This is a genomic window from Chryseobacterium pennae, assembly GCF_003385515.1.
In the GTDB taxonomy this organism is placed as follows: Bacteria; Bacteroidota; Bacteroidia; order Flavobacteriales; family Weeksellaceae; genus Chryseobacterium; species Chryseobacterium pennae.
In genome coordinates this window covers 1-57,671 of the sequence record NZ_QNVT01000025.1, presented here as the reverse complement: position 1 = coordinate 57,671, position 57,671 = coordinate 1, and the positions used below count along the sequence as shown (strand labels likewise).

Annotated in this window: 59 protein-coding genes and 1 tRNA gene (1 of these 60 running past the window's edge); 42 read left to right on the top strand and 18 right to left on the bottom strand. The window is 35.7% G+C overall.

Annotation, left to right across the window (positions count from 1 at the left end):
* Both DRF65_RS21250 and DRF65_RS21245 read right to left on the bottom strand, forming a co-directional pair.
* Positions 1 to 113, bottom strand: partial view of a response regulator transcription factor gene (locus tag DRF65_RS21250; protein ID WP_115972743.1) — the start only. It extends 574 nt beyond the left edge of the window; only the first 113 of its 687 coding nucleotides appear in the window; it begins with the start codon at positions 111 to 113; its stop codon lies beyond the left edge, outside the window.
* Positions 103 to 1,422 carry a sensor histidine kinase gene (locus DRF65_RS21245; RefSeq protein WP_115972742.1) on the bottom strand — a complete coding sequence of 440 codons (1,320 nt, stop codon included), beginning with the start codon at positions 1,420 to 1,422 and terminating at the stop codon, positions 103 to 105. Before DRF65_RS21245 ends, DRF65_RS21250 begins: the two co-directional genes overlap by 11 nt.
* 117 nt (positions 1,423 to 1,539) lie before the next feature.
* Between DRF65_RS21245 and DRF65_RS21240 the strand changes: the two genes are divergently transcribed.
* From DRF65_RS21240 to DRF65_RS21230, 3 genes are all read left to right on the top strand, one after another.
* Positions 1,540 to 2,373, top strand: coding sequence for a GLPGLI family protein (locus DRF65_RS21240; protein WP_165852288.1), 834 nt, complete (start codon positions 1,540 to 1,542; stop codon positions 2,371 to 2,373).
* 180 nt (positions 2,374 to 2,553) lie between these two features.
* Positions 2,554 to 4,923, top strand: a complete 2,370-nt coding sequence (locus tag DRF65_RS21235) for an outer membrane beta-barrel family protein (RefSeq protein ID WP_115972740.1) — start codon at positions 2,554 to 2,556, stop codon at positions 4,921 to 4,923.
* 108 nt (positions 4,924 to 5,031) lie between these two features.
* Entirely contained in the window at positions 5,032 to 6,897 is a 1,866-nt protein-coding gene (locus DRF65_RS21230; RefSeq protein ID WP_115972739.1) for a M1 family metallopeptidase, read from the top strand.
* 35 nt (positions 6,898 to 6,932) lie between these two features.
* On the opposite strand, the gene DRF65_RS21225 is transcribed toward DRF65_RS21230, so the two are convergent.
* From DRF65_RS21225 to clpB, 9 genes are all read right to left on the bottom strand, one after another.
* Complete coding sequence (locus tag DRF65_RS21225) at positions 6,933 to 8,318, bottom strand: phosphatase PAP2 family protein (protein WP_115972738.1); 1,386 nt, start codon at positions 8,316 to 8,318, stop codon at positions 6,933 to 6,935.
* A 110-nt stretch (positions 8,319 to 8,428) separates the two neighbouring features.
* Complete coding sequence (locus DRF65_RS21220; protein WP_115972737.1) at positions 8,429 to 9,448, bottom strand: zinc metalloprotease; 1,020 nt, start codon at positions 9,446 to 9,448, stop codon at positions 8,429 to 8,431.
* A 391-nt stretch (positions 9,449 to 9,839) separates the two neighbouring features.
* The gene (locus DRF65_RS21215; protein WP_115972736.1) at positions 9,840 to 10,859 is read right to left on the bottom strand and encodes a zinc metalloprotease; all 1,020 of its coding nucleotides are present in this window, start codon (positions 10,857 to 10,859) and stop codon (positions 9,840 to 9,842) included.
* Between the two features lie 246 nt (positions 10,860 to 11,105).
* On the bottom strand, positions 11,106 to 11,747 hold the full coding sequence (locus tag DRF65_RS21210; RefSeq protein ID WP_115972735.1) for a response regulator transcription factor: 642 nt from the start codon (positions 11,745 to 11,747) through the stop codon (positions 11,106 to 11,108).
* Entirely contained in the window at positions 11,744 to 12,400 is a 657-nt protein-coding gene (locus DRF65_RS21205; RefSeq protein ID WP_228438870.1) for a sensor histidine kinase, read from the bottom strand. The genes DRF65_RS21210 and DRF65_RS21205 overlap by 4 nt, the downstream gene beginning before the upstream one ends.
* Before the next feature lie 107 nt (positions 12,401 to 12,507).
* Entirely contained in the window at positions 12,508 to 13,155 is a 648-nt protein-coding gene (locus DRF65_RS21200; RefSeq protein WP_115972733.1) for a hypothetical protein, read from the bottom strand.
* Between the two features lie 26 nt (positions 13,156 to 13,181).
* A complete protein-coding gene (locus DRF65_RS21195) occupies positions 13,182 to 13,703 on the bottom strand; it encodes a hypothetical protein (RefSeq protein WP_228438868.1) in 522 nt (173 codons plus the stop codon).
* 184 nt (positions 13,704 to 13,887) lie between these two features.
* Positions 13,888 to 14,040: a hypothetical protein gene (locus tag DRF65_RS28585; RefSeq protein WP_165852287.1), complete on the bottom strand. Its 153-nt coding sequence runs from the start codon at positions 14,038 to 14,040 to the stop codon at positions 13,888 to 13,890.
* Positions 14,041 to 14,284: 244 nt separating this feature from the next.
* Positions 14,285 to 16,879 carry an ATP-dependent chaperone ClpB gene (gene clpB, locus DRF65_RS21190; RefSeq protein ID WP_115972732.1) on the bottom strand — a complete coding sequence of 865 codons (2,595 nt, stop codon included), beginning with the start codon at positions 16,877 to 16,879 and terminating at the stop codon, positions 14,285 to 14,287.
* A 290-nt stretch (positions 16,880 to 17,169) separates the two neighbouring features.
* Here clpB and DRF65_RS21185 point away from each other — a divergent pair, with 290 nt between their 5' ends.
* The 20 genes from DRF65_RS21185 (at position 17,170) to DRF65_RS21095 (ending at position 37,295) form a co-directional block, all read left to right on the top strand.
* The gene (locus DRF65_RS21185; RefSeq protein WP_228438866.1) at positions 17,170 to 17,820 is read left to right on the top strand and encodes a TetR/AcrR family transcriptional regulator; all 651 of its coding nucleotides are present in this window, start codon (positions 17,170 to 17,172) and stop codon (positions 17,818 to 17,820) included.
* 300 nt (positions 17,821 to 18,120) lie between these two features.
* A complete protein-coding gene (locus DRF65_RS21180; RefSeq protein ID WP_115972731.1) occupies positions 18,121 to 19,437 on the top strand; it encodes a phenylacetate--CoA ligase family protein in 1,317 nt (438 codons plus the stop codon).
* Positions 19,437 to 20,522 (top strand): 2Fe-2S iron-sulfur cluster-binding protein, encoded by a 1,086-nt coding sequence (locus DRF65_RS21175; protein WP_115972730.1) that lies wholly within the window; start codon positions 19,437 to 19,439, stop codon positions 20,520 to 20,522. The genes DRF65_RS21180 and DRF65_RS21175 overlap by 1 nt, the downstream gene beginning before the upstream one ends.
* A gap of 113 nt (positions 20,523 to 20,635) precedes the next feature.
* Positions 20,636 to 21,574, top strand: coding sequence for a 1,2-phenylacetyl-CoA epoxidase subunit PaaA (paaA, locus tag DRF65_RS21170; protein ID WP_115972729.1), 939 nt, complete (start codon positions 20,636 to 20,638; stop codon positions 21,572 to 21,574).
* Positions 21,575 to 21,686: 112 nt separating this feature from the next.
* Positions 21,687 to 21,968: a 1,2-phenylacetyl-CoA epoxidase subunit PaaB gene (gene paaB, locus DRF65_RS21165; RefSeq protein ID WP_034679196.1), complete on the top strand. Its 282-nt coding sequence runs from the start codon at positions 21,687 to 21,689 to the stop codon at positions 21,966 to 21,968.
* Positions 21,969 to 22,074: 106 nt separating this feature from the next.
* Positions 22,075 to 22,824 (top strand): 1,2-phenylacetyl-CoA epoxidase subunit PaaC, encoded by a 750-nt coding sequence (gene paaC / locus DRF65_RS21160; protein ID WP_115972728.1) that lies wholly within the window; start codon positions 22,075 to 22,077, stop codon positions 22,822 to 22,824.
* Between the two features lie 6 nt (positions 22,825 to 22,830).
* Positions 22,831 to 23,640: an alpha/beta hydrolase gene (locus tag DRF65_RS21155; protein ID WP_115972727.1), complete on the top strand. Its 810-nt coding sequence runs from the start codon at positions 22,831 to 22,833 to the stop codon at positions 23,638 to 23,640.
* 3 nt (positions 23,641 to 23,643) lie between these two features.
* On the top strand, positions 23,644 to 24,108 hold the full coding sequence (gene paaD / locus DRF65_RS21150) for a 1,2-phenylacetyl-CoA epoxidase subunit PaaD (protein ID WP_115972726.1): 465 nt from the start codon (positions 23,644 to 23,646) through the stop codon (positions 24,106 to 24,108).
* Between the two features lie 152 nt (positions 24,109 to 24,260).
* Entirely contained in the window at positions 24,261 to 25,061 is an 801-nt protein-coding gene (locus DRF65_RS21145) for an enoyl-CoA hydratase/isomerase family protein (RefSeq protein ID WP_115972725.1), read from the top strand.
* A gap of 93 nt (positions 25,062 to 25,154) precedes the next feature.
* The gene (locus tag DRF65_RS21140; RefSeq protein WP_115972724.1) at positions 25,155 to 26,285 is read left to right on the top strand and encodes a 3-hydroxyacyl-CoA dehydrogenase NAD-binding domain-containing protein; all 1,131 of its coding nucleotides are present in this window, start codon (positions 25,155 to 25,157) and stop codon (positions 26,283 to 26,285) included.
* Positions 26,286 to 26,362: 77 nt separating this feature from the next.
* Positions 26,363 to 26,680, top strand: a complete 318-nt coding sequence (locus DRF65_RS21135; protein ID WP_115972723.1) for a hypothetical protein — start codon at positions 26,363 to 26,365, stop codon at positions 26,678 to 26,680.
* A gap of 5 nt (positions 26,681 to 26,685) precedes the next feature.
* Positions 26,686 to 27,099, top strand: a complete 414-nt coding sequence (locus DRF65_RS21130) for a PaaI family thioesterase (protein ID WP_115972722.1) — start codon at positions 26,686 to 26,688, stop codon at positions 27,097 to 27,099.
* 108 nt (positions 27,100 to 27,207) lie between these two features.
* Entirely contained in the window at positions 27,208 to 28,413 is a 1,206-nt protein-coding gene (gene pcaF / locus DRF65_RS21125; protein ID WP_115972721.1) for a 3-oxoadipyl-CoA thiolase, read from the top strand.
* A gap of 97 nt (positions 28,414 to 28,510) precedes the next feature.
* Complete coding sequence (locus DRF65_RS21120) at positions 28,511 to 29,104, top strand: acyltransferase (protein WP_115972720.1); 594 nt, start codon at positions 28,511 to 28,513, stop codon at positions 29,102 to 29,104.
* Between the two features lie 18 nt (positions 29,105 to 29,122).
* Entirely contained in the window at positions 29,123 to 29,950 is an 828-nt protein-coding gene (locus DRF65_RS21115; protein ID WP_115972776.1) for an alpha/beta hydrolase, read from the top strand.
* A gap of 116 nt (positions 29,951 to 30,066) precedes the next feature.
* Positions 30,067 to 32,562, top strand: coding sequence for a phenylacetic acid degradation bifunctional protein PaaZ (gene paaZ, locus DRF65_RS21110; protein WP_115972719.1), 2,496 nt, complete (start codon positions 30,067 to 30,069; stop codon positions 32,560 to 32,562).
* A 180-nt stretch (positions 32,563 to 32,742) separates the two neighbouring features.
* Positions 32,743 to 32,904, top strand: coding sequence for a bacteriocin-like protein (locus DRF65_RS28580; protein ID WP_165852286.1), 162 nt, complete (start codon positions 32,743 to 32,745; stop codon positions 32,902 to 32,904).
* A gap of 187 nt (positions 32,905 to 33,091) precedes the next feature.
* Positions 33,092 to 33,871 (top strand): DUF4241 domain-containing protein, encoded by a 780-nt coding sequence (locus tag DRF65_RS21105; RefSeq protein WP_115972718.1) that lies wholly within the window; start codon positions 33,092 to 33,094, stop codon positions 33,869 to 33,871.
* A gap of 9 nt (positions 33,872 to 33,880) precedes the next feature.
* Positions 33,881 to 34,576 (top strand): SMUG2 DNA glycosylase family protein, encoded by a 696-nt coding sequence (locus tag DRF65_RS21100; protein ID WP_115972717.1) that lies wholly within the window; start codon positions 33,881 to 33,883, stop codon positions 34,574 to 34,576.
* 34 nt (positions 34,577 to 34,610) lie between these two features.
* On the top strand, positions 34,611 to 37,295 hold the full coding sequence (locus DRF65_RS21095) for a DEAD/DEAH box helicase family protein (protein WP_115972716.1): 2,685 nt from the start codon (positions 34,611 to 34,613) through the stop codon (positions 37,293 to 37,295).
* A gap of 88 nt (positions 37,296 to 37,383) precedes the next feature.
* Here the strand turns inward: DRF65_RS21095 and DRF65_RS21090 are convergent, their stop codons facing one another.
* Together DRF65_RS21090 and DRF65_RS21085 are read right to left on the bottom strand one after the other, a co-directional pair.
* Positions 37,384 to 38,205, bottom strand: a complete 822-nt coding sequence (locus tag DRF65_RS21090; protein ID WP_115972715.1) for a T9SS type A sorting domain-containing protein — start codon at positions 38,203 to 38,205, stop codon at positions 37,384 to 37,386.
* A gap of 32 nt (positions 38,206 to 38,237) precedes the next feature.
* Positions 38,238 to 38,789, bottom strand: coding sequence for a phage tail protein (locus DRF65_RS21085; RefSeq protein WP_115972714.1), 552 nt, complete (start codon positions 38,787 to 38,789; stop codon positions 38,238 to 38,240).
* A 339-nt stretch (positions 38,790 to 39,128) separates the two neighbouring features.
* Here DRF65_RS21085 and DRF65_RS21080 point away from each other — a divergent pair, with 339 nt between their 5' ends.
* The gene (locus DRF65_RS21080; RefSeq protein WP_115972713.1) at positions 39,129 to 39,893 is read left to right on the top strand and encodes an enoyl-CoA hydratase/isomerase family protein; all 765 of its coding nucleotides are present in this window, start codon (positions 39,129 to 39,131) and stop codon (positions 39,891 to 39,893) included.
* Between the two features lie 49 nt (positions 39,894 to 39,942).
* Here the strand turns inward: DRF65_RS21080 and DRF65_RS21075 are convergent, their stop codons facing one another.
* Positions 39,943 to 40,476 carry an MnhB domain-containing protein gene (locus tag DRF65_RS21075; RefSeq protein WP_123947411.1) on the bottom strand — a complete coding sequence of 178 codons (534 nt, stop codon included), beginning with the start codon at positions 40,474 to 40,476 and terminating at the stop codon, positions 39,943 to 39,945.
* Positions 40,477 to 40,673: 197 nt separating this feature from the next.
* Between DRF65_RS21075 and DRF65_RS21070 the strand changes: the two genes are divergently transcribed.
* The 11 genes from DRF65_RS21070 to DRF65_RS21020 all read left to right on the top strand — a co-directional run bounded on the left by DRF65_RS21070 (position 40,674) and on the right by DRF65_RS21020 (position 47,840).
* The gene (locus DRF65_RS21070; protein ID WP_165852285.1) at positions 40,674 to 41,291 is read left to right on the top strand and encodes a hypothetical protein; all 618 of its coding nucleotides are present in this window, start codon (positions 40,674 to 40,676) and stop codon (positions 41,289 to 41,291) included.
* Positions 41,292 to 41,413: 122 nt separating this feature from the next.
* Complete coding sequence (locus DRF65_RS21065) at positions 41,414 to 41,911, top strand: hypothetical protein (RefSeq protein WP_123947410.1); 498 nt, start codon at positions 41,414 to 41,416, stop codon at positions 41,909 to 41,911.
* A 177-nt stretch (positions 41,912 to 42,088) separates the two neighbouring features.
* The gene (locus DRF65_RS21060; RefSeq protein WP_106918168.1) at positions 42,089 to 42,379 is read left to right on the top strand and encodes a winged helix-turn-helix domain-containing protein; all 291 of its coding nucleotides are present in this window, start codon (positions 42,089 to 42,091) and stop codon (positions 42,377 to 42,379) included.
* A gap of 61 nt (positions 42,380 to 42,440) precedes the next feature.
* Positions 42,441 to 43,280: a metallophosphoesterase gene (locus DRF65_RS21055; RefSeq protein ID WP_115972775.1), complete on the top strand. Its 840-nt coding sequence runs from the start codon at positions 42,441 to 42,443 to the stop codon at positions 43,278 to 43,280.
* Between the two features lie 12 nt (positions 43,281 to 43,292).
* Positions 43,293 to 43,598, top strand: a complete 306-nt coding sequence (locus DRF65_RS21050) for a hypothetical protein (protein WP_115972710.1) — start codon at positions 43,293 to 43,295, stop codon at positions 43,596 to 43,598.
* Positions 43,599 to 43,643: 45 nt separating this feature from the next.
* Complete coding sequence (locus DRF65_RS21045; RefSeq protein ID WP_115972709.1) at positions 43,644 to 44,129, top strand: Coq4 family protein; 486 nt, start codon at positions 43,644 to 43,646, stop codon at positions 44,127 to 44,129.
* 12 nt (positions 44,130 to 44,141) lie between these two features.
* Positions 44,142 to 44,435, top strand: coding sequence for a hypothetical protein (locus DRF65_RS21040; protein WP_115972708.1), 294 nt, complete (start codon positions 44,142 to 44,144; stop codon positions 44,433 to 44,435).
* Between the two features lie 24 nt (positions 44,436 to 44,459).
* Positions 44,460 to 45,830, top strand: a complete 1,371-nt coding sequence (locus tag DRF65_RS21035) for a DUF4153 domain-containing protein (protein WP_115972707.1) — start codon at positions 44,460 to 44,462, stop codon at positions 45,828 to 45,830.
* A 9-nt stretch (positions 45,831 to 45,839) separates the two neighbouring features.
* A complete protein-coding gene (locus DRF65_RS21030; protein ID WP_115972706.1) occupies positions 45,840 to 46,526 on the top strand; it encodes a DUF1361 domain-containing protein in 687 nt (228 codons plus the stop codon).
* A gap of 201 nt (positions 46,527 to 46,727) precedes the next feature.
* Positions 46,728 to 47,267: a hypothetical protein gene (locus tag DRF65_RS21025; protein WP_115972774.1), complete on the top strand. Its 540-nt coding sequence runs from the start codon at positions 46,728 to 46,730 to the stop codon at positions 47,265 to 47,267.
* 60 nt (positions 47,268 to 47,327) lie between these two features.
* Positions 47,328 to 47,840: a hypothetical protein gene (locus DRF65_RS21020; RefSeq protein ID WP_115972705.1), complete on the top strand. Its 513-nt coding sequence runs from the start codon at positions 47,328 to 47,330 to the stop codon at positions 47,838 to 47,840.
* A gap of 205 nt (positions 47,841 to 48,045) precedes the next feature.
* Here DRF65_RS21020 and DRF65_RS21015 read toward each other — a convergent pair whose 3' ends face one another.
* The 4 genes from DRF65_RS21015 to DRF65_RS21000 all read right to left on the bottom strand — a co-directional run bounded on the left by DRF65_RS21015 (position 48,046) and on the right by DRF65_RS21000 (position 51,439).
* Positions 48,046 to 49,701 carry a S8/S53 family peptidase gene (locus DRF65_RS21015; RefSeq protein WP_115972704.1) on the bottom strand — a complete coding sequence of 552 codons (1,656 nt, stop codon included), beginning with the start codon at positions 49,699 to 49,701 and terminating at the stop codon, positions 48,046 to 48,048.
* A 207-nt stretch (positions 49,702 to 49,908) separates the two neighbouring features.
* On the bottom strand, positions 49,909 to 50,505 hold the full coding sequence (locus DRF65_RS21010) for a hypothetical protein (RefSeq protein ID WP_115972703.1): 597 nt from the start codon (positions 50,503 to 50,505) through the stop codon (positions 49,909 to 49,911).
* Between the two features lie 16 nt (positions 50,506 to 50,521).
* The gene (gene dtd / locus DRF65_RS21005; RefSeq protein WP_115972702.1) at positions 50,522 to 50,971 is read right to left on the bottom strand and encodes a D-aminoacyl-tRNA deacylase; all 450 of its coding nucleotides are present in this window, start codon (positions 50,969 to 50,971) and stop codon (positions 50,522 to 50,524) included.
* A 9-nt stretch (positions 50,972 to 50,980) separates the two neighbouring features.
* Positions 50,981 to 51,439 (bottom strand): hypothetical protein, encoded by a 459-nt coding sequence (locus DRF65_RS21000; RefSeq protein ID WP_115972701.1) that lies wholly within the window; start codon positions 51,437 to 51,439, stop codon positions 50,981 to 50,983.
* A 110-nt stretch (positions 51,440 to 51,549) separates the two neighbouring features.
* Between DRF65_RS21000 and greA the strand changes: the two genes are divergently transcribed.
* The 7 genes from greA (at position 51,550) to DRF65_RS20965 (ending at position 57,479) form a co-directional block, all read left to right on the top strand.
* Entirely contained in the window at positions 51,550 to 52,020 is a 471-nt protein-coding gene (gene greA, locus DRF65_RS20995; protein WP_115972700.1) for a transcription elongation factor GreA, read from the top strand.
* 56 nt (positions 52,021 to 52,076) lie between these two features.
* Complete coding sequence (locus DRF65_RS20990) at positions 52,077 to 52,466, top strand: HIT family protein (protein ID WP_002981730.1); 390 nt, start codon at positions 52,077 to 52,079, stop codon at positions 52,464 to 52,466.
* A 66-nt stretch (positions 52,467 to 52,532) separates the two neighbouring features.
* A complete protein-coding gene (gene clpX, locus DRF65_RS20985) occupies positions 52,533 to 53,720 on the top strand; it encodes an ATP-dependent Clp protease ATP-binding subunit ClpX (RefSeq protein WP_115972699.1) in 1,188 nt (395 codons plus the stop codon).
* A 74-nt stretch (positions 53,721 to 53,794) separates the two neighbouring features.
* Complete coding sequence (locus DRF65_RS20980) at positions 53,795 to 55,777, top strand: T9SS type A sorting domain-containing protein (protein ID WP_115972698.1); 1,983 nt, start codon at positions 53,795 to 53,797, stop codon at positions 55,775 to 55,777.
* Positions 55,778 to 55,785: 8 nt separating this feature from the next.
* Positions 55,786 to 56,010: a signal peptidase gene (locus DRF65_RS20975; protein ID WP_115972697.1), complete on the top strand. Its 225-nt coding sequence runs from the start codon at positions 55,786 to 55,788 to the stop codon at positions 56,008 to 56,010.
* Between the two features lie 61 nt (positions 56,011 to 56,071).
* Positions 56,072 to 57,361, top strand: coding sequence for a TlpA family protein disulfide reductase (locus DRF65_RS20970; RefSeq protein ID WP_115972696.1), 1,290 nt, complete (start codon positions 56,072 to 56,074; stop codon positions 57,359 to 57,361).
* A 44-nt stretch (positions 57,362 to 57,405) separates the two neighbouring features.
* Positions 57,406 to 57,479: transfer RNA gene (locus DRF65_RS20965), tRNA-Met, on the top strand.
* Positions 57,480 to 57,671: the final 192 nt, after the last annotated feature.

Below are 57,671 nucleotides of genomic sequence, written 5' to 3'. Positions count from 1 at the left end.
ATATCTTCAGGATTCTGGAACCAGCTGACCTCAAAATCTTCCAGTTCAAGATATTGTTTCAGGATCATACCGAAATCAGGATCATCTTCTGCCAGTAGGATGTTAGTTTTCATAAGGAATGGTTATTTTAAAAGTAGTTCCCATGTGGAGTTGACTGGAGACATTAATTTTGCCATGATAGAATGTCACTATTTTTTTGACGAAATAGAGCCCAAGCCCAAGTCCTTTGTTGTTGTGAATATTATTATTCTGTATTCTGTAGAATTTTTCAAAAATATTTTTCAGCTCTTTGCTTTCCATACCATGACCATCATCAGTAACTTCAATTTTCAGATTTTGAGCCATACTATTTGTATTGATCTTTACAGTAGAAGCACCATATTTTATGCTGTTTTCACAAAGATTTCTGATGACTGTTTCCAAAAGATTTTTATCAAATGGAAGTGGTTTTGAAACTTTATTTTCAAATGTAAAATCTGTCTGGGGATAAGTGAAAGCCAGATCCTGAATCAGAAAATCCCAATCTTCCGGTTGTATGGCAATTATTTCTTCCGGGACTTCATCTTTATGCAGCTGAAGCATCAGGCTTTCAAGTCTTGTGATCTGCCTGTCAATTAATGGAAGAGTATCAGGATTCCATCCTTTTTTTAACGTTTTGGAAGCTATTTTTAAGGTGGCAATAGGTGTTTTAAACTCATGAGAAATATTATCCACAACTGTGTGGAGAATTTCTACCTGCTCCTGCTGTCTGATCAGGTTCTTAATCGTAAAAACATAAAGGAGAAGTACACTGGTAAGTAAGAGGATACAACAGATGATAAGGAGGGTAAGCTCTTTAAAAACAATACTTTTAATATTTTTAACTTCAAAATCAGTCTGGCTGTTTACATAGAAGGTATCTCTTTCATTAGCTAGCTCCTTTCCTTTGAGCTCCTTTGTAGATGAGGTTCTCCAGGTTCCGGTGCTGGTGATCTTAGGATTGGTGACCCTGTCTGTGGTTTCGTAAATAATGATAGGTTTGTCAATAACCTTGGTACTATCCGGAAGGTGAATGATAGAAGTATACTGAACCCGGACACTGATCTTATAACCGTCTTTTTTCATACGATCGTTGAGGTAATGGCTCAGTCTTTCACTGGCAGCTTTTCTGCCTTCTATAAAATATTGCAGAAATTTTTTTTTGTTGATTTCTTTATTGTAGTAACGGATAAGAAGTTTCTGGAGAGAATCACTTTTTGTTTCCTGTACTTCGTGAACATTCTCAAGCTGATCTGTATAACCAACAATACTCTGGTCTACCGATCTGTAGATTTCCCTTTCTTTAACCTGATAGGTTTTATACATAAAATAAACCTGTATTCCAAGCAAAAGAAGGAATAAGGTAGCAAAAAGATACATCAGGTTTCTGTTCTTGGATATCATTAAAACAAAGATAAAGTTTTACCATTTTAATGGAATATTATTTTTATCATTAACCCATCATTAACCTTGTGAAGGATGTATTTTTTCTTAATTTTAAATACTGAAATTCACTTTTCCATGAAAAAACAGATTGCCTTTTTTATCTTATTGATAGGAGCTATGGTAAATGCCCAGACTCATCGTTTCATCTATGAACTTCAATACAGGCCAGATCCTAATGACGCCGCTTATGATCAAAGTGAAATGATATTGGATATTAACCCCGAAGAAGTAAAATTCTATGAAATTGAATTTTTAGTAAATGATTCTCTTAATATTCTTCATGGAAATAATTCTTCCCAGTATACAAGTTTGTGTGAACAAACCATCATTCGTAAAAGAAATTCAAATAAAAATAAAAACTATTTTCAGATCAGGATGATGCCTTATTATTATGTTTTTGAGACTGAAGACAGTATTCACTGGAAAATAGAACCTGATACTAAAAAGATCAATAATTATAATTTACAGAAAGCAACTACAACATTTGGCGGAAGAAACTGGACAGCGTGGTTTACACAGGATATTAATATTCCGGAAGGTCCTTATAAATTCAGAGGACTGCCGGGATTAGTGCTGTATGTAGAAGATGATAAGAAAGATTTTATCTATTCTTTTTCCAGAAATGTTAACCTGCCCAAAACATATGATACTAAAGATTTTCTTGAAAAACATTATTCATTAGACCCTATCACTATTGATTTTAAAAAATGGGTAAAACTGAATCTTGAGTTTTATAATGATCCTTATGCAAGAATGAGAACAGAGTTTCAGCCAGATTGGAATGTAAGAATTGAGGGGAAGCAAATCAAAAGTAAAGAAGACTTTGCCGGATTAACGAAACAGACCCAGGCAAGTATTAAAAAGTACTATAATCCTATAGAGTTGGACAGGGCTATCCCTTATCCTTAAAATATATATTACTTCAAATTTAAACCCTGAATTTCCTTATTCAGGGTTTTCATTTTATCAAGATAAAGGCATTAACCCATCATTAACTTTGCATTAACCGTAATTCTCCTGCCCATTATAGAATTTTGCCCTGTAAAGCAAAACATAGTATTGCTTTACATTATTCTTAATAAAATAATCATGAACAAAATTCTTCTTTTTCTATGTTTTCCGATGATGGTACTGGCCCAAAAGGAAAGAATAGCGGGAACGGTGATGAATACCGAAAATGAAAAACTCTCAGCAGTGCATGTAACGCTGTATAATTCAAAAAACGAATTAATTAAAGAGCTAAAGACTGATACTAACGGTGGTTTCACTTTGGAAAGTATTGCAGAAAACAATGTGAAATTGGTAGTGAAAACGATTGGGTATTCTCTATTTGAAAAAACATTGGATCTGGAAAAACCAGAAGCTTTACAAATCATTCTTAAAAAGGAGTCTCAGGAAATTGAAGGTGTTGTTATGACCAAGAGGAAGCCATTGGTTAAAAGAAAAGTGGACCGCCTGGAATTTAATGTAGAAAACAGTAATATTTCATCACTCAATGCATGGGAGATTTTAAAAAATACTCCAAATGTAATGGTCAATAATAATGTTCTGACGGTGAAAGGAAGTACGGGAATTCTGGTTGCCATTAATGATAAAAAAGTAATGCTTACAGGTGATGAACTTAAAAACCTTCTGGAAAATACACAGGGCGATGAGGTGAAGTCTATAGAAGTAATTACCAACCCGCCTGCAAAATACGAAGCTGCAGGAAGTGCAGTACTGAATATTGTGATGAAAAAGAATAAAATTGAAGGTTATCGTGGAGTTGTGTCTTCAAAATACATTCAAACGCAGTATGCAAAGGCTGTTTTCGGGTTGTCACAATATTATAAAAAAGATAAGCTATCTGTGATGGCGAGCTATTATAAAGGGATGGGAACTTATTACCGTGAAGGATATGACTATGTTAATTATGCTGAAAGCCAGACCAGATGGATAAGTACGATGAACAGGAAGGATAAAAACACTAACCAGAATACCCTGAATTTTAATGTGGAATATGAGTTGGATAGTTTAACCAGCTTAAGCCTCAACTATTCAGGGTTTTTTTCTCCAAAGTCTCATGGAATTTATGATGTACCGACACAGATCTATAACAGTCAGGATATTCTAGAGTCAAATTACAGAACCTTTAATGATCATCAATCCCGTTCTGCCAACAGTTCTGTTAGCTTCCAGGCAGACAGAAAACTGAATAAAAAAAGCAGCCTGTCATGGATCAACTACTTTACGGGAAATAATTCCGGGAAAGATCAGAATGTAGCTACACACCTGAATTTTGCAGGTCAGCCATCAAGAGAAGATAACTTCCTTACTCAGAATAAAGCAGATGTAAAATTATATTCCACGCAGTTGGATTATCAATGGAAAGGAGATCAATGGGAAATTGAATCCGGTACAAAATACAGTTTTGTAAAAACAAACAGTACATTGAATTTTTCAGATAATGAAAACGGAATATTGCAGTACCGACCTGAAAAGAGTAGTGTCTTTGACTATAAAGAACATAATTTTGCTTTGTATTCCTCACTTTCTTATAATATTGGAAAATGGAATTTCAAAGGAGGACTTCGTGCAGAAATGACCAATCTGGAAGGAATTGTTTCAGAACCTTATGATCTTAATAAAAATAAATACTGGAAGTTCTTCCCAACTTTTTATGCGCAATACACAACGGAAAATAAGCATGAGTTTGGGTTTTCCTATGGTAAAAGAATCAACAGGCCTTCTTATTCATGGCTGAACCCGGCAAAGTCTTATTATAATCTGTTTTCTTATTTTCAGGGGGATCCACAACTAAAAGCGACAATTATTCATAATCTTAATCTTACCTATTCCTGGAAGAATTGGAATGTGGAGCTTTATTACAGAAAGGAACTGTACCCATCTATGGAGATTTCTTATCAGGTGCCATCAACCAATAATGTGGTTTATCATTTTACCAATATTGAAAAAGGACAGGCATTTGGGATCGATTTATATAAAAACTTTGAGGTAAAGCCATGGTGGAATATTATAGTCTCTGAAAGCCTGGAGCACAACGAAAATTATTTCAATGGCGTTGACGGTATTTTGCACCAGAATAAAGTATGGAGTCTGGGGTCCAATATTTCTACGAGTTTTACTTTGGATAAAAACAGTGACTGGAAGATGGAAATGGGACACCGCTATTATTCTCCGGGAGTTCAGGGGCCTTTCAGAATCTCCAGCACCTGGTCTGCGTATTTTGTGATGAACAGAAAGTTTTTTAATAAAAAGCTGGAAGCATCATTGGTTTTCAGTGATATTTTCAGAACAACAGGGCAGAAGGTGGTTACCAGATATGCCAATCAGGATAATTATTTCCTGGATTATACAGATGCCAGAGGCTTTACTTTGTCATTAAAATACAATTTTGGAAATCAGTCTGTAAAAAATGCCAAAACAATCAGAAAAACATCCGAGCAGGATAGGCTTTAGAATATTTTAAACAAAAAATTGATTACCATAAAACATTATTATAAAAGAAATTCTTACTTGGTGTTACATTTTCGTTATTTTTGATACCAATCTTAAAAAGAGATCATTATGAAGAGAATTTTTTCCGGAATGTTGGTGATTGTTTCATTGCTACAATTGTCTGCCCAGGAATTGTATATGCCGAGAAATATTAAAAAAGCTTATGAAAAAGGGACCCGTGATATTTCCGGAGCACCGGGTAAAAACTACTGGCAGAATAAAGGAATTTACAATGTTGAAGTAAAAGTAGATGCCAATACAAAGATTGTTTCCGGAAAAGAAACCATTATGTATACCAATAACAGCCCGGATAATCTCAATGAGCTGGCAATAAGATTTGTGAATAACCTGCACAAACCGCAGTCTCCAAGGTCAGGAACTGTTTCCAAAGACTTTTTGTCCACAGGGCTTAAGATTAAATCATTCATCGTAAATGGAGAAAAATATGACATCAACAGTGATGATTGGGGAACTGTTGAAAAAGTAAAATTAAAATCAGCTTTAAAATCAAAATCAAAATCAGAAGTAAAGATTGAATGGGAATATCCATTGTCTGTACAAAGTGGAAGAGAAGGTCAGATTGATCCGGAAACATTCTATGTTGCATATTCTTTCCCAAGAATTTCTGTGTATGATGATTATAACGGATGGGATATGCTTCCGCATTCTGACAGACAGGAGTTTTATAATGACTTTAATGATTATAGCTTTGCTATTACTGCACCCAAAAATTATGTCGTTTGGGCAACAGGAGATTTCCTGAATCCTGAGGCCGTTCTTCAGCCAGAATATTTGAAAAGATATAAAGCTTCTTTGAAAAGCGATAAATTAATGCATATCGCTACAGAACAGGAAATGAAATCCGGAAAAGTAACCCAGCAGAATAAATGGAATGTCTGGAAATTTAAAGCCAGCCATATTACAGATTTCTGCTTTGCATTGAGTAATCATTATGTATGGGACGCTGCCAGCGTTCAGTTGAAAACCAAAAGAGCTAGTGTTCAGGCAGGATATAAAGCCGGAGCAAAAGATTTTGAACACTATGTAGACTGGATGCGTTACAATCTGGACTGGTTTTCCAAAAACTGGCCTGGAGTAGAATATCCTTATAATGTAATGACAGCTATTCAAGGGTATGCCGATATGGAATATCCGATGATGATTAACGATACAAGTATTCCGGATGATCTTAATGATGCCAGGCTTACCGCGGATCATGAGATTGCCCATACTTATTTCCCTTTCTACATGGGAATTAACGAAACGAGATATGCTTTTATGGATGAAGGCTGGGCAACTACTTTAGAGTATCTGATCGGAATTGATGAGAATGGTGAAGCTGCAGCAAAAGAGTTTTATAAAAATTTCCGTGTGAAAAGATGGATCAATGATCCTTCAGCAGAGCAGGATCAGCCGATCATTACAATGAGTACTCAGGTAAGTGGCTCTGGATACGGGAACAATTCATATGTGAAATCATCCCTGTCTTATCTTGCATTAAAGGATTATCTGGGAGATGAGCTGTTTAAAAAAGCATTACATCATTATATGGACAACTGGAATGGAAAACACCCAGTTCCTTGGGATTATTTTAATTCTATGAGTACAGGTTCCGGTAAAAATCTTAGCTGGTTTTTCCAGAATTGGTTCTATACCAATAATTATATTGATTTAAAAGTTGCAGGAGTCAATCAAATGAACGATTTACTTACAGTGAATGTAGTTAATACAGGTGGTTTTGCTATCCCTTTTGATGCCATATTATCTTATGAAGACGGAAGTACTGAGAAATTGCATTTTTCACCTTCTGTCTGGGAAAAAGACCAGAAACTTACTGATCTGGTAATTCCTATTAAGAAAAAAGTGAAATCTGTACAACTGGACGGAGATATTTTTATGGATTATACGCCAGCAGATAATACTAAAACATTATAAAAGTAAAAGCCTTCAGATCCGAAGGCTTTTTTATTTTAGAAAAATGCGGTTAATCTCAAACCCAGTGTAATATAACTTATTTTTTCTTTAGCAATAAGATTATTCAGTTCCTGATCCAGTTCTGCACTTTCTTTGATATCATCGCTGAAATGATAACGGATGGTAGAATTGATCAGATTGTAATCTGTATAAAAAGTAAGGCCTAATCCAGGATTAAACTTATAGGTCATAGAAGCTCCTGTGTTCCAACGGAAAGCGGGTTTAGGTTTGTATCGGGCTATCTGTAGCTCATGATTAGGGGCATCTATATTATCTCCTTTTACAAATACTTTTCCACTGGCGGTGGCAGAATATCCACCGGTTACCTTTAGCATAAGCTGCCATTTATCAGAGAACTCATGAGAGAAATAGGGTCCAATACCTGCAGCTAAGAAACCCATAGATTGGGTTTTAATTTCATGCTCACCAAAATCCTGTCCGTCATCAAAAGTTATTCGCTGGGACTTGATCGGAAAGCTGCTGAAAGTAATATCTGCCCCCACGCCCCATTTTTTTGAAAAAAAGTAAGCTCCTTCCAATCCGCCTTCAAAACCGGTTTGTTTTTTGTCATCCAGTTCAGATTCTTTCAGGAAGTTGGTCGTACCCAATGCGGTTCCCATTTTTAGAGCAAGAAAGGATGGATAGTCATTTCCCTGTATTCTGGATAAAACACTTAAATTATCTCCTTTATTTTTATAAATTTTATCAATAAAAAAATACCCGAGTTCTGTGGATATAATCCCGATTCCTGCACCGGCAAGGATATCAGGAACCCAGTGTCTGTTATTTAAGTTTCGTCCCAATCCAGTAATGGCGGCAGAACCGTACCCTGCAATACTGTAGGCAGGGTTTACCATCCCGTATTCCTTGTGTAGAAAACTGGCATTGGTAAAGGCCATTGCTGCATGCCCTGACGGAAAAGCGTTGTTTTTGGACCCGTCCGGACGTTCAACTTTTGCAGTATATTTGATAGAATTGACTAAAATTCCCATAATCAGCAAACTGGCACCATAAGATAAAGTAGCTCTTCCAACATTGTTTCGCCCTTTTACTCCTCCCAGTTTAAGACCATAAACGGCTACAGCTGGAGCATACTGAAGGTAATCATCATATTTGACTTTAAAGTTGGGCAGATACCGGTTTCTTACCTCACGGATATTTTCTTTTTCCCCCCATGTAGCTGCTGCTGCAGTAAAAAGGATAGCTGGAGCCACAGATTTTTTTACCCAATCCTTTTTAAAAAATGGAGTAGATTCTTTTAGAGGTGAATTGGTGTTGATTAAAGCAATATCTTGCTGAAGATTTCGAGATTGAACAGTATCCTGTGCTTTATAACTATATAAATGCAGTAGAATCCCTGATGCTAGGGCTATTTTTTTCATCCTTGTGACTGTGAAATTTTAAATCGGGTAAAAATAAAAAAAAAAGTCTATCCCAAAAATTGAGATAGACTATTTTAATAATTTTATAATATAGTAAGTGGTGTTGTTGACTATCTTAACCCAGATCTTGGTCCGGATGCTGATACTACAGCCTGCATTCTTGTTTTTTGATTCGCAGAGAACATAACCATAGATTTGTCATCTACATAATCCATATAGTTCATGAACATTTGAGAACGGCTTACTCCTCCACAAACTCTATTTAAAGGATATGTTGGATTTCCGTAGTTAGGACCAGGAGAGGTTGGTGTGTCATTAGAATAATCTGTCTGGCATCCTGCATTAGATGATCCCCAAAGATGTGGAAGGTTTAGATAATGTCCTACCTCATGCGTTACTGTTCTTCCTAAGTTGAATGGTGCAGAGGCTCCGGTTTTTCCTATATACTGATATCCTATTACAAGACCATCATACCATTGTCCTGCATGTTCCGGATAATAAGCATAGCCTAGAGTTCCGGGCTGGCTGTTTTCATCAAGAATTGAATTGACAACCCAGATATTCATATTTTTATTCACATCAGTAGCATTAATACCTCCAGTAGTCGCTTTTTTCATCTCTTCTAGATCAGATCTCCAGCCAGTTTTTGAGCTTTGCTTGCGGTTGGTTGCTACTAGTTTGAAACGGATTTTTACATCTCCTGCTGCTGAAGGTTGAAATGCAGAAGGAATTTTATTAATGTCGGAATTGGTGGCACCATAATCAGCATTGAGTACAGCAATTTGTTCTGCAATTCTTGCATCAGAAACGTTTTGAGTAGAAGTATTGTAGATAACATTAAAAACAACTGGGATCTCAACAGTTCCGTCTGCAAGTACTTTTCCTAATTTAAGTTTTTCTGCAAATTTTTCAGTACTGAACTCAATCTCGGCCATTTTTTGTTGGAGTGCCGGATTTTTCAGAAGCATTGCTTGTCTTATTTCTTCAGACGGACATTTTCTCTGGGTAGCAGTTGATGCAGTAGGAGAAGCTTCTGAATTCATTGAGGATTCATTTTGATTGGTAATGCTGTCATTATTACAGGCTGACATAAAGCTCAGAATTAGAGCTCCTAAAAAGAGTTTTTTCATATCGTTATAATATAATGTGGTTGAGAGTATGAAATTATATTATTTAAAATTAATATGCAAGTTTTTTGTCTAAATTCTTAATAAATGTTTATTTTATTCATGTTTTAATTGAATATATTTCAATATAATTACGTTTGTTTTGTATTTTAATCAATTATTGATTATTGTTTTATATTTCACTTTTAAGTGTATTTTTAAATGAAAATAAATTATATTTTTTGGTTATTTATAGAATATTTTTCGCAATGAATTAATCAATAAAATAGCTTTAAATGAGAGTTGTAATTATTGATTTATCTTATTCTTCTTAGTGTATGGTTTTGATGTGGGGGAAATAAAAAAAACTATCTCAATTTGAGATAGTTTTTAAAAATTTTTAAAAAATGGATTTTTAATTAACTCTTAATCCAGCTCTTAATCCATTAGCTGCTACTACAGATTGCATTTTTGTTTTTTGCCCTGCAGTAAACATATATAATGATTTGTCATTAGAGTAATCCATATAATTCATAAACATTACAGATCTCTTCACGCCATAGCATGTATTGTAAAGCGGATAAGTTGGGTTGCCAGTATTAGAAGTTGTTTGGGTAGGAGTATCTGCAATAAGGTCATCTCCACATGTTGTATCTCCCCAGATATGTCTAAGTCCCATATAGTGACCAACTTCGTGAGTAGCTGTTCTTCCTAAGTTAAAATTAGCAGATGTTCCGGTTTTACCAAAAAATGGAGCTGCTATTACGATACCATCTTTCCATGTACCAGAATCTTCAGGCCATGATGAGTAACCAAGGATATCTCCTCTAGTATTAGGCATACGTCCCACTACCCAAATATTGAAGTTGTTTGTGGTATTTGTAGCATCAATTCCTCCTGTAGATGCTTTCTTCATTGTATTGTTGTTAACATCTGTTGTGCCCCATGATGATTTTGTAGTCGATTTTCTAACTGTATTCACTAGTTTGAATCTTACCTTTACATCACCTGCTTTTACTCCTTGAAACTCTGTAGGTATTTTTGAAACATCAGTGTTTGTTCCACCATAATCAGCATTTAATACGGCAATCTGCTCTGCAATTCTTGTATCTGATACGTTCTCAGCAGTTGTGCTGTATAATATATTCACCACTACAGGGATCTCAACAGTTCCGTCTGCTAGAACTTTTCCCATAGCCATGTTTTTGGAAAAATTTGTCGCATTAGCTTCAAAATCAGCAACTTTTTGTCTTAATGCCGGATTGTTTTTTAAGGCTTCATTTCTCATTTCTTCTGAAGGACAATTTCTTTGTGTAGCACTGAAAGGAGAAGAAGCTTCTGAATTCATTGGTGTTTCATTTTGGTTGTTTACGCTGTCATTATTACAGGCAGTCATTAATCCCAGAGCAAGAGCTCCAAATAATAATTTTTTCATATCGCTTTTAAATTTTGAGAATGTGAAATTATATTATTTGAAATTGATATGCAAATTATTCTGCATTTTATTTAAATTATTCTCACTTAATAGTTATTTTAATTATGTATTGTTTATTTAAAATAGCATTATATTGAATTTTAATTAAAATTGAATATATTTGATATATTTCACAATTAAGTGGGTTGAGTGAAATAAAAAAATTCTATAACGAATTATTTTTATAGAATTTTTTTAATATTACTATTAGTTGGCAAAGCCATTTTTAATGGCAAAAACGGCCAGTCCGACACGGGTTTTTAAATCCAGCTTTTCACATAATTGGTCTCGATAACTCTCAACTGTTCTGGGACTGCAGCACATTCTATCTGCTATCTCTTTATAACTTAGCTCAGTGACTGTATATTTCAGGAATTCCTTTTCCCGCTCAGAAATTTTTATGACTATTTCTGCTTCATTAGCTTTGTTGAGGTTCGAGAATATGATCTTAGAAGCCCATTCAGGGTAAAAAAAACCGTCGTTATTTAATCTTGTAAGTGCTGTTTCCAGGTCTTTTGGATGGGTGTTTTTTAAAAGATATCCCTTAGCTCCATTTTTAATCATTTTGATCACACTATTGTCATCGCCCTGCATACTGAGTGCCATTACTTTGATATCCGGATAATTTTTGGAAACCCAGGCAGCGGTTTCAAAACCATCCATAATGGGCATACTCACATCCATGAGAATGATATCCGGAATTGCATTTCCTTCTTCAAATTTTTGAATCAGATCTTTACCGCTTTCGCAGACATAGATGACTTCAAACTCACCGAAGTTACCGATAATTCCTTCCAGGGCTTTGGCAATAAGTATATGATCGTCAACAATTACAATTGTTTTTTTCATGGCTGTTTTTTTAAAATGATATTGAGTTGGGTACCTATATTTTCTTCACTTTCAAGAAGGAAGTCGGCACCGATGATTTCCGCTCTGTTTTTCATATTGGTGAGACCTATTCCGTTAGATTTTGTCTGGTTGGTATCAAATCCGACTCCGTCATCACGGATGGTGAGCTCCCAAAGTATGTTCTCTGAGGTATTCAGACTGATGAATATATTTTTGCAGTGAGAGTGTTTTATACTGTTTTGAATAAATTCCTGAGTGATTCTCAATAAAAGGTTTTTATGCACAAAACCCAGATCCAGCTGGTCAAAATTATGTTCAAAACTGATCAGACATTTCTTGAGTGAATTGGTATTGTCAACCTCTTCCTGAATTAACGTCACGATTTCCTTTTGGCTGATATTATCATCTGTAAGAGTTTTTGAAAGGCTGCGGAGGTCCTGTAGAGGCTGATTGATAATTTGTGAAACCTGGTCAATTCTTTCACTGGCTTCCGGAACCTTGTTCTCATAAAGCATCTGTTGTACATATAAACTCACTAAAGTCAGTTTTTGTCCGATATTATCATGAAGTTCGCGCCCGATCTGCTGCATGGTGGCCTGCTGGATTTCCAGCTGAGTAGACAGAAGCTCTCGCTGGTGAATTTCATTTTTCATTTCAATTTCATTCAAATATTCTTTTTTTCGCTGTCTGTAATTCCGGATATAGATAAATATGGCAACTACAAACATCAAAAAAAAGATGTTGAATGAAATAAAAGTTATTAAGAGCTCTGTTTTCCCCATATGAATGAACTTGCAAATAAAATATACATAACTGCTCCTGACACCTGGAAATATATAAAATAAATATCCCAGATTTCTATATATTTCCACAGGAGAGAGTTAAATGCCATAAATGGCTGATTGGCAATATAAAAAAGTGTTATTCCCAGATTAATATAAAACATTTTATTTTTACTGAAATTGAGAATGTCAGATGAGTTAACCTGTTTATAATACTCCATGATGACAAGAGCCATTAAGAAAAGACAGCCTATATTATAATTGAAAGAAAAGATAACTTTCTTTTCCGGAAAAAAAAGAGCCTTGAGAAGATATGTTAAAAGATATGCTCCCGTCATAATATAGAACAGTTTTACTTTCTTCAGAGATTTTTTTGCATACAGCCAATAAAAAAATATAAACTGCAATGGAATCACAAAGTAGTTGTAAAAATATATCCGGTCTATTTTAAGTGGTTTTTCTCCCCATTTTACAGCTGATTCGCAGAGGAAAATAAGAACGAGATAGATGGCCAGATATTTCCAGTGTTGTTTTTTTACACGATTGTAATAAATCAGAGAGACTAAAGCTGCAATGCCTTCCCCCACATACATGAATGATGCAAAAATTTTTTGTATCTCAGTCATACTGTGTTTAAGAATATGAATGGTAATTAATAAGATTCATTGATCGAGGGTGATGGTGGAATAAGCGTTCCACTATTTTCACCAAGATTACTTGGTTTGGTGCTTTTACGTGCATTTAAAGCAACAGATTTTCCTTCGTTGTGCAGAGAATTAAAATCATAGTGAAGCGATTCTCCCTCAGTATTTTCTCTTTTCATCGTTGGGATCAGAACCAAAGTATGTCTTTCAGAATATTCCTGCGGGACAGGGTGGCTGTCCATAATCTCCCAGTCTTCAATTTTTGGATAAGCGGCATAATAAAATCTGATTCCCAGATCTTCCTGTGTACACTCAGGATTTACAGCCCTGGCTTCCTGCTCTATCAGACTGATAAAATCTTTCAGCTTAGGAAGATCAAACCATATAGAATGGGCATCATCGATCCCCATAGCTTCATTAATAGCATTCATCTGGTTTTGACGGTAGTTGTCGATAAGAGCTTTAATCAGATCATTTGACATTACTCCTGATCCCGAAGAATTGTGCTCATTAGTAGATTCTGTTTTCATAACTTAGTTTTATAGTAGGGTATCCTTATTTTCGCAAATTTCGCAAAAAAAATCATAGAAAACAGAATAGGAAATAGGGAATTATACTGTTATTTTTACCGTGTTTTTACGGGTTGTATGATTCAAAAAAAATACAAATAAAAAGTTATAAAGAACAAAACGGAGAAAAGTTCTCCGTTTATACTTAAATGCAACCATATTTTTTAGGATCCCTGCAAACCAGACCTGCTGTACAGCAAAGCCCTGTAGGGCAGTTCCAGAATTCGTCACATGCAATCATTGGAGGAAGAACTCCACCATCAATTTTCTTTAATTCCTGTCTTTTTAACTTTTTCATACTGATTTTGTTTGAGTTATTAATTTGTTAGAAAGATAAAGGTAATTATATTTCACATTGAAAAGATATAATTTTTAATAAAATATATTCTAATGATTGGAGTTTGTGAGGATTTACCGGTTTAATAATCTTATTTTTTAGCATTAATCAAACTTAAACAAGAGATATAAAATAAGTGCCGCAGATTTCTCTACAGCACTCATCTACAAAAATTAATGTATATGAAAAAAACTACTTTATTCTTTTATTGTTCAGTAGGTCTGAATACCAAGCCTGTTTCTACAAAATAATCCAGGGTTATTCTGTCACCATCGTTTACATTTCCTGCAAGGATTTCTTTAGACAGTTTATTCAATACCTCCTGCTGGATCACTCTTTTTAAAGGTCTTGCCCCAAATGCAGGATCATATCCTTTTTCCATCAGATAATCTACTGCGTCCTGAGTGAATGTCATAATGATGTTACGTTTTGCTAACATTTCATTGAATCCTCTCAGCTGAAACTGAACGATTTTTCCGATTTCTTTCTTTCTTAAAGGTTGGAACAGTACAATCTCATCAATTCTGTTCAGGAATTCAGGCCTTAATGTTTGTTTTAAAAGATCAAAAACTTCATCTTTGGTTTTATCCACAATCTCATCCTGATTCTCCTCGGTTAAGGTTTCAAAATTCTCCTGAATAAGATGAGAACCTAAATTCGAGGTCATAATGATGATTGAATTTTTGAAATTTACCACACGTCCTTTGTTGTCCGTTAAACGACCATCATCCAAAACCTGAAGTAAAGTGTTGAAAACATCAGGATGTGCTTTTTCAATCTCATCTAAAAGCACTACTGAATAAGGTCTTCTTCTTACCGCTTCAGTCAATTGTCCGCCTTCATCATACCCTATATATCCCGGAGGCGCTCCTACCAACCTGGAAACACTGTGACGTTCCTGATATTCACTCATATCAATTCTGGTCATATTGTTTTCATCATCAAATAAGAACTCAGCTAATGCCTTTGCAAGCTCCGTTTTACCTACACCGGTGGTTCCTAAGAATAAGAAAGATCCAATTGGTTTTTTATCATCACTCAATCCGGCTCTGTTTCTTCTGATCGCATCTGCTACAGCCTCAATAGCTTCATCCTGGCCCACAACCCTGTGGTGGAGTTCTGCTTCCAGATTCAATAATTTATCTCTTTCAGACTGTAATAACTTGGTTACAGGAATACCTGTCCATTTTGCAATGACTTCAGAGATATTTTCAGAAGTTACTTCCTCTTTGATAAGTTCATTCTGATGATTCTGCATTTCGAGTTCAAGTTTTGCCAATTCATCTTCTTTTTCACGAAGTTTTCCATATTGGATTTCCGCTACTTTGGCATAATCTCCTGCTCTGGAAGCTCTTTCAGCCTCTAATTTCAGAGATTCAATATCTTTTTTGATCTGGGTAAGATCCTCACTTTTCTGTTTTTCTTTCAGCCATTTGGCATTGATCTCGTTTCTCTGTTCGGAAATTTTAGCAATGTCTTCTTTTAAATGGTCAATTTTGGTTTGATTGCCTTCTCTTGAAATCGCAGCCAATTCAATTTCCAGCTGCATTAGTCTTCTGTCTAAAACATCCAGTTCTTCTGGTTTGGAGTTGATCTCCATTCTTAATTTAGCAGAAGCCTCGTCGATAAGGTCAATTGCTTTATCCGGCAAAAATCGGTCTGAAATATATCTTTGAGACATTTCCACGGCAGCAATAATTGCTTCATCTTTGATTCTTACTTTATGGTGAGCCTCGTATTTATCTTTAATTCCACGAAGAATGGAAATCGCAGATTCTGTGTCCGGTTCTTCCACCATTACTTTCTGGAAACGTCTTTCTAAGGCTTTATCCTTTTCAAAATACTTTTGGTATTCACTCAAGGTAGTTGCTCCAATTGCTCTTAATTCACCTCTGGCAAGGGCTGGTTTCAGAATATTGGCGGCATCCATAGCCCCTTCACCGCCTCCGGCACCCACTAAAGTATGGATCTCATCAATGAAAAGAATGATCTGTCCGTCAGATTTGATCACTTCATTCACTACAGATTTCAGACGCTCTTCAAATTCACCTTTATATTTTGCTCCCGCGATCAATGCTCCCATATCCAATGAATACAAGGTTTTATTCATGAGGTTTTCAGGAATATCACCACTGATAATTCTGTGAGCAATCCCTTCGGCAATAGCTGTTTTACCTACACCTGGTTCTCCAATAAGGATAGGGTTGTTTTTTGTTCTTCTGGAAAGGATCTGTAAAACTCTTCTGATCTCTTCATCACGCCCGATTACCGGATCCAGCTTTCCTTCAGCTGCTAACTCATTGAAGTTTTTAGCATACTTATTTAAAGACTGATAAGTTTCTTCTGAACTTGCAGAAGTAGCTTTGCTTCCTTTTCTTAATTCTTTAATGGCTCCTTCCAATAGTTTTTTAGTTACACCCATGTCTTTCAACATTTGAGAAACTTCGGAACTGGTTTCAATAAGGGATAGCCACAAATGCTCAATCGTTACATATTCATCACCCATTTTTTTAGCGATGTTGGGCGCGTCCAGCAATACTTTGTTTGCTGATTGTGAAAGATAAATATTTCCTCCCTGTACTTTTGGAAGCTTTTCTAAATTTTCGCGGTTGCGCTCTCTTACTAAATTGGCATCTGCTTCAGACTTTTTTAATAAGAAAGGTGATATATTTTCATCTACCTGAAAGATTCCTTCAAGGAGATGTTGAGGTTCAATACTTTGATTACCGAATTCCATGGCAACCTGTTGTGCTGCCTGGATGGCTTCTTGTGATTTTACAGTATATTGGTTTAAGTTCATATTTTATATATTTTTGGTAATGATTCGTTTAAAGTTTTGTCTTAAAAAACATCAAGAAACTAAATTTTCAGGCTTAGCTTCTTAATGCCTATCAATTATTTAATCATGTAATCGAAGAGTGTATCGCAAAAATCATTCAATTATTAAATTTACAAAAAATATGGACAAAATTTCCGGATTATGTATTTTTAACGATAATTTAACTTGACAAAATTTCCGATTCTATAAAAATTTCTCTGAAATTGATGAACAAATAGTCAGCTTAAAGAAGAAAAGCCTGAAAAGTAAATTTGGAATTCACCGAATTTGCTGGATTCCAGTATTCAATTTATTTCAGAATAACTACTTTTGCATTTTTACAGATGGAACTTAAAGAAAAACAAAGGAAAATATTAAACGTAGCAGTAGAACTTTTCAAGGAAAAGGGCTATATGGGAAGCTCTGTTAGAGATCTTGCTACGAAGCTTAATATCAAGGCAGCATCCTTATATGCACATATCCGTTCAAAAGAAGAAATTCTGGAGTGGGTTTGTTTTGGTATTGCACAGGAGTTTTTCGATGAGCTTCAGAAAGTAAAAAATACAGATATTGTTCCAAGGGAAAAACTGAATTTGTTTTTAGATAAACACCTGTCAGTTGTTCTTAAAAACCGTGATGTTACCCACATCTATTCCATAGAGTGGAGACATCTGGAAGAAAGACTTCCTGAATTTATAGAATTAAGGAAAAATTATCAGCAGGAAGTAGAACAGCTGATTTCTGAAATCTATCAGGCCGAAAAATGGGAACTGAAATCGCCCTCCTTTACTACAAGATTCATTCTTCATACCCTGAATAATTCTTATTTCTGGTTTAAAAGAAGCAGTGATTCTACAGATGAGATTACTGAAGAAATAAGGGATAAAATTCTTTATGGACTTCTGGGGAATCAAAGCAAGTAATATAGTTTTGTCATTCTGACGAATGAAGAATCTCTATAATTATCAGATCTTACTTAACATTTAGTTTTACATTTTAAAGAAATTTTCTTGAGATTCCACGTTTATTTCATTCCGCTTTGAACGGTAAATAGCATGTGGAGCAGCTTCTATCAACTTTTCCGTATTTTTTGATTTGTAATGATTCATGAGTAATTTCAAATTAGTTATTTAGAATCATTCAAAATATGACGAAAATCATAAAAATTTTGCCAGCTTCCAAAATCTTTTTAAATTTACACCTAACAAATGTTAGTTAGTTTTATGGATTTTTCAGTTGAATATCTGGAGCTGGGTCAATTGAGACAGCTTCAATCCGACCGGTTAGTAAATCTCATGGGTTATCTGAACGAGAAATCGGAATTTTATAGAAGAAAGTTTAATGAATTGCAGATCTCTCCACAGGAAATAAGGTCAATTGATGATATCACGAAACTTCCGATTACTTATAAACAGGATTTAAGAGACAATTACCCATTCGGTTTATTTACTGTTCCTAAAACTGAACTTCAGAGGATTCACTGTTCAAGTGGGACTACAGGAAAACCAACAGTGGTGGGATACACAAAAGAAGATGTAGATCTTTTCAGTGAAGTGGTGGCAAGATCATTACATGCAGCAGGGGCAAGACCGGGAATGCAGCTGCATAATGCTTATGGTTATGGGATTTTTACCGGAGGTTTAGGGCTTCATTACGGTGCCGAAATGTTGGGAATGAGTGTTCTTCCTATTTCAGGAGGAATGACAGCCAGACAGGTAGATCTTATTGTAGACTTCAAACCGGAAGTAATCTGCTGTTCCCCATCTTATGCTTTAACCATTGCTGATGAATTTGCTAAAAGAGGAATTTCTGCTGATGAAATCAGTCTTAAGTATGCGATATTGGGATCAGAACCATGGACAGACATTATCAGGGGGCATATTGAAGAAAGATTGGGTGTTCATGCAACCAATATTTATGGTTTGAGTGAAATTATCGGTCCTGGAGTTTCTATGGAAGACTTTGAAGAAAAAGGAGGCTCTTACATTTGGGAAGACCATTTCTATCCTGAAATTCTGGACCCAATTACCAAGCAGCCTGTTCCGTTCGGAGAAGAAGGAGTGCTTGTAATTACCACATTAACGAAAAAAGCAATGCCGCTTCTGCGTTACTGGACGAATGATATTACAAGTCTTTACTATGATGAAAATGCCAAAAGAAGCATGGTGAAGATGAAGCCGATTATTGGCAGAGCAGATGATATGCTGATCGTAAGAGGGGTAAACGTATATCCAAGCCAGATTGAAGAGGTATTTTCTCATGTAAAAGGAGTGGTTCCCAATTATTATTTAACTCCAATAGAAAAAGAACATATGTGTGTCGCCTTAGATATTGATGTTGAAATAGATGATGAGCTGGTCAATACACAAAAAATACAAGCAAATACCGATGATTATTTTAATTTTGTCGGAAGCTTTGGGAAAAATATTGAAAACGAAATAAAAAAGAGAGTAGGAATCACTACAAAGGTGAAAGTTCATGCTCAGGACAGTTTGCCGAAGTGCGAAGGTGGAAAAATTAATAGAATACTAAAAAAATAATGAATTCATTTTATAAACTTAAAACTGTAAAGGTTCAGAAGGATACTTCAGACGCTGTGAATGTAGCGGTAGAAATTCCTGAAGAACTGAAAGACAAGTTCAGGTTCAAACAGGGACAGTACCTTAATTTCCGAATGGTGATCAACGGAAATGAAGAGAGACGTTCTTACTCTATCTGCAATGCTCCAAGCGAAAAAAGCAATACCCTGGAAGTTTTGGTGAAATTGCTGGAAAACGGAAAAGTATCAGGATATTTCAATGAGCATCTTCACATGGATGAAATGCTGGAAGTAATGCCTCCAATGGGAGGTTTCAACACTTCTTATCACCCTACCAATATAAAAACTTATATAGGATTAGCTGCAGGAAGCGGAATTACACCGGTTTTATCCAATATCAAAGAAAGCCTTTATCAGGAGCCTAACAGCAATGCTTACCTGTTTTACAGCAACAGAAGTATGAATCATGTTTTAAGAAAAGCTGAAATTGATAAGCTGGTAGAGCAGTTCAACGGAAGACTGAAAGTGATTTATCTGGTAAGCCGTGAGAAACATGAAGATCCGGTTTTTGAAGGAAGAATTTCCGCAGAAAAATTAGATCAGTTGTTTGAAAGATACACCGAGATCGATGTAAAAGAAGCAACTTATTTCATTTGTGGTCCTTCAGAGATGATTAAAGGCATCGCAGATTATTTAAAGAAAGATAAAAAAGTACCGGCAATTCAGGTTCTATTTGAATATTTCACAGCCCCTGACGAAGAGAATACAGAGGAAATGAGTGATGAATTCAAAGCGATTGCCAATATTGAAAGTATGGTAACGGTCATTATTGATGATGATGAATATTCGTTCCACCTTAATTCCAAAAAAGAAAGTATCTTAGATAAAGCATTGAAAGACAACCTTCCTGTGCCTTTTGCATGTAAAGGAGGAGTTTGTTGTACGTGTAAAGCGGAAGTTTTGGAGGGAGAAGTTTTTATGGAGAAAAACTACGCGCTTACCGAAGATGAAGTAGCCAGAGGTTACGTTCTGACCTGCCAATGTCACCCGACAACAAATGTGGTGATGCTTAATTATGATGTTTAATTCAATTTGAAAATGTGCTAATTTGGAAATTTGAAAATGGGTAATAGTTTATTCTCAGTTTCTCTAAATAATTTTCAAATTAACTAATTCTCAAATTCTCAAATTAAAAGATTATGGACTTAGAAAAATTTGTTCAATACGTTCACGAAGAAAATAAAGTAGAGCCAAAAGATGTAATGCCCGATGATTACAGAAAATTATTGGTTCGCCAGATTTCACAGCATGCCCATTCTGAAATCGTAGGAATGCTGCCGGAAGCCAACTGGATTTCCAGAGCTCCATCATTAAGAAGAAAAATGGCACTTCTTGCTAAAGTTCAGGATGAGGCAGGACACGGTTTATACCTATACTCTGCAACAGAAACCTTAGGAAACGGAAGCATCAGGGCAGACAGAGATGCTACTTATGATGATATGCTGGAAGGAAAAGCAAAATATTCAAGTATTTTCAATTATCCGACTCTAAGCTGGGCTGATATCGGTGCTATCGGTTGGTTGGTTGATGGTGCTGCCATTATGAACCAGGTAATGTTGATGGGGAACTCTTATGGTCCTTATTCAAGAGCGATGGTGAAAATCTGTAAAGAAGAATCTTTCCACCAAAGACAAGGGTATGAGATCCTGATGGCGCTTTGCCGTGGTACAAAACAACAGAAAGAAATGGCTCAGGCTTCATTAAACCGTTTCTGGTGGCCGGCTTTAATGATGTTTGGTCCTAATGATGATAGCTCGCCAAATTCTAAAATCTCCATGAATTACAGAGTGAAAAGAGAAAGTAACGACAGTCTTCGTCAGAGATTTATTGACGTTACCGTTTCTCAGGCTGAATTCCTAGGATTAACGATTCCGGATAAAGATCTGAAATGGAATGAAGAAAGACAGCATTATGATTTCGGAGAACTTCCTTGGGGTGAATTCATGGAAATCTTAAAAGGAAACGGACCTGCCAATAAAAAACGTATTGAGACGAAGAGAAAGGCTCAAAGAGAAAATTCATGGGTGAAAGAAGCAGCAATTGCTTTTGCAGAAAAACAACAAAAAGAAGTAATATAATAATGTAACAATATACCAATGTAAAAATGTAACAATCAATTGTCATTCTGAGCAAAGCGAAGAATCTCATTGATAAACTGGTACATTGATACATTGTTAAATTAATTTGACTATGGCAAATTTAGATATGTGGGAAGTGTTTATTCAGACTAAACCGGGATTATCTCACAAACACGTTGGAATTGTACAGGCGCCAACAGCAGAAATGGCTTTACAGAACGCAAGAGACGTTTATACAAGAAGAAAAGAAGGAACTTCTGTTTGGGTAGTTCCAAGTAAATATATTGTGACTTCGGAAGGGATAGATAAAGAAGCGTTCTTCGATCCGGCTGATGACAAACTATACCGTCATCCAACTTTCTATGATATTCCAAACGACGTAAAAAATATGTAATAAGAATAAGACTTGGAGATAATAGACGAAGAGATAAAAGACGTTAAAGTGTACCTATCTATCATCTATCCGTCTATCATCTGTTAGTCTTCAAATCTACTAAACAATGAACCCATTATATAATTATTTATTAAAACTAGCAGATGACAGTTTCATTATGGGACAGCGTTTGTCTGCATGGTGCGGTGAAGGTCCTTATTTAGAGGAAGATATTGCATTAACGAATATTGCGTTGGATGAACTTGGGCAGGCCAATAACTTTTATGTGTATGCTTCAAGAGTGATTGATAACGGTAAAAATGAGGATGATATTGCCTTTTTAAGATATGAGCACGAATATCTAAACGCACACTGGACAGAGCTTCCTAATGAAGATTATGCACAGACCATTCTTAAAGTATATGTTTTCTCTATATATCAGAAACTGATGTATGAAGCATTATCAAATTCTACAGATGAAGAGTTATCTGCTATTGCTCAGAAATCATTAAAAGAAGTAAGATATCACTATACTCATACGGCATCCTGGATGAAGATTTTCGCTCAGGGAACAGAAGAAAGCCGCCAGCGTTTGGAAAAAGCCATCGAAAATATCTGGGAATACACCAAAGGATTATTTGCCAAATCAGAAGGTGAAGATGATCTTGTTGTGTTAAATATCGTTCCTAATGTTGATGAACTGTACAAAGAGTTTGTTGCCATTACAGAGAAAGATTTCCAAAGCTTTGGGTTAGAATATCCAACTGATCCGTTTATGCAGCCAAAATCCAGAACAGGATATCATACAGAATACTTTGGATTTATCCTTTGTGAGCTTCAGTATATGCAGAGAGCGTATCCTGGGTGTACCTGGTAGTAAGTCATGAAAAATATGCTTCTGGGAATACTTGCTTTTTTTCTTATAGCATACATACTGCTATGTGTAGGAATTTATTTCTATCAGGAGAAAATTATTTTTTATCCTGAAAAGTTACCTGAAAATTATAAGTTTAGTTTTGATGGTAGTTTTGAAGAAATAACAATCCGGACAAAGGATGAAAAGCATTTGAGTTCAGTATTATTTAAAACTCAAAATCCCAAAGGAGCTATCTTTTATCTTCATGGAAACGGAGGATCAATAAAAGGCTGGAGTGAAGTCGCTCAATTGTATAAAAGTATTAATTATGATACGTTTATGTTGGATTACAGAGGCTACGGTAAAAGCGAAGATCATATTAATAGTAAAGATCAGCTTTTTTCAGATGTTGAGAATGCTTACCAGGAGCTTTTAAAAAGATATCCGGAAAACAAAATTATTATTTTAGGATACTCTGTAGGAACAGGATTAGCTGCAAAATTAGCATCAGACCATCAGGCAAGATTGTTAATTTTACAAGCACCTTACTACAGTATGAAAGATGAAATGAGTCAGAAATTTTCATTTCTTCCTAAGTTTTTACTGAAATATAATTTTGAGACCAACGAATATTTAAAAACCGTTCCATCACCTGTTATTATTTTTCATGGTGATAAAGATGAGGTTATTCATTATAATGCCTCTTTAAAACTTAAAAATAATTTCAAAAAAGGGGATAGCCTGATCGTATTAAAAGATCAGTATCACAACGGAATAACAGATAATTTGGACTATCAGAATTCAATGAAAATAATTCTTGGTTCTGATAAAAAATAGAATATGAATCAGCTTTTAGATTTATTAAAAACAATTCCCGATCCGGAAATTCCGGTGATTGATATTGTAGAATTAGGAATTGTAAGAGACGCACAGGTAACAGGTGAAAATTCCTGTGAGGTGATAATTACTCCTACATATTCCGCCTGTCCTGCAATGTTTACCATTGAAAAAGATATTATCAAGATGATGAAGGAAAACGGATGGGAAGCAAAAGTAGTCACCAAAATGTTTCCGATATGGACAACAGACTGGCTGACCGATGAAGCAAGAGAAAAACTACGTGCTTTCGGAATTACGCCTCCTGAAAAAGGAGCAGACGAGAATCACATCGGGAAACCGAAAAAATGTCCACGCTGTGGTTCGGAGCATACCAAACAGATCAGCAGGTTCGGGTCTACCTTGTGTAAGGCTTCTTATCAGTGCTTAGATTGTCTGGAACCTTTTGATTATTTTAAATGTCACTGATAGGTAACACTGAATCAAAGTATCAGTTTAGCCCTAAAATTTACGGACTATGCAAAACATAACGATGATAGTGCTAGATTGTTAAATTGTTAGACAATTACATTGATTAATATTGTTAAATTAGTGCATTATTAAATATAAAATACAACACTATGTATACACAACTCGATATTGAATCGCATTTTGACGGGAAGCTTAAAATAGCTTATCTGAATCAGCCTGAAACGATGAACGCGCTTACAAAGCCAGCTTTAGCAGATCTTAAAGATTTCGTTAAAGAATGCAGTGAAGATGAAACCGTAAGATGTGTTGCTATTTCCGGAAGAGGCAGAGCTTTTTGTTCAGGCCAAAATCTTGAAGAAGCTTTTGCGGTAGGTAAAGAGCACCATGATCAGGATATTATCAGAAAAATTGTGGTAGACTACTACAATCCATTGGTAATGGAAGTTACCCGTTGTAAAAAACCGGTTATTGCATTGGTAAACGGACCTGCAGTAGGAGCAGGAGCAATGCTGGCTTTAATTTGCGATTTCGTATTGGCCAACAACAAAGCTTATTTTGCTCAGGCATTTTCAAATATCGGTTTGATCCCTGATACAGGAGGAACTTACTTCTTACCGAAGCTTTTAGGTAGACAATTGGCCAATTATTTAGCGTTCACAGGTAAAAAATTATCTGCTGAAGAATCTAAAACTCATGGTCTTGTCGCTGAGGTTTTCAGTGAAGAAGAGTTTGGTCCAAAATCAATGGAAATCCTTGAAAGAATGGCAAACATGCCAACCGCAGCTCTTAAGTTAACAAAAAAAGCTTTTGCCAATTCTTATACCAATACTCTAAAAGAACAGTTGGAATTGGAAGGGGATCTGCAACAGGAAGCTGCAGAAACAGAAGACTTCATAGAAGGTGTAAATGCCTTTTTACAGAAAAGAAAACCTGATTATAAAGGAAGGTAAAATTCGTATTAATGTATTCATGTAAAATGTATTAATGATTTTAAAACTTGTTTACATGAATACATTTTACATTAATACATTGTACAGATAAAAATGAATATTGGAATTATTGGGGCAGGAACCATGGGTGTTGGAATTGCCCAGGTAGCTGCAACAGCAGGATGCAAGGTCGTTTTATTCGATGCTAATGCTCCACAAATAGATAAAGCACTTACAGGGTTAGAGAAAACCCTTCAGAAATTAGCTGAAAAAGGGAAAATTTCCCAGGAAAAAGCTGCAGAGATCAGAAACAATATCGTTAAAGGTGAAGCCTTACAGGATTTAAAAGATTCTAACTTAGTTATTGAAGCGATCATTGAAAATAAAGATATCAAAACCAAAGTTTTTACAGAGCTTGAAACTTATGTTTCCGAAGACTGTATCATTGGTTCCAATACATCATCCATTTCTATCACCTCTCTGGGGGCAGAACTCAAGAAACCAGAGCGTTTCATCGGAATTCATTTCTTCAACCCGGCTCCTCTGATGCCTTTAGTAGAAGTAATTCCTTCTTTATTAACAGAAAAAACTTTAGCGGAAAAAATATACAACCTCATGAAAGATTGGGGGAAAACGCCTGTTATAGCTAAAGATATTCCTGGGTTCATTGTCAATAGAATTGCCCGTCCATATTATGGTGAGGCATTAAGAATTGTTGAAGAAAATATTGCAACACCAGAACAGGTAGATGATGCAATGAAAACGGTAGGAAACTTCAAAATGGGACCCTTTGAATTAATGGACCTTATTGGAGTAGATGTGAACTTTGCCGTAACAACAACGGTTTATAAAGATTATTTCTATGATCCTAAATATAAACCCTCTTTACTTCAACAGAGAATGTCTGAAGCTAAACTTCATGGCAGAAAAACAGGAAAAGGTTTCTACGATTACAGTGAAGACGCTGTAAAACCGGAAGCACAGAAAGATGATGCTCTTTATCAGCAGATCTTCTTAAGAATTATTTCAATGCTGATCAATGAAGCTGTGGAAGCTAAAAGATTAGGGGTTGCAAATGATGAAGACATCGAACTGGCCATGCAGAAAGGAGTAAACTATCCAAAAGGATTATTAGGTTGGGGAAAAGAAATCGGATACTTAAAAATCTCTGAGACCCTACAGAACCTTTACAATGAATATCAGGAAGAAAGGTACAGACAAAGTCCTTTACTTCGTAAACTATAAAATATATAAATATATCAGCTTACCAATGTGATTCTTTGGCGAAACATTGATAAGCTGATATATTGTTAAATTAAAAAATGAATATAGAAGAATTCAGAGCAGAACTGGAAACTAGGCTTTTAATTGAGAAACAGTATTTGACTCAGGAAGCTTCATCCATAGAAGATAGTCAGGAAAGACTTGAATTGTTGGGGAAGTTTAATGAAAAATACAGAACGTTAATTCAAAGACTTGCCAATGAAAGTGGAATTGATTTAAACGCAATGTATGAAGGAGAAAATAGCTCTGATAATTCCGGTACTCATCTTTCATATGAACAGGTGATTCTGGGTAAGACCATGAGTGTTTACGACAAATTATCCGATGAATTATATGAAGAAATAACAAACGAATAGTAGAAATGAATCCAAGACAAGTAGCAGATTATATGTTCAATCAGGATTATTTTTCCCAATGGATGAATATCAAGATGATTGAAGTAAAAGAAAATTACTGTTTAATAGAAATGCCGATTAAGAAAGATATGATTAATGGGCTTAAAACAGTGCATGGAGGCGTAACGTTTGCTTTTGCAGATTCTGCACTGGCATTTTCATCCAACAATACGGGAGATGCTGCTGTAGCTTTAAACTGTATTATCAATTTTACCAAAGCTGGAAAAGAAGGCGATGTTTTCAGAGCAGAGAGCATTCTGGTGAATGATACCAGAAAGACGGCTGTTTATGACATTAAGATCACCAATCAGAACAATGAACTGATTGCTAAGTTTGTAGGAACAGTATATAAAATCGGAAAAAAAGTAACAGAATTATAAAGAATTTGAAAATTTGAAGATGAGGTAATTTGAAAATTATTGTATTCTTTAAATCTTACTATCAGACATTTTCAAATTCTCAAATTGACTCATTTTCAAATTAAAATTATGAACAACGTATACATCATAGACTATGTCAGAACTCCCATTTCAAAACTACAGGGAGGATTATCAGAAGTAAGAGCAGATGATTTGGGAGCTATTGTTATCAAAGAAGTGGTTGCAAGAAATCCTCAAGTTCCTGTAGAGGAAATTGAAGATGTAATTTTTGGATGCGCTAATCAGGCTGGTGAAGATAACAGAAACGTAGCCAGAATGGGACTTTTATTAGCTGGGCTTCCTTATAAAATAGGAGGTGAGACGGTAAACAGACTTTGTGCTTCAGGAATGTCTGCTGTGGCTAATGCTTTCCGTTCTATTGCAGCTGGAGAAGGAGAAATTTATATCGCCGGTGGAGTAGAGCATATGACGCGTTCTCCTTATGTAATGTCCAAACCAAGTGCAGCTTTCGGAAGAGACAGCCAGATGTATGATACCACTTTCGGATGGAGATTTATCAATCCGAAAATGAAAGAAATGTATGGCGTTGACGGAATGGGTGAAACTGCAGAAAATCTGGCAGACATGCACCAGATCAACAGAGAAGATCAGGACAAGTTTGCCCTTTGGTCTCAGCAAAAAGCAACCAAAGCTCAGGAAAGCGGAAGATTAGCGGAAGAAATTGTAAAAGTTGAAATCCCACAGAGAAAAGGTGATCCGATTGTTTTTGAAAAAGATGAGTTTATTAAACCCACTTCTTCCATGGAAGGATTAGGAAAACTTCGTCCAGCTTTCAGAAAAGAAGGAACAGTAACTGCCGGAAATGCTTCAGGAATGAATGACGGAGCTGCTGCATTGATCTTAGCCAGTGAAGAAGCTGTAAAAAAATATGGATTAAAACCAAAAGCTAAAATCCTTGGATCTTCTGTAGCTGGTGTAGAACCAAGAATTATGGGAATCGGGCCTGTAGAAGCCACTCAAAAGCTATTAAAGAGATTAAACCTTTCTCTGGAAGATATAGACATCATCGAACTAAATGAAGCCTTTGCAGCACAGGCATTAGCTGTAACAAGAAGCTTAGGTTTACAGGATAATGATGCAAGAATAAATCCAAACGGAGGAGCTATTGCTATTGGCCACCCACTGGGAGTTTCCGGAGCAAGAATCATTGGTTCTGCAGCCATGGAACTTCAGAAACAGGATAAAAAATATGCATTGTGTACCCTTTGTATCGGTGTCGGACAAGGCTATGCAATGGTCATTGAAAAAGTATAATCAATTTGAAAGTGGGATAATTTGATAATTTGAAAATGTTTAGTGACATTATTTATTTTCAAATTATCCCATTCTCAAATTCTCAAATTAAAAAAATATGAATATCTACTCATATCACGGAATCCGTCCCATCATAAAATCCTCTGCTTATATTCATCCACAGGCAGTGATTATCGGGAATGTAGAAATTGGTGAAGAAGTTTATATTGGTCCCAATGCAGTGATTCGTGGTGACTGGGGGAAAATTATCATTAAAGACGGAGCCAATGTTCAGGAGAACTGTACGCTTCATGTTTTCCCGAATATAGAAACTATTTTGGAGGAATCTGCCCATATTGGACATGGAGCAATTATTCACTCCGGACATATCGGAAAGAACTGTTTAATCGGAATGAATTCTGTGGTGATGGATAAAGCGTATATCGGTGATGAAAGCATCGTAGGTGCTCTGGCTTTTGTTCCTGCTAACTTCAGATGTGAACCGAGGAAACTAATTGTAGGAAGCCCTGCAAAAATTATCCGTGATGTCTCTGATGAAATGATTCATTGGAAAACAGAAGGAACAAAACTATACCAGGAATTGGCAAGAGAAGGAAAAGAAGCCATTCTTCCTTGTGAACCTTTTACTGAATACGTTCAGCAGATCCCTACAAAGATTGTAGATTACAGTATTTGGGATGATATAAAATAAATGACCTTAAAATTAAATATGATTAAAAGAATTGCTCTTGTATGCAGCATGATGTTTGCGGTAAATTGTAGCTTATCAGCACAGACTGTCAGTACAAAACCGCTTACAATAGGAGAAGTGAGGACTATTAAGTCTAAAACTCTGAATGAAGAAAGAACATTGAACATCTATCTTCCTCAAAACTTTGATAAAGCAAAATCATATCCAATCATCTATCTTTTAGATGGAAGTATGAATGAAGACTTTATCCATGTTACAGGATTGGTGCAGTTCTTTAACCAGATGTATGCCATGCCGGAAACCATTGTGGTTGGAATTGCGAATATAGACAGAAAAAGAGATTTTACTTTTCATACAGACTTAAAGGATTTACAGAAAGACTATCCTACAACAGGACATTCGGATAAGTTTATCACCTTTTTTGAAAAAGAACTGAAACCTTATGTGGAGAGCCAGTTTAAAACTACAGAACAATATCTGTTCGGACAGTCGCTTGGTGGGCTTTTAGCAACAGAAATCCTATTGAAGAAACCTGAAATGTTCAACAATTATTTCATCATCAGCCCGAGTTTATGGTGGGATGATGAAAGCCTTTTAAAGCAGGCTCCTCAATTACTTTCAAAATCTGCGGATACTAAAAAGTTCGTTTATGTTTCTGTAGGAAAAGGAGAACACCCTGTGATGATAAAAGATGCAGAAGGTTTATATGATGTTTTGAAAAAAGCAGGAAAGAAAAACTGGACAGTAGAATATAAAATGATGGAAACGGACAATCATGCAACGATTCTTCACAGAAGTTTATATGAAGGTTTGGTAAAACTTTTCCCATATCAGGAACCAAAATAATTAATCAATATAACACTATACCAATGTAAAAATGTAACAATCAATAGTCATGCTGAACGAAGTCGAAGCACCCATTGATTAACCGATACATTTTATATGGTTAAATTAAATATTTTATGCAAAAACTAAAAAACTATATCTACGGAGAATGGGTAGAAGGTACCGGAAACGGAGTTCCTTTGTACAATGCCGTTACAGGAGAACAAGTAGCCGTTTCCGATACTGAAGGGCTTAATTTTGAGCAGGCCCTTGACTATGGAAGAACAGTAGGATATAAAAACCTTTCTTCAATGACCTTCTACGACCGTGGGGAAATGTTGAAAAAAGTGGCACTTTACCTGCTGGAAAGAAAGAAAAAATATTACGACTTATCATATAAAACAGGAGCTACACATGTGGATTCATGGGTGGATATTGAAGGAGGTTTCGGAACTTTCTTTACCTACTCCGGACTGGCAAAAAGAATGCTTCCCAATACTTCATTTTGGGTAGATGGAGATACTCAGAAAATTTCAGCTAACGGAACTTTCTTGGGAACTCATATTTTAACGCCTAGCGAAGGTGTTTCTGTACAGATCAATGCCTATAACTTTCCGGTGTGGGGAATGTTGGAAAAGCTTTCTACTTCCTTATTGGCAGGTGTTCCTTCTATTGTGAAACCATCCCCTTTCGGATCTTATCTTACGAATGCTGTATTTCAGGATATGATTGAAAGTGGAGTTTTACCGGAAGGAGCAGTACAATTAGTATGTGGAGAACCGGGGAATATTCTGGATTATATTCAGGATGGCGACTCAGTTCTATTTACAGGTTCAGCTACTACAGGAAGGAAATTGAAATCACTTCCTTCTGTTGCCGGAAATGCAGTACGTTTCAATATGGAAGCAGACTCTCTGAACTGTTCTATTCTTGGATTGGATGCAAAACCGGGAACTCCGGAATTTGATTTATTCATCAAAGAAGTTCGTAACGAAATGACCACAAAAGCAGGTCAGAAATGTACAGCGATCAGAAGAATCATTGTTCCCGAGCACTTAATAGGAGATGTTCAGAATGCTTTATCTAAAGCTTTGGACCAAACAAAAATTGGAAATCCGTTAAGCAGAGAAACAAAAATGGGTTCTTTAGTGGGAAGACAGCAATACGAGGAAGTTCTGAGAAAAGTAAATATTCTAAAATCAGAAACAGAGCTTGTTTATGATGGAAAACATGAACTGGTAGATGCTAACTATGACAACGGAGCATTTATGAGTCCTAAATTATTCCTGAATGATAAGCCTTTCGAAAAAAATATCTCCCACGATGTAGAAGCTTTCGGGCCGGTATCTACATTAATGCCCTATAAAGATGCTGAAGAAGCAGCGGCTTTGGCAAAAAGAGGAAAAGGAAGTTTGGTAGGATCTATCGTTTCTCATGATGAAAACTTTATTGCAGAAACCTCATGGAAAATGGCCTCCCAACATGGTAGGATCTTTGTTTTGAACAGAGATAATGCCAAAGAGAGTACAGGTCACGGTTCTCCACTTCCGACGCTAATGCATGGCGGACCTGGTAGAGCAGGAGGCGGAGAGGAAATGGGCGGATTAAGCGGTCTTCATTTTTTCCTGCAGAAAACTGCAATTCAGGGATCACCGGATGTGTTGAAAGCGATTACTAAAATTTACCAGCAAGGAGCGGAGAAGAAATTCTCAGATAAGCATCCTTTCCAGAAATATTTTGAAGAAGTTGAAGTAGGGGATTCTTTGGAAACAGCAGGAAGAACTGTTACCGATGCGGATATCGTAAACTTTTCCAATGTTTCATGGGATCATTTCTATGCTCATACTGATGCTACAAGTTTAACGGGAACTATTTTCGACAAAACAGTTGCGCATGGATATTTTATCCTTTCAGCAGCAGCAGGATTATTTGTTTCCGGGAAAAAAGGACCAGTTATCGCCAATTATGGGTTAGAAGAATGTAGTTTCTTTAAACCTGTATATGCTGGTGATACCATTACCGTTTATTTAACAGCAAAAGAAAAGGTTAACAGAGGAGTTAAGGGAAGAAATATTCCGTCAGGAGTTGTAAAATGGCTGGTGGAAGTAGTAAACCAAAGAGATGAGGTAGTTTGTGTAGCAACTATTTTAACACTGGTGGCAAAACAATCTCCTTTCATCGACCTTACTGTGAAGAATGTTCAAAAGATCTTAAGCGGATTAACAGAAAGTACTCCTGCACTTTGGGGTAAAATGTCTCCACAGCAAATGATTGAGCACCTGGATCAGGCTTTATTGGTAAGTTTAGGTGAGCCTGAAGCAGATAAATGCTTCACTCCTGAAGAACATCTTGAAAAATGGCAGGATTCTCTTTATAACCACAGAGCAATGCCGAAGGACTTTACCGCTCCGTTTTTACCACAGGATGGTTCACTTCCGGAACTTACCCATAAGAATCTGGAATCTGCAAAACAGGCATTCACTGATAATCTAAAACGATTTGTAGTGTATTACAAAGAAAATCCACAGGCGGAGCACATGAACTTTGTATTCGGAAAACTGAACAAAGAAATGTGGGAATTGATGCATAAGAAACATTTTACCCATCATTTTGAACAATTCGGATTGATTTAATTCAGGATAAAAATATAGTAAAGCAGCATTTTAGGAATAATTTGCTGTTTTTTTATAGGACTATAAGGAAACTTGAACCCTATCAGGTTATTACAGTGGGTTTCATTAAAAATGATTAACTTTAATAGGCGAAATCCGAAAAGCATATAGAGTAGGAGAGAATATCAAAAACTAATTACTATGAAAAACTTAAAAAGACTTTCAAGAAATGAATTGAGATCTCTTAAAGGAGCAGGACCAATATGGAATTGTACTCCTCATTCTTGTCCTCGGGGAACATGTTGTATTCCCGGAAGATGGCCAGACCGATTAGGTGCCTGTGTTATATGTGCAGACTCTTAGTTTAATTAATTAAAAAATTAAATACTATAGCAAGCAGCAAGTCACCGTGACTTGCTGCCTTATTTTAATAACCATGTCAAGGTTCAAAACCTTGACAAGGATAAAAAGCCAGAAAAACCAGACCGAAGTATTTTGAAAATCAATAAATGAATAGTATTTTTAAACTTCAATCATAAAATAAGAAACAATGAACGAAAATTGGATGCAAAAATGGGAAGAGATAAAAGACAAATTGATATCTCCTGTAGATGTTGAGACCTATTTTACCTCTGATGAAATTATGGAGCAAAAGATGGAGACGATGGGAATAGGTAATGTTTCCCTGCCATCAGGAAAAGTAATTGTAAGAGATCCCCTTGTATATCTGAATCAGAAGGAGCAGCCTTTTTTTGTTGAGGTTCCCAAAGGAGATTTTCCAGTAACCATTGCCGTAGTAAAGCTGGAAGATTGGGGAGATCGCTATGCCGCAGTAAAAGTTGAATTTACTAAAGAAAAACCGGTTATTTACAGAGAAGCATTAATTGGTATAGAAAATATTGATAGTGCCAGTGAGGACGGTTTTTTTGGATTTAATGTTGATGCCGGGTTAGCGTGTATTACCGATCCTGAAGTGGTTCCTTATGTAGATAAGTTTATTTCAGAACTGGATGTAGATAATATTTACGATGATTATTTTGTAGCATTGTTTGCTAAGAGCTATTCAGAAAATCCAAGAAACCAAAGAGATTTGGGAGATTGGATCAATTGGACGGTGCCTGGTACAGAATATCAGATCCCTATATTTGCAAGTGGAATAGGAGATGGAGTATATCCGGTTTACTTTGCTTATGATGAAAAGGACAAATTATGTGGAGTATATATTCACTTTATCGATATTGAATTGGAATTGTCCGAATATGACGACGATGAGGAGGATGACGAAGATAAAGAAACAGGCCCGGCAGATAATTTTGTTTTTCTAAAATAAATAAAACTGATGAGTAAAACTTTTGCAGATCAGGTTATTGAATTCAATGAAAATCTAAACTATTCAGGAAACCTTCCCAAAGGCTTTGAAGCATTGAATCCGTATCTGGACAATCCGGAGACGATGGAGGTCATGCAAAAGTTTTATCACAAATATTATAACGACTCCGGCAAAAGAAAGTTTATTGTTGGTATTAATCCCAGCCGCCATGGGGCAGGAGTAACAGGAGTTCCTTTTACAGATACCAAACGATTGGAAAGCGTCTGTGGAATACCAATGAAATCTGCCCGTACTCATGAAGTTTCCTCCGTATTTATGTATGATATGATTGCTGATTATGGTGGTGCAGATCTTTTTTATAAAGATATTTATATCAATTCTCCATTCCCTTTAGCCATTGTAAGAAAAACAAAGAACGGATGGCTTAATGCCAATTATTATGATGATAAAGAACTGTTTGAAGCTGTAAAAGTTTTTATGATAGATTCCCTCAAAAAACATATCAGCCTGAATCTGGATACTTCAGAAGTGTTTATTCTTGGGAAGAAAAATGCTGAATTTATCTCAAAACTCAATAAAGAGGCCCAGCTTTTCGATACCATGACGGTTCTGGAGCATCCCCGATATATTCAGCAATACAAATCAAAAGAAAAACAGCTGTATATAGACAAATATATTTTATCATTAAAAGATAAAAATCAGTAATTCCGGTGAGGCTGTTTTTTATTAAATTGTGAACATGAATGTTTTCCCTAAAAACACGACTTTTAAATATAACTGGCGAACTTATCAGAAGAAATTTCTGGACCATCTTGACGAATATCTTATAGATAATCATCTTCATGTTTCTGCACCTCCAGGTTCTGGGAAAACAGTTCTCGGGCTGGAAGTCATGTTGAGGCTTGGCAAACCTACACTTATTGTAGCTCCTACCTTAGCCATAAAAAATCAGTGGATCCAGAGATTTTGTGAACTGTTCCTTAATACAGAAACGGTTCCCGAATGGATATCTTCAGATATTAGAAAGCCGGGAATTATTACTGTCACAACCTATCAGGGAATTCATGCTGCTTCTGAAACAGCTGAAGAAGAGGAGGAAACTATGAGGAAATCTCCAAAAGTACCAGCTTCAGAAATTATAAAACGCCTTCAGAAACAAAAAGTAGGAACCCTTATTCTGGATGAAGCTCACCATTTGAAAAATGCCTGGTGGAGCAGTCTTACGGAACTGAAAAATAAAATTGAACCCACTGTTGTTTCCCTTACTGCAACACCTCCCTTTGATGTTTCCGGTACAGAATGGCAAAAGTATATCCAGTTGAATGGTCCTATAGATGCAGAAATATCAGTTCCTGAACTGATGATTGAAGGAGATCTTTGCCCACATCAGGATTTGGTACACTTTACATTACCCTCTCTGGAAGAGCAAAAGAAAATTGAATATTACCATAAGCAGGCCTTAGGATTCTTTGAAGAAATTAAAAAAGATGATATTCTTCTCAATGCTATTGAGGAGCATCCTGTATATCAGGAGCCGTTGAGCCACCTGGATTGGATCTATGAAAATATATCTTCCTATACTTCCGGGCTGGTTTATCTTCATTTCAGGGAAAAAGAAATTCCCGAAGTTCATTTTGAAATTATCGGTGATCAGCAGAAATATATTCCTGAATTTGATTTCTTCTGGATGGAAGAACTTCTCGACTTCTATTTACTGGTAGATGAAGTTCATTTTAAAAATTATGAAGATCACCATACAGACTTAGGTAACCGTTTAAAAAGGCACGGATTTTTGGAACAGAATACTCTGAGTTTCTTTAATAATAAAAATACAAATCAGATTCTCAATTCAAGTATAGGTAAACTTCAGGGAATACAGGATATCGTGGATTTTGAATCTTCCGTACTTAAAGATGATCTGAGAATGGTTATCCTAACTGATTTTATAAAAAAAGAATATCTGAATAACGGAACCCAGAATACCCTCACCCTTGATAAAATAGGAGCCGTTCCCATCTTTGAAAAACTGAGGCGGGAAAACTTCCAGCAGAAAAAAATAGGGATTCTTACAGGGAGTCTGGTGATTATTCCGGTAAATGCTAAAAGTGTATTTGAGGAACTCTGTATAAAAAGAGCAGTTTTTGGGATACGGCTTTCACCATTGAGCTATGATCCGGATTATCTCATGATCAACCTTACGGAACAAATAAAGCGTGATATTGTACACATTATTACGGAAATCTTTCAGCGTGGAGGTATTCATGTTTTGATCGGAACCAAATCATTGCTGGGAGAAGGGTGGGATGCTCCAAAAATGAATACTTTAATTCTGGCAAGCTTTATAAGTTCCTTTGTACTGTCCAATCAGATGAGGGGAAGAGTTATAAGAACAGATAAAGATATTCCTCATAAGACAGGCAATATATGGCATCTTGTCTGCTTTGATCCTAATGATGAAACTGGCGGGCAGGATCTGAATATTATGAAGCGGCGGTTTAAAACCTCTGTCGGGATTTCCAATAAAGATATTCCTACTATTGAAAACAATTTTGAAAGGCTTAATGTTAAAACCATAGAAACTAAGAGCAGAATTTCAGAAATTAATCAGTCGTTTTTTGTTCTGGCCCAGGACAGAAAGAATCTTATCAGCCGTTGGGGAAAAGCACTTGATCTTGGAAATATTTTAGTAGAAGAAATACAGGTTCCCTCCATCAATATGGCAGCGATGAAGGACGTGAAGATGGACTATGTCGGAAAAATGTCAGGAAATATAGTGAAGGTAATGGCATCTTCCGTATTATTATTCTGGCAGAATCTTTTATTCGGTATTCTCAGAAATATACAGGCGATTGATTCTGTAAAAACCTTTTCATTGATTGTATCCTTATTTGGATTAGCAGGTTTCATCGTATATGGGCGAAAATTATATATATCAGTAAAGCAATACTGGAGATACCAGGATATTGGGAAACAGCTTGGAGCACTTGCAGAAGTAGTCTTACACGGGCTGATTCATGAAAGAGTGATAAGAACCTCTTTTGAACAGTTGAATATTATAAGTTCATCCAATAGCAGCGAAGGAGCATTCTGCTACCTGAAAGGAGGGAGTCAATATGAAAGCACGCAGTTTATTCAGACTTTACAGGAAATGGTCTCTCCGGTAGATAATCCACGATATATTTTGAAACAGAAAAAGAATTTTTTCTTTCTGAAAAAAGAACAGTATTTTCCGGTACCTGAAATTTTTGCAAAAAATAAAAAAAGTGCAGAATTTTTTACTAAAACCTGGAATAAAACCGTTGGAGCATCAGAACTTATTTTTACAAGAACCATTGACGGCCGCAATATCTTGCTAAAACTGAGGTTTGAAGCCCTTTTAAAAAGAAATGGGAGAATAGAACACCTTCATAAATGGACAAGATAAAAAAACAATCCCCTTAATATAATCAAGGGGTGTTGTTCATGAATTAGAATCTTTGTGGGAACAAGATCGGATATGAGACTTGTAAATATTAATTTTTAATAACCTTAGTAGATTCAGTGGCTGTTTTAATAAAGTAAACTCCTTTCGGTAATTCTGAAATGCTGATTTCATTAGAACCTTTCTGAATCTGAAAAGTTTTTAGGATTCTGCCATCCGTACTGTAAATTTTGGCCTCCGAATTTTTTTCTGAATTAATAGAAATAGGACCATAAGTTGGATTAGGATAAAGAGTCAAGTTTTTTTGAGTGCTTTTGGCTTCTGAGGTTCCTAACACAATGTTACTGTCTTTTACCCACGTAAAAGCATCAAGAGCTACATACCTAAACTCTCCGTTTGCCGTGATACGAAGTTCATCAATAATAATGTTTGAGTAATTTTGCCCATTTAGGTTAGTCAGGTCAATTAAAGTATATCCGTTGGTGCTACCTAAACTTGTTGCAAACCCATTTGTTTTTGTTTGGGTAAATTTTGTGACACCACTCAACCTTCCGGTTATCGTAATGGAACCTGCTACATTAAGTTCAAGATTCAATGCCGAGAGATACATCCAGAATTTGTTCACCTTAAATAAATTAGAAGTGGTTTTAATACTAAATGATGGCGGAGAATCCGGATTATTAGAATTATCAATGTAACGGTTATCATTGGCCGTTCCATTCCAGCCTGTTCCCGGAAAGTTAGCCTGGATATCAAAAACACTCACGTGAGAAATGACATTAAAAATCACTCCATTGTCAGTGAAGCTTGTGCTTCCGTTTGATTCTGTCTCAAATTGCTCTGTACTGGTCTGCCCAAATGAGAAAATTGAAATGAGCAGACTACAAATTGTAAAAATAGTAGTGCTTTTCATGATCTTTGTTTTAAATATTAGGTTATGATATATTAATCTCGTGGAGGATAGATACCTGCAATGCAGATGATATAATTCAATCCCAGGTAAGGCTGCATATTATTCACCGGTAAATTTTGTCCTATAAAAGAAATACTCTGGCTATTAAGAGCCGTATCGGGATTTGCATTATTTACAAAACTTGTAACAGGATTAAAGTCTCTTCCTACCTGTGTTCCAGTAATAGCAATAGCTGTTGCAGCAGTAGGGGTAGAAGTATTGGCATTTTTGTTTGCCACTTTAAATTGAAAGCCAGCTCCAATGCTTGGAAGATTAGACTGTAAAAGAGTGTTTTGTGTAGTTCCTGACATTACACCGAGTGGATAATATTCGTTGGCATTTACATTTCCAGACCCAATAGCAGTACGCCCTTTTAGGTTGGGTAAAGCAAACGTGGTGATTCCGTCTCCACCATAAGTGGTTCCCAGAATGGAAAACAGTGCTGAATTGCTTGAGATTCTTAGTAAACTTCCGTCACAGAACATCCAGCCTTTAGGTGCAAAGTTTCCTGCAAATAACTTAACGATTCCAATGTATTCGTCCATGGTCAATATTTTTTAGCCTTTAATAGTCTTACTCTGTTGATGGCTTTTCAGATTCCGCCGTTTATTTCTAATCCAAAGGAACAACTAATATAAAAGCTGCAGTAGAGTAGAAAATACCAAATTGAAGACTCCGTATTTCTACGTAAAGAGATATTCTTCTACTCTTAAAAACAGAATTATATATTTAAAATAAAAACTAATAGTAGATATTTGCTCAATACTAACTTCTGACTTCTCTCTTCCTGCTTCCAACCTTAAAAATAGCATGAAATTATTCTCTCTAAGTTTCTCCGAAAGCACTGTATTTAGTATTTTTGTAAGAATCCAATAAAAATTAAAATGAACGAATTCGTAGCATCAGAAATCAAAAATAATATTGCCGAAATTACTTTCGGAACCCCTAAAAGTAATTCCCTTCCGGGAGCTATTTTAGAAAAACTGGCTCAGACTATTTTAGAAGAAGGAGCTAAAGATGAGGTAAAGGCTATTTTAGTAAAAAGTGAAGGTGAAAAAGCATTCTGTGCAGGAGCAAGTTTTGATGAGCTTCTGGCCATTGAAGAGCTGGATGCTTCCACTAAGTTCTTCGGTGGCTTTGCTAAAGTTCTGAATGCAATGAGAAACTGTGGAAAGATTGTGGTAGTAAGAGTGCAGGGAAAAACAACCGGAGGTGGAGTAGGAATTGCCTGTGGTGCTGATTACTGCTTTGCAACAAAAGACTCAGCATTAGCACTTACAGAAATCAATTTAGGAATCGGACCTTTCGTAATCGGACCCTATGTAGAAAGAAAAATCGGAAAATCACAGTTCTCAGCAATGGCTATTGATGCAGACTTCAGATCGGCTGAGTGGGCAGAACAGCATAATGTATATCATTCCGTTTCAGAAAACATCCAGGAGATGGATGAAAAACTTGAGAAGTTTTTACAGACGTTAGCATCAAGAAGCAGTGATGCCCTGGCATTAATTAAAAAAGTATCATGGGAAGGAACAGAGCACTTTAATGAATTGATGCCGGCAAGAATTCATATGAGTGCCAGTCTTATTTTAGAAGATTCTGCAAAGAAGAATATTGAATCTATTAAAGAAAGATTGAGAGCGAAATAATTCATTCCATTCAAAAATAATAAGCCGTTGACCACTTCAGCGGCTTTTTTTAATCTTTACTCTCAAAATAGTCAAGAGAAATAACTTCCTGACTGTATTTGAAATAATTTACCACTACTTTTGCTCCCATCTCATATTGATCATAATCTGTTTTCTCAACAGGAAGCCTTATCTTTTTTCCTTTGTGACATCCCGCAAAAGTAATAATGTACTCATCACCTTCCGTTTTATGCTTGGAAATAATTATACTTTCCAACCTGTTTTTACCATTTTTAATATCCTTTTTCCATCTCCCTTTGAAATATTGACAGAGAAGCCAATGCATTAGCAAGAAAAATAGATAGAGTGCTACTGCAACACCAATAAATAAAAGGTAATGGTAATATTTAAAATTCTTAAACTCGTTTTTCAAAAAATAACCGGCCATAATCATGACAATCATAATAACGGCAATTACAACCCCTGAAAAATCCTTATAAAAATCTCTTTTGTGGATGGCTATCCTATTGAGCTCTTCCTCGTTTAAAGGAATATTTTCCTGTAAGTGTATTTGAGAATAATCAATTAAAACTTTTGTCATCATAAAATAATTAAAATTGGACGTTATTCTTCTGTTTACTTTCCCGGATGAATAGTGATCAGTTCAATGGTGCTATATTTTTGATCATCTTAAAGTTAAAAATTATAAGGCTGGCTTGATAAAAAAATCAGTATAAGTTTTAAAAAAAATATTTTGCAGATTAAAAATAAATTATAACTTTGTAATTCAAAGTTCTTTTTATGGATTCAAAAAACTATCACGAAGATTTGTCCCATATCCGTTCCATGATGGAACGGTCTTCCAGATTTATTTCTTTGAGCGGGCTCTCGGGAGTTGTGGCTGGTGTAGTAGCACTTTTAGGTGCTGGGTATGCCTATTTTGCCATGGAAAGTAAAAAAATGGAATACATTAACGGAGGTAGATTTCATTTTACCTCTGAATTGGTTCAGGAATTGGTCATCACCGGATTAGTAGTTCTGATAGCAGCTGTTTTCAGTGGGTATATTTTTACAGCCAATAAAAGTAAAAAGAACGGATTAAAGATCTGGGATGCCACTACCAAAAGACTTTTAGTCACCTTTTCAGTCCCATTAGCGGCAGGAGGAATCTTTTGTGCAGCTCTTATTGAGCATCATTTAGTAGTATGGATTGCTCCTACAACTTTGATTTTCTATGGATTGGGCCTTATAAGTGCTGAAAGATACACTCTTCCGGATGTTAAATATCTGGGATATTGTGAGGTTGTTCTTGGATTATTGTCTCTGTTTTTTCTGGGTTGGGGATTGTTTTTCTGGGCAGTAGGTTTCGGTATTCTGCATATTGTCTACGGGCTTATTATGCATAGGAAATATAAGTAATGGGAATTGGTTTTGTAATATTTATTCACCTTTTCATTATAGCTGTTTTCAGTTTTATTTGTGCTGTAATAGGATGTATACTTACTTATTTCATCAGCAGAAAGGAAAGAAGAAGACGAAAAATGATACTGACATTTATAGCTCCTTTTGTAGCGCTTTATACTTTCTATATCGTTGGAGTTATTGGTTTTTCGATTGTATCAGAAAATAAAAAAGTAGATATCGGAATTGGTGATGCATGGTATATTCCTTTGAAAAACAATTATGAACTGTTATTTATTGATATTCCGGAACAGGCAAACATTAATAAAGCAACCGGAGAGAATCTGATTTCAAGAGTAATAAAAATAGAAGAGTCCGGGAATCAGATTTTTGGAAAAACTTTTGATAATGAGTACTTTTTGGTAGATACAAAAACAGATGATGTAAAAACTTTTGATGCTGAGAAGGATTTGATTGCTTTACATTCTGATAAGAAACTTAATCTGGTAGATGCAACTGAATTTTATTCAGAAAGAAAAAATGACATTATGGGACATTGGCCCTTATTGATAGGAATTTTATCTTTCATTATCAGTATTGGAGCTGTATATATATGGAAGTTAATATTGATTTTTTAATAATAAAAAACCTTATACATATCATAAAGAAGGCTTTGTGGGAAGAAGAAAATTTTTAATCCTTATTTTTGCACCGTTTTTGAAACGAATAAAGTTATAAAGAGAGTAGTTGCCTAGGATTAAAGAAAATGAAAATAGTCAGATTATGGCCGTTTCAGAACAAATAAGATAAAGAAAATGATCAAAATAAGTCAACTCAATAAAGAATTTGAAAGCCGTGTAAGATTGGGTATTATGTCCGTTCTTATGGTGAACGACTGGGTTGATTTCTCTGAAATGAAAGCTTTGTTGGAGATCACAGACGGAAATCTTGCCAGCCATAGCAACGCATTGGAGAAAGTAGGATATATTGAGGTTAAAAAGGAGTTTGTAGGGAAGAAGCCTAAAACCTCTTACCGTGTTACACAAAGTGGCAGACAGGCTTTTACAGATCATCTGGATGCCCTTGAAAAACTATTGGGACGGTAGTCCTATATTTTTTTGAATTTTAACTTTGTAATTCAAAGTTCTTTGTTTTAAAATAGATATGATGGATAGAAAAACATTTTTAAAAAAGATCCTACAGATTTCAGTTTTGGGTGTTTCCCCTGGATTGTATTCTTGGCAGGTAGAACCTTTTTGGATAGAATTTGTTCAAAGAAAGCTTCCTGTGAAAAATTTACCTCAGGCATTAGAAGGAAAGATACTGATGCAGATTTCCGATTTGCATGTAGGGGCTTATTTCGATTGGCATTTTCTCATTGAATCTTTTCAGAAAGCCCAACAATATAAACCCGATTTTGTAGTGTACACCGGAGATTTTGTAAATACAGGAATCCTTCAGGAACAGAGAGATCTGAAAAAAGTAATGGAAAACTGTGTTCTGGGGACTTTAGCAACTTTTGGAATCTTAGGAAACCATGATTATGGAAAAAACTGGGAGGATATAGAATGTTCAGAGAAAATATGTGATACACTTAGTAATTCAGGGATCACGATGCTCAGGAACACTCAGGAGGAAAGTTATGGTTTGAATTTTATAGGGTTCGAAGATTTATGGTCATCCCGCTTTCAACCTGTAGAAGCGATGGCAAAATATGATCCATCAAAAGCCAATATTGTACTTTGTCACAACCCTGATGCCTGTGATTTGGATATATGGAATGGGTATCAAGGCTGGATTTTGAGCGGACACACCCATGGAGGGCAATGTAGAATTCCAGGAATCATTACCCCCATACTTCCGGTAAAGAATAAAGAGTATATCTCCGGGGAGATTGATCTGAAAGATGGGAGAAAGCTGTATATCAATCGTGCCCTTGGGCATTCTTTTCAGATAAGATTTATGGTACGTCCCGAAATCACTGTTTTTACATTAACCCAAGCTTAAATAATTACATTAATGGAAGATAAAGATATAATCAATTTAAGTAAATCAATATTCGGTGCGTGTCTTGCCCTGGGAACAATTTGTCTTTTAGGAGGCGTATTTAAACTGGAGCCGTTCGTCGCGGCCGGTTATATGCTGCTCATTATTGCTACTCCCGTTAACTTATTCCTGATACTCGCTTTTTTAATCCATGGACTTGTGAATCGATCCAGTTTAAAAACTTGTATAAAAGCAATTGGTATACTTTCTATCAATATTCCCATTGCAATTCTGTATGCTGTCATCGGGATTTGTTTAATTTCTGATGGCCATTGGTAATCTTTAAATCATAATAGTTCTCATTCTTTTTTTAATACATACACTATGAAAAAAATACGCGTTCAGTTTCTGCTTTTTGTGTACGATAAAACTCAAAAGCTCTACAGAAAATACTTTAAAAAGAAAAAAAGACAATGGCAGTTCAATGAAAGGCAGCTGCTGGAGTTTCAGGAAGATTCACTGGGAAGAAAACTAGGAGAATTCTACCATAAACATGGGTTTTCAATGATTCCCAAAATGGAAAATCATGATGTTCACCATCTGATCACTGGCTGCGGGACCAACTTTGAGGATGAAATTGCCATGCAATATCTTTTGCTTGGAAACGGAAAGCTCAATGCCCATTTGCTGGCAGCTATTGTATTGGGAACCCTTATTCTTCCGGAATACATGAAAATTTACTTTAATGCCTATCGAAAAGGACAGACGATGAGAGCCTTCTACGAATGGGATTTCGAAGGTTTACTCTGGCAGAATTTTGATCATCTGAAAGACTTTATCCAACAGAAAGATCCGGTTGTTTTACATTAAAATGCAAATGACGTGGAAAATATAAAGTTCAGTTCTAACGGGAGATATACTTTTCTTATTTCTTTCGGTCTTGGTACATTCTTGTTTTTATTATTTTTTATCACCAGAAATGAAGACTTGTTGATTTGTGGGGTGATCTATGTAATTTTTGCAATACCTGTGAACATGACAGTGCTTTTATATGAGTTGCTTCATTTCCTGATGGATATTTCCGAAAGAAAAGATTCGGGAAACTCTGTTCTCCTTTTGTTGGCAAATATTCCAATCGCAGCAATATACCTTCTTATTATTTTCAATTTTTCATAATCTAATTTTTAAATATTTATTATCATGAAAACACATCACTATATATTTCTAACAACAGCCCTATTTGTCATTCTATTTTATGATCAGGACATGGGGCTGAATTTTGGAATCCTTGGAATTTTATATGCAATTCTGAATTTCTTTAAGACACCCGGAAAAAATAAAACCAGAACATTTTACATTCTTACAGGAACAAGTATACTTTCCGGGATTGCATTTGCTTGGTATGGAGACTTTCCGTCATTTCTGGCGGTGGCAAGTTCACTGCTTCTATTAGCTTATAAATCAAGAAACAAAAAAATGAAGGTTCTTTTTTTAATTCCTGTTTTTATAACCAATGGCTGTACTTCAATCTGCAGAATTTTTATGCTTGATAAATGGCTGCCTCAAAAGAGCATTCCGGGAATGTGGCAGAAGATCTTGGCCTTTGTACTCATTCCTTTAGTCCTTATTTCCGTTTTCTTTGGAGTTTATGCCGCAGGAAGTGATCATTTTGCAGCTCTTTTCACAGATTATGAACTGGATATCAATCTTTGGCAGGTCTTCTGTCTTTCCGTTTTAGGATTTTTTATTGCTTTTAATTTCTGGAACTTTGCTGTGGAAAGGCTGATCTATAAAAATCATCATTTTTTGGATAATGACTTTCAGGAAAACGCCAAGGAACCTAAGTCAACCTATTCGTTTCTTGATCTGGACGCAGAAAGAACGAGTGGTGTAATATCTTTCTTTTGTCTGAATATTTTGTTGATATTCTTCATCATCACTTATAATTATGAGCAGTTCTATGAAGTTTCAAAAACACCGGTTCAGCTTTCAGAAGAGACACATGAGCGTGTCAATGCTGTGATTATGTCTATTGTGATGGCTATTCTGGTGATCATGTTCTACTTTAAATCAGGTTTCAATTTTGATTCCAAAGCAAAGCTGCTGAAAATTTTAGCTAAAGTCTGGATTATTTTGAATGCCATACTCATTCTGTCTGCAGCAGCCAAAAACTATGAATATATCGTTAATTATGCCTTTACGTATAAGAGACTGGGCGTTTTTGCTTTCCTTCTCTTATCTCTGGTGGGACTTGGTTTAACTTTTATGAAAATCCAAAAACAAAAAAGAAACGCCTTCCTCTTTAATACCATGGCGTGGTATCTTTATGGAACCATTTTGATTTGCAGCTATATCAACTGGGGTGGTATTATTACTTCACAGAATATATCCCGTAAAAACTTTGATTTGAATTATCATGCAACCTCTGTTAATTTCAACCAAGAAAGTCTCATGAAATATGCAGATGAAAAGAACAACTGGAAATTAAAAAAGAGCCTTCAGGATAAGATCAGATCTGAAAAATCCAAAACCTTCCTTTCCCAAATATTGTATTATCAAACCCTTAAATAAAGCCACACGATGAAAAAATTAATTGAATCTCCAAGATTTAAAATGAATATATTGTTGGTATTAATGACCTTATTCTGTTTCAGTCTTTCCCTTTTCAGATATTATATCAGCGAAACAAAAGTGTTTTTCTTCCTGAACTGGAACCTGTTTCTGGCATGGATTCCTTTATTTCTGAGTACAGTGATATTGGCATTCAATACCAAAAGTAAAATATCTGTCGTCTTGATTATTGTGGTCTGGATCTTGTTTTTTCCGAACTCACCCTATATTCTGACCGATCTTTTTCATTTAAAGGTAAGAAATACCATTCCTATCTGGTACGATCTGATCGTTATCCTCTCCTATGCCTGGACAGGATTAATATGTGGTTTTATAAGTCTCAACGATATTGAAAAACTTCTTTCCGGTTATACCAAAGAGAGAATCATTAACGGTATTGTAGTCCTTTTTCTTTTCATGAGCAGTTTTGGAGTGTATCTGGGAAGATTTCTGAGATGGAACAGTTGGGATATTCTCAATAATCCTTTCGGGTTATTCAATGATATTGTAGTACGTTTTATCTATCCGCTGGAATATACAAAGACCTGGGGTGTTACCCTTTTAATGGGCATTATGCTCAATTTTATGTATTTCACTTTTAAGCTCATTAGAAACAGTAACGAAAAGCTTTTGCAGCCTGAAAATATAGACCGTTAAGAGAGTTGGAACAATTTTAGCATTTAAAAAGACCTGATTAACCAGGATTGAATTGTAAAATGGAAAATGATGGCACATCTCAAAATATGTAAGTATTGATAATATTCAATCAAATATAACTTCGGAAGTATGGAAAACTACAATAACTTCCATCTCCCGGCCTCCATCTTCCATCTTCTTCAAGCCTTAAAATTAATTATTATGAAAAAAAGCTTATTGTTAATTCCATTGATTATTATTTCCTGTAAAAAAGATCCTGCTGTAATAGATGTATCTCATAAAGATTCTACCATTGTAACGGAAATGCCGGATTCTGTTCATAAGGCAGATTCAGTAGCATTAAGAAAGAAAGATTCAATTATTAACAATGCTCCTGCTACCAGAGAAGTATTACGTAAAGGCGTAATGAGAAATGAAAAAGAAGGTCAGATTGTGAGAACAGCAGATGCTTCTCAGCTTCCTTTTACCTTGGGAGAAGAATTTAAAAATGATGATCAGGAGCTTATTTTAAAGCTTACCAATTTTGAGCAGTCTAATATCAAAGCAAAGATTTCGACGAAAGAGAAAGATTTTAATATCAGATTCAATCAGATAAAACTTCCCAATGGAAATTATGATGGGCCTTTCGGAAGAGAAATCACCTATGATATTCCTGAAAAAGGAGAAGTATGGCTGATCATAGGAAAAAGTAATATGGCTTCTGGAAACACTAAAGGACATTTTACAGTGAGCATTGAGTAGCATCAGTCAATTTGGTACAGTTTCTGCAAATTAACATCATGAAGTTTAAATTTTAAAATTATGAAAAATATAGTTCTAACAGCAATGGCCGCCTCAGCTGTACTTGTAAGTTGTGGAACCGTACAGTCGCTGGTTCAGAATACATTTCCCTATACAGCAAATGTTTTAGTTTCCACAGGAGTGCCTGCTGATAAAGAAGTCTCTTCAACCGCAACCGCTACCAATGTACAAACCTGGTTTGGAGGAAATAATAATGCACAGATTAAGGATGTAAGAATCTCTGATGCTAAAATATCCGTAGTATCTCCTTCAGGAGGAAATTTAAGCGCATTTAAAACTATTAAAGTATACGTTTCATCCAGTGGAACAGGAGAAAAACTGATCGCATCCCGCTCAAATATCTCTACCAATTCATCCAGTATGAGTCTGGATCTTAATGACACAGGATTCCTGGATAGCATAGTAAAAAGTTCAGGACTTACGGTAAGAACAGTTTATGAACTGAAGAACCAAACCTCTTCAGACATGAATATTAAAGTAGCCCTTAATTTCAGCAGCGTCCCTGCGAAATAATTGTTATAAAAGTTAAGACAAAAAACTCCTTTCAATCGCTGAAAGGAGTTTTTTACTTTGAATAAGAAGGAATAGAAGATGACAGTTATCAAAGTCATTCAGAATAACTACTGTCCCTTTTTACTTTTACAAAGATCGCTTTATTATATCTTTAGTAATACTAGGGCTAGTATTAACCTCCAGCTTCAATCTTCCCGCTTCCTAACTATAGTTTAGTAAACTTTTCCACAACCCGTCTTGATCCTTCATTGATATTAATGATATACTGGCCTACAGGAAGCTGAGAAACATTAATCTTTTCACCGGAAGAAACCGTGTTTTTTATCACTGACCTTCCATGCATATTGATGATTTCTATGCTCAGTCTTTTATCTTCAGTACTTTGAATAGCTATATAGCTGCTGGAGGGATTGGGATAAATTTTCACCTCCAAAGCAGGCAAAGCCTTAGCAGAAACCGTAGACTTGCTTTCCAGTTGTAAAATAGCATTTTTCACATTAGGAAGAGGGCCAATTTTTTTATTAACATCTGTACCTCCCTGTGGAATTCCGGTAGAAACTAAAAGATTTTTCATAGCGGTAGGGCTTAAATACTGCCCCGTACTCTGACGATAATAAGACTGAAGAAGTACAGCTGCAGAAGCCACAGTAGGGGTAGCAGAACTGGTTCCGCTGAAATAGTTATATGTTCTGTTGTTATCGTTATCATACTTTGCATACGATCCGTATCCGGCTGCCAGAACACTGCTTCCCCAACCCTGTACATCCACTCTGCTTCCATAAGTACTGAAGCTTTGTTTAGAATGAGTGGTATTGGGAGTTCCTGCTCCTACAATGATCGCGCCGCTGTTTCCTCTTGCTCTGTATGCAGCATAAAAAGGATCATCAAGATCCTGATTTCCATTTCCGGCTGCTGCAATGATAATAATTCCTGAATCTGTAGCCGCTTTTGTAAGATCCCAGATCACACTGTCGTACTCTGCAGGACAATATTGGCCATCTTTTCCACCAGTCTGCATTTCATACAGGATGATATCCCCGGCCTGAGAAGCATTGATCGATCTGCTTACCGCTGAAGCTCTGTTATATCCAACAGTAGTCCATTCCATATATCCTTTTATTTCTGATGCATTATAAACCGCACCTGTAAGCCCGATATTATCTTTTACAGATCCCAAAATGCTTACCACAGCTGTTCCGTGATCACGATAGTTATTGTTGGCTAATCCTGAATTGGGAGAATAGCCGGGTTCTAATTGAATTGAATTCTGGTTGGAGAGCATTTCGTGTGTTTTGTAAAAACCATATTCCACATCACGGATACGTACATTCTGTCCCGTAATTCCCTTAGACCATGCATATTTTGCATTGATTCCCGGATTGTCATTCAGGTAAGTCTGAAGGTTTTCCAGATCCGGAGTGGCAACAAACATATTAACAAATGGGGGCTCAATAGGAGAGCCACTCATCACAGATACATATTCTATTTCCGGGAATTTTTCAAGAATATGAATCAGATTTTTAGAAGATCCGTCCTTTTGAACAGGAAGATCAGCTTTAAATATCCTTTTGAGTTTTTGAACAGATTCACCGGTATTTCCATTCACTTTACTGCTTTCTGTCATTTCATTGATCTTTGCATCACTGAATCCCAGATCATATGTAAATGAAACTCCATTTTCCCTGGCAAACCTTCCCAGCTCAGGATTTCTGGTAAATGCAGCCTTTTCCGAATGGATGCCCTTTGAAAAGCATACGTATATCTGATCGTTTTGATCATCATTGCGCGTTGATTGAGATTGCCCAAAGGAAAAGGAGAAACAGAATACAGATAATGTAAGAAGTTTGATTTTTGTTTTCATGTTATTTTTATTAAATGGTTGTGAATTGGTTTGGATAATATCAAAAATAATAATAAAATGAAAACAAATCACGTTTTTGTGAATTTATTTTTCAATGAGCCGGTTTGTCCTTTGTGCAAAGGATTTATCATATTTTTCTAAAAAAAATACCTTTCAGTAAAACTGAAAGGTATTTCTTTATTGGTATGCAGTGAAGGATCAATGCGGTTAATCTTCAAATTGATTTTCGTAGATTCTGTGATAAAAAATCTGCTTTTTATTCATGATCTGGTATTCAACGCCGATGCTGTCTTTGTTTGCATTTACGAATCTGGCTTCCTGAATTCCTTCCTGTCTCTCATCACTTGAAATGTCAATCGAAGAACGTTGTAAAACTCTTTCCAAAACATCAATATAGGGCACTTTGCTGATATTTTTTTCCAGAATACCTTTCTGCCTGTAAATAGCTATATGCGGTTTAGATAGTGCTCCGGGACGATATCTCTCAATTCGGTAGTCATTATTAAGCTGAATTCTCTGGTAGTTGTCAAAAGTTGAGAAATAACCGAGAATAGCAAAAAAAGGAATCATCATGGGTAGGATACTCAAAATAATTCCTGCAATCAAAAGTCCAAAATAAGCCTTTATTGCTTTTTTCTTCCAAAGCCTGATAATGATAAAAACAGTCATTGCAAGCCAGAGCCAGCCTATAATTTTATCCGTGTAATATCCGGCATAACTGTATTTATTAAAATTTAAAACAATTTCACTCAGGAAAATCAATGTCAATACAAGATAAGCGATGATAATATTCTTGTTCTTCATATACTTACTTCTGTAATCAGCTTTTGGTTATTGAGTCCATAACGATGGTTACAGGCCCGTCATTAATCAGTGAAACTTTCATATCTGCCCCGAAAATACCGCTCTCTGTCTTTAATCCGGATTTTGCCATCTCTTCTTTAAAATAATCAAATAGAGGAACGGCTTTATCAGGTTTGGCTGCTTTAATGAAAGAAGGACGGTTTCCTTTTTTATAATCTGCAATCAGGGTAAACTGGCTGATGCAGAGGATCTCCCCGGAAATATCCTTTACAGAAAGATTAAGCTTGTTATCTTCATCACCAAAGATTCTCAGATTGAGTATTTTCTGTACCAGCCAATCTGCATCTGCTTTTTCATCATTCTCATCAATACCCACCAACAGCATTAATCCCTTTTCTATTTCGCCAACGGTTTTTCCGTCTACTTTTACATTGGCTTCAGAAACTCTTTGTATAACGATCTTCATTTTATTATTCTAAAAGTAAATATTTAAAGTTTTACTAACCTCGTCATAATTGTAAGGATATGTTTTGGGTGGTAATGAAGTTTTAGAGCCGGCTTCAGGTTGACCTGTCCTTAAAATCCATTTTGTATTATCTTTCGGACATATAATAGCGATATTGTCTTTAACCTCAAGTGTTGTATCATTATCCGGACATAGATGAGGAGCGTTACGATCATATATTTTAAATACATTTCCCGTACGTACAATGATCAATCCTCTGGTTCCGGATTGCTGTTCGTTGATGTAAGCCCAGCCATTGTCATAATTCAAAGCATTATACTTAGGCATGGTATTTAGATTAATGGTTACATTGATAGGAACATTGGGAAAGCAGCTTACTGTATCTTCTCTGCTCCCACATGAGTTTATGGATAAATTACTGAAAATCAATATGATGAAAATAGATAGTATCGAAAAAGTTTTTTTCATTTCAATTTAAATTTTTATATATTTGTAAAAATTAAACGATTATAACACGTAAAACATTGTCCGGCAAATGTCGGATTATTTTTTTATACTAAAACTAAATTTTGAAAATTATGGCAAGCTATGTAACAAAGGAGGGCCTTGAGAAAATGAAAGCTGAGCTGGAACAGTTGGAAACTGTGGAAAGACCAAAAATTACTCAGCAGATCGCAGAAGCTAGAGACAAAGGTGATTTGTCTGAAAATGCAGAATATGATGCGGCTAAAGAGGCTCAGGGAATGCTTGAAATGAGAATTTCCAAGCTGAAAGATGTTATCTCAACTTCTAAAATTATAGACGAAAGCCAATTAGATACTTCAAAAGTTTCTATCTTAACTACAGTGAAGCTTAAGAATAATGCAACGAAGCAGGAGCAGGTATTTACATTGGTGCCGGATAACGAAAGCGACCTTAAGACAGGAAGAATTTCTGTAAACACTCCAATTGCTAAAGGTTTATTAGGTAAAGTTAAAGGTGAAACGGCTGAAATTACTTTACCAAACGGAAATAAACTTTCTTTTGAAGTATTAGACATTTCTCTATAGTCTGATACACCCTTTCATTTCTAAACTTCCAGTATTTAATCTCTAACTTATAAAAAATGAGCACTATCTTCACAAAAATCATCAACGGCGAAATTCCCTCTTATAAAATTGCTGAGAACGAAAACTTTATTGCGTTCCTCGATGCAATGCCTTTGGTGAAAGGACATACTTTAGTAGTTCCGAAAAAAGAAGTGGATTTGATTTTTGATCTTGAAAGTGAAGAATACAAAAACCTTTGGGGATTTGCCCAAGAGGTTGCCAAGAAGATCAAAACTGCAATTCCATGTGTAAGAGTAGGAGTAGCGGTTGTAGGACTTGAAGTTCCTCATGCCCACATTCATCTTATTCCTTTAAACAAGATGGAAGACATGAACTTCAGAAATGAAAGACTAAAATTAACGAACGAAGAATATACAGAGATCCAAAACTCAATTATTAATTCTTAAAACACAGGAAATCGTAAAAAAGTAATTTTTTACGATTTTCTTTAACATATACATATATTATATAATATGAATCCAAACCAATGTTCTTTCTGTGGAAGAAAAAGAAATGAAGTACAGATGTTGATTTCTGGGCAGGACGGTTTTATTTGTGAAAATTGTATAGAGCAGGCACATGTAATTGTAAAAGACAGTGCCTCGAAATCAGGGCATTCACCAGCAGACAATATGGAAGATCTTAAAAAACCAAAAGAAATTAAAGTATTTCTTGATCAGTATGTAATAGGACAGGATCAGGCAAAAAAACAACTTTCCATTGCCGTGTACAATCATTATAAGAGATTGCTTCATGCTCAGGATGAAAACAGAGAGGTAGAGCTGGAGAAGTCCAATATCATTATGATAGGAGAGACCGGTACAGGAAAAACCCTATTGGCTAAAACGATTGCAAGAGAGCTTAATGTTCCTTTCTGTATCGTGGATGCAACAATTCTGACAGAAGCAGGATATGTAGGGGAAGATGTTGAAAGTATCCTTTCGAGACTATTGATGGTGGCAGACTATGATGTGGAAAAAGCTGAAAGAGGAATTGTCTTTATTGATGAGATCGATAAGATTGCAAGAAAATCAGACAACCCGAGTATTACAAGAGATGTATCAGGAGAAGGAGTACAGCAGGGATTGCTGAAACTGTTGGAAGGAAGTATTGTAAACGTTCCGCCACAGGGAGGAAGAAAACATCCTGACCAAAAGTATATTCAGGTGAATACTCAGAATATCCTGTTTATTGCCGGAGGAGCTTTTGACGGTATTAAGGAGATCATCGAAAGAAGAATGAACAAGCAGGCCATTGGTTTCAGTTCAGAAAAAATCAATAAAACGGATGAAGATGAATATGTATTAACAAATATTAATGCGATTGATTTACGTTCTTTCGGATTAATTCCCGAACTTTTAGGAAGGTTTCCAATCATCACTTACCTTGATAAACTCACAAAAGAGACACTGGTAAGAATTATGAAAGAACCTAAAAATTCGATCGTGAATCAATTTGTGGAGCTTTTTAAGATGGATGGCACAGATTTGGTAATTACAGACGGGGCAATCGAGAAAATTGTGGAGGAAACTATTGATAAAGGATTAGGAGCAAGAGGTCTGAGAGGTACCACAGAAAAGGTCCTAGAAGACTATATGTTTTCAATCGGAGAAGAAAAAAAGATTGTCTTAACAGAAGATAATATTTTGATTAATAGATAAAATGTTTTTTTTTTAAAGAAAAAAATAATACCTTTGCGGGTGAAGATTGTATTAACACACAAATAATTTATACAATGAGAAAAAGTTTATTTGCTATAGGTCTTTTAGCAATCAGTTATTCTGTTCAGGCGCAGATATTATGTCACGTAGACACTGATGCTAAAATGTATGTGAGCGAAGGCACCCTAGTTTATAGCGGTGGCGGTGTCCAAACAAAAGACACAGGCGTTCTGGATGTACGTGGAAATGTAATGATTGTAGGATCAGGTACAGATGCTTTAAAAACAATTGATGCATTAGGTGCGGATAAAACCACCAATGGAGATAATATTGTTTTAAGGCTGAATACCCCTGGTACTTATGCTTCTTCTACGTACGGTCAATTGTACATTGATGGGCTAACTCAGTCCAACATTACAGGTATTGTAACTAAAGAATACCTGACAGACAAACAAGGTGACGGCAATTATTTCCAACAAATTGCACTTCCTTTCTTCGGTAAAGCTTACAGTTCATTATCAACCGAATTAGGAAAAACATTCGGTACTGTAAGAAATATTCAGAATCCTGGTAATGTAAACAATGATCTTATTTTGCAATGGAATAATGCCCAGGCTAAATCTGATCATGTTACTGATTTGTCAAGTACAACCAGTAATGGTCCGGCATATTATATGTTAGGTTCTAGAAATAACAACCTAAATCTTAATACGCCTGTATCAGGTTCCGTGAATAAGATAAGCGGTAGACCATATGCTACCTTTGCTCCTGTGAATTTACAAAATGGAGGAAATGTATATTTCGGTCCTGGCGGTAACGGAGCAAACAGTTATGGTGAAGCTTATAACTCTTACCTTCAGGATCAGTTTGATCTTCCTAACGGAGAGTGGAATGTAACTTATGGTAAAAATATTTACCAGTTTGGTAACCCGTTCCTTACAAATCTGGACCTTTCTAAGATTGGTTATATTGAAGGCGGAGCAATTACAGACGGTAATAATGTTGCTAATATCATGGGTATTGAGTATACATCAGGTTCAGTGGTAACACAGGCTAATGGGTATACTTTTACTACAGGCGCATTAAAGCAGACATTTAATTTAAATGGAACTCCTGTTGGAGATATTGGATTAATTATTAAACCAATGCAGCCATTTATTATTAAGCTTAGAGACAATAGTGCTCAAAATTTGAATTTCAGTACCCTTAGACGATTTAAGGATGTAGTGAGAGTTGATGGAACAGACTATAATGTAAATGCTGCTAAAATGGCTGGTAAAGCTAATAAATCTGCTGGAGCAAGTATTAAGCAATTAGGAGTTATCGGTCTTGATGCTAATGGTAATGAGCTTGGAAGAGCTTATTATGTAGTTTCTGCTACAGCTACTACCGGTCACCAGACTTCTATTGCAACTACAGTACAGGCTGCCGCTAGCAGCAGTAATCTTATCGGTACTTTTGAGGAAGCACCAAATGGAGGTTATGATCCAAACTATAATGCAAAATATTGGTTATATATCAACGAAGCTAATGAAAAAGATTTCTTAGGAAAAGATTTATTACTATGGAATTTTGATTTTAGTAAACCGGATAAAAAAATAGTTTCTTATAAATTTGAAATCAGAGAGAATGCAGAAATGCTTCCTGCCGGAACACACCAGTTGTCTTCAGGAACAGGATTCTACTATAAAGCATCTAATGGATCTGTACAACAAGCAAAACAAGGAGATGTAGTTCCTGTAAGCTCTAAATCTTATAATTTATATTATGGAGAGCCTAATAAAGGAACTCTTGCAGCTAAGGAAACTGCTACACTTTCCAGAACAACAGTTGTATACAATCCTGCAATCAGTAATTATATCGTTAGATTTGACCCAGATTGGAAAAAAGCAGATATTGAAGTTTATGATATGAGTGGTAAACTTATCATCTCTAAGAAAACTGTTGATACATCTAAGGATTTCGTAATTGAACTTGATGGTTCAGTGAAGAGTTCTTACGTTGTAAAAGTTGTTTCGGATAAAGGAGTAATAGTTAACACCAAAATCTTAAAATAAAAATTAATATGAAAACCATAAATAAACTAGTATTTGCATTGTTTTTCTTTACCACAATATTGGTAAGTGCGGATCCTGATGATATGCCAGTTCCCGGAGGAGGAGGAACCGGTGGTCACGGTACAGGTGGAGCACCATCAGCACCAATTGATATGTATGTGTATTTACTTGCTGTAGTAGCTGTTGCATTCATTGCATTCTACACAAAGAAATATAAAAGCATTAAAGCATAAAATTTTATTAAAATAATACTAAACTCTCTGATTAATCAGAGAGTTTTTTTATTTTTACTTTATGAAAAAGATTTATACACTATCTGCAGTTTTAGCTACATTTGCACTGCAGGCTCAGTTTACAGTTACAGTTCAGACACCGGCAGATTTTACAGATAAAGATGCTATTCTATATACATTAAACGGTTCAAAAGATATTATTGTTACCAAAGAACAGAGTAAAAATAATACGTGGACGTTTAAATATCCAAATCACTATATGGGAATGATGAAACTCTATTTCCCTTCAACCAACAATACAATCAGCTTTATTTCTGAAAATAAAAATGTAAATATCAAATTGGATATTCAGAATAATAAAGTGAAAGATGTTATTTATCTGGATGAAGCTAATGAGATCATGAGTAAACAACAGGAAGGTTCACAAAAGAAAGAACTTATTCTTCCTGCTTTAGCCCAGATTAAAGAATATTATAAGGATAATACAGACTTTGGAAAAGCTCTGAAAACTGAAATCGATAGACTTTCCGGTACATCGAGCTCCGTTGATGCAGCAAAACATCCATTTGTAGCTTATTATAATACCAACTACAGCAAATTTATTGGAAATCCGGCAGATAATAAAAAGGTTAATCAGGATGATATTATTAATTTCCTGGATAAGTCTAACGATATGCTTGAAAGCTCATCATTACTAAGACCCGTATTGGTAGCTTACCTGAATTCAGGAGGAAATACTAATGTCGGAGGTTCTGTAGATAAACTTTTAGACCGCTTAAAGGTTGAAACCCCAAGAGGGCAGACTGTATTATCTGAACTTATCGATATTTTTGATGTTTATCAGATGGATGAATTTAAGAACAAATATCTTGGTTTAGCTAAAAATCTTAAATGTACCATCAACGATAGGTTAGCTTCTACATTAAAATCTAATGCTAATGTAGAAACGGGGGCTGTCTTTCCTAATTATAAGTTCCAGTCAGCAACCAATACCACTGCTAAATCAATTCATGATGTAAAGGCTGATAAAAAGGTTATTATATTCTGGTCATCTACATGCTCACACTGTGAAAGTGAACTTCCAAAGCTATTGGAAAAATACAATGAACTGAAATCAAAAAATATTCAGGTGATTGCTCTGTCTTTAGATGTGGATAAAAATTCTTATTCTACAAAGATTGCTGCATTCCCATGGATCAATGACTCAGAATTGAGAGGCTGGAATAGTACTTACGTAGATACTTACAATGTTCATGCTACTCCGACCTATTTTATTTTAGATTCTAACAGTAAGATAATCAGTAAGCCAGATCATGTAGGAGATGTTTTGGAATATTTTAAGGTAAAATAATTTTGGAGGTAAAGAATATTTTTCTATATTTGCACCACCAAAACGGCGAGGTAGCTCAGTTGGTTAGAGCGCAGGATTCATAACCCTGAGGTCACGGGTTCAATTCCCGTCTTCGCTACAAAAACCGCAATCATTAATTAATGGTTGCGGTTTTAATTTTTATATGAAAGCTGTTATTTTTTTGCATTACTTTCTCCTATTATGGATCAGTACCAAAAGTTGTGGATTACGCAAAAAGTTTGGTTAATCTAAAAAGAAAAAAAGATTTATCTTTTACTCCTCTGAGCTGTAATCTAAAGTTTTTGATTTT

Excerpts from the sequence above, each read along its gene's own strand:
- DRF65_RS21140 (WP_115972724.1), top strand. The coding sequence starts at position 25,155 with ATGAATATTGGAATTATTGGGGCAGGAACCATGGGTGTTGGAATTGCC.
- DRF65_RS20990 (WP_002981730.1), top strand. The coding sequence starts at position 52,077 with ATGAGCACTATCTTCACAAAAATCATCAACGGCGAAATTCCCTCTTAT.
- DRF65_RS21045 (WP_115972709.1), top strand. The coding sequence starts at position 43,644 with ATGAAAAAAATACGCGTTCAGTTTCTGCTTTTTGTGTACGATAAAACT.
- DRF65_RS21240 (WP_165852288.1), top strand. The coding sequence starts at position 1,540 with ATGAAAAAACAGATTGCCTTTTTTATCTTATTGATAGGAGCTATGGTA.
- DRF65_RS28585 (WP_165852287.1), bottom strand. The coding sequence starts at position 14,040 with ATGAAAAAGTTAAAAAGACAGGAATTAAAGAAAATTGATGGTGGAGTT.
- DRF65_RS21020 (WP_115972705.1), top strand. The coding sequence starts at position 47,328 with ATGAAAAATATAGTTCTAACAGCAATGGCCGCCTCAGCTGTACTTGTA.
- DRF65_RS21210 (WP_115972735.1), bottom strand. The coding sequence starts at position 11,747 with ATGAAAAAAACAATTGTAATTGTTGACGATCATATACTTATTGCCAAA.
- DRF65_RS21010 (WP_115972703.1), bottom strand. The coding sequence starts at position 50,505 with ATGAAGAACAAGAATATTATCATCGCTTATCTTGTATTGACATTGATT.
- DRF65_RS21155 (WP_115972727.1), top strand. The coding sequence starts at position 22,831 with ATGAAAAATATGCTTCTGGGAATACTTGCTTTTTTTCTTATAGCATAC.
- DRF65_RS21180 (WP_115972731.1), top strand. The coding sequence starts at position 18,121 with ATGGATTTTTCAGTTGAATATCTGGAGCTGGGTCAATTGAGACAGCTT.
- DRF65_RS21120 (WP_115972720.1), top strand. The coding sequence starts at position 28,511 with ATGAATATCTACTCATATCACGGAATCCGTCCCATCATAAAATCCTCT.
- DRF65_RS21200 (WP_115972733.1), bottom strand. The coding sequence starts at position 13,155 with ATGACTGAGATACAAAAAATTTTTGCATCATTCATGTATGTGGGGGAA.
- DRF65_RS21080 (WP_115972713.1), top strand. The coding sequence starts at position 39,129 with ATGAACGAATTCGTAGCATCAGAAATCAAAAATAATATTGCCGAAATT.
- DRF65_RS21145 (WP_115972725.1), top strand. The coding sequence starts at position 24,261 with ATGTATACACAACTCGATATTGAATCGCATTTTGACGGGAAGCTTAAA.
- greA (WP_115972700.1), top strand. The coding sequence starts at position 51,550 with ATGGCAAGCTATGTAACAAAGGAGGGCCTTGAGAAAATGAAAGCTGAG.
- DRF65_RS21215 (WP_115972736.1), bottom strand. The coding sequence starts at position 10,859 with ATGAAAAAATTATTATTTGGAGCTCTTGCTCTGGGATTAATGACTGCC.
- DRF65_RS21090 (WP_115972715.1), bottom strand. The coding sequence starts at position 38,205 with ATGAAAAGCACTACTATTTTTACAATTTGTAGTCTGCTCATTTCAATT.
- DRF65_RS21030 (WP_115972706.1), top strand. The coding sequence starts at position 45,840 with ATGAAAAAATTAATTGAATCTCCAAGATTTAAAATGAATATATTGTTG.
- dtd (WP_115972702.1), bottom strand. The coding sequence starts at position 50,971 with ATGAAGATCGTTATACAAAGAGTTTCTGAAGCCAATGTAAAAGTAGAC.
- DRF65_RS21075 (WP_123947411.1), bottom strand. The coding sequence starts at position 40,476 with ATGATGACAAAAGTTTTAATTGATTATTCTCAAATACACTTACAGGAA.
- DRF65_RS21130 (WP_115972722.1), top strand. The coding sequence starts at position 26,686 with ATGAATCCAAGACAAGTAGCAGATTATATGTTCAATCAGGATTATTTT.
- pcaF (WP_115972721.1), top strand. The coding sequence starts at position 27,208 with ATGAACAACGTATACATCATAGACTATGTCAGAACTCCCATTTCAAAA.
- DRF65_RS21225 (WP_115972738.1), bottom strand. The coding sequence starts at position 8,318 with ATGAAAAAAATAGCCCTAGCATCAGGGATTCTACTGCATTTATATAGT.
- DRF65_RS20980 (WP_115972698.1), top strand. The coding sequence starts at position 53,795 with ATGAGAAAAAGTTTATTTGCTATAGGTCTTTTAGCAATCAGTTATTCT.
- DRF65_RS21065 (WP_123947410.1), top strand. The coding sequence starts at position 41,414 with ATGATACTGACATTTATAGCTCCTTTTGTAGCGCTTTATACTTTCTAT.
- DRF65_RS21220 (WP_115972737.1), bottom strand. The coding sequence starts at position 9,448 with ATGAAAAAACTCTTTTTAGGAGCTCTAATTCTGAGCTTTATGTCAGCC.
- DRF65_RS21035 (WP_115972707.1), top strand. The coding sequence starts at position 44,460 with ATGAAAACACATCACTATATATTTCTAACAACAGCCCTATTTGTCATT.
- DRF65_RS21050 (WP_115972710.1), top strand. The coding sequence starts at position 43,293 with ATGGAAGATAAAGATATAATCAATTTAAGTAAATCAATATTCGGTGCG.
- DRF65_RS21085 (WP_115972714.1), bottom strand. The coding sequence starts at position 38,789 with ATGGACGAATACATTGGAATCGTTAAGTTATTTGCAGGAAACTTTGCA.
- DRF65_RS20970 (WP_115972696.1), top strand. The coding sequence starts at position 56,072 with ATGAAAAAGATTTATACACTATCTGCAGTTTTAGCTACATTTGCACTG.
- paaZ (WP_115972719.1), top strand. The coding sequence starts at position 30,067 with ATGCAAAAACTAAAAAACTATATCTACGGAGAATGGGTAGAAGGTACC.
- DRF65_RS21100 (WP_115972717.1), top strand. The coding sequence starts at position 33,881 with ATGAGTAAAACTTTTGCAGATCAGGTTATTGAATTCAATGAAAATCTA.
- DRF65_RS21235 (WP_115972740.1), top strand. The coding sequence starts at position 2,554 with ATGAACAAAATTCTTCTTTTTCTATGTTTTCCGATGATGGTACTGGCC.
- DRF65_RS21095 (WP_115972716.1), top strand. The coding sequence starts at position 34,611 with ATGAATGTTTTCCCTAAAAACACGACTTTTAAATATAACTGGCGAACT.
- paaB (WP_034679196.1), top strand. The coding sequence starts at position 21,687 with ATGGCAAATTTAGATATGTGGGAAGTGTTTATTCAGACTAAACCGGGA.
- DRF65_RS21245 (WP_115972742.1), bottom strand. The coding sequence starts at position 1,422 with ATGATATCCAAGAACAGAAACCTGATGTATCTTTTTGCTACCTTATTC.
- DRF65_RS21070 (WP_165852285.1), top strand. The coding sequence starts at position 40,674 with ATGGATTCAAAAAACTATCACGAAGATTTGTCCCATATCCGTTCCATG.
- DRF65_RS21230 (WP_115972739.1), top strand. The coding sequence starts at position 5,032 with ATGAAGAGAATTTTTTCCGGAATGTTGGTGATTGTTTCATTGCTACAA.
- DRF65_RS28580 (WP_165852286.1), top strand. The coding sequence starts at position 32,743 with ATGAAAAACTTAAAAAGACTTTCAAGAAATGAATTGAGATCTCTTAAA.
- clpX (WP_115972699.1), top strand. The coding sequence starts at position 52,533 with ATGAATCCAAACCAATGTTCTTTCTGTGGAAGAAAAAGAAATGAAGTA.
- paaA (WP_115972729.1), top strand. The coding sequence starts at position 20,636 with ATGGACTTAGAAAAATTTGTTCAATACGTTCACGAAGAAAATAAAGTA.
- clpB (WP_115972732.1), bottom strand. The coding sequence starts at position 16,879 with ATGAACTTAAACCAATATACTGTAAAATCACAAGAAGCCATCCAGGCA.
- DRF65_RS21195 (WP_228438868.1), bottom strand. The coding sequence starts at position 13,703 with ATGAAAACAGAATCTACTAATGAGCACAATTCTTCGGGATCAGGAGTA.
- DRF65_RS21205 (WP_228438870.1), bottom strand. The coding sequence starts at position 12,400 with ATGAAAAATGAAATTCACCAGCGAGAGCTTCTGTCTACTCAGCTGGAA.
- DRF65_RS21055 (WP_115972775.1), top strand. The coding sequence starts at position 42,441 with ATGGATAGAAAAACATTTTTAAAAAAGATCCTACAGATTTCAGTTTTG.
- DRF65_RS21175 (WP_115972730.1), top strand. The coding sequence starts at position 19,437 with ATGAATTCATTTTATAAACTTAAAACTGTAAAGGTTCAGAAGGATACT.
- DRF65_RS20975 (WP_115972697.1), top strand. The coding sequence starts at position 55,786 with ATGAAAACCATAAATAAACTAGTATTTGCATTGTTTTTCTTTACCACA.
- DRF65_RS21060 (WP_106918168.1), top strand. The coding sequence starts at position 42,089 with ATGATCAAAATAAGTCAACTCAATAAAGAATTTGAAAGCCGTGTAAGA.
- DRF65_RS21000 (WP_115972701.1), bottom strand. The coding sequence starts at position 51,439 with ATGAAAAAAACTTTTTCGATACTATCTATTTTCATCATATTGATTTTC.
- DRF65_RS21025 (WP_115972774.1), top strand. The coding sequence starts at position 46,728 with ATGAAAAAAAGCTTATTGTTAATTCCATTGATTATTATTTCCTGTAAA.
- DRF65_RS21115 (WP_115972776.1), top strand. The coding sequence starts at position 29,123 with ATGATTAAAAGAATTGCTCTTGTATGCAGCATGATGTTTGCGGTAAAT.
- DRF65_RS21105 (WP_115972718.1), top strand. The coding sequence starts at position 33,092 with ATGAACGAAAATTGGATGCAAAAATGGGAAGAGATAAAAGACAAATTG.
- DRF65_RS21015 (WP_115972704.1), bottom strand. The coding sequence starts at position 49,701 with ATGAAAACAAAAATCAAACTTCTTACATTATCTGTATTCTGTTTCTCC.
- paaD (WP_115972726.1), top strand. The coding sequence starts at position 23,644 with ATGAATCAGCTTTTAGATTTATTAAAAACAATTCCCGATCCGGAAATT.
- DRF65_RS21135 (WP_115972723.1), top strand. The coding sequence starts at position 26,363 with ATGAATATAGAAGAATTCAGAGCAGAACTGGAAACTAGGCTTTTAATT.
- paaC (WP_115972728.1), top strand. The coding sequence starts at position 22,075 with ATGAACCCATTATATAATTATTTATTAAAACTAGCAGATGACAGTTTC.